This is a genomic window from Spiroplasma endosymbiont of Amphibalanus improvisus, from assembly GCF_964030645.1.
In the GTDB taxonomy this organism is placed as follows: domain Bacteria; phylum Bacillota_I; class Bacilli_A; order Mycoplasmatales; family Mycoplasmataceae; genus CAXIPX01.
In genome coordinates this window covers 1-57,671 of the sequence record NZ_CAXIPX010000001.1, presented here as the reverse complement: position 1 = coordinate 57,671, position 57,671 = coordinate 1, and the positions used below count along the sequence as shown (strand labels likewise).

Below are 57,671 nucleotides of genomic sequence, written 5' to 3'. Positions count from 1 at the left end.
TTAGCATTTTTCGATCAATAATCATGTTAATTTTCTTTTCTTTTAATAAGCAATATTTAAATTCTAAATATAATAATTTCCAAATATGAACAACAGCCTTATTATTTACAAATTTACTGTACCCCATACAATTTTTATCATCAGGATTTTTATACAGTTTTTTAACAACATTGGGATTAATTTTTCTAAATAAACAAATTAAACATTTAAATTTTTGATGAAAAATGTTAATTTTTAATATTAGTATTTGATTTATTACATTAGGTTTAAATATTTATTTTAATTATCACATCAATTTTTTATCAATATTTTATAATATGCTCTTAGAACCAATAATATCTTTTATATTCACAATTTTAGTAATTGTGATGTGATTTCCCTTTAATTTTATTATTGCAAAAGGTTTAAATTATTGTTTATTGCATCTAGTGTCATTGATGGGAAATTTTAATTGGCAACTCAATGTAGGGAAATTAAGTTTAGGTTTTGTAATAATGTATTATCTGTTGATAATTATAGTCTTTAATTATTTTTACAAGTTAAAAGTTAAAATTTTATTTATATCATTTTACTCATTATTATTATGTTCTTGGAATTGAATGATTTTACCAAATTACCAAATTGTAATGTTAGATGTTGGCAATGGTAATAGCATCATTATTCAGGATAAATATCATTTCAAAAATTTTATGTTTGATGCAGGGGTAGGGATTAATCATTTTGAAAGTCAAGATCAGGATTATTTAGAATATGCAGGTATTTCTTGGTTGAACAATGTTATCATTTCACATTATCATAGTGATCATTACAACAATTACCAATACATCAAACAACACAATATTGTGTTAAATTGTATTGATAACAGCCATCCGATTAATACTGTTGATAAAATAGGGGGATGTGAATTATATTATTTAAATAATAATTCACATCACAGCAATGATGAGAACGATAATTCCTTAGTTATTTTATTAAAAATTTATAATTATAAATTTTTATTAACTGGAGATGCTACAGCACAAGTCGAAAAAAATATTGGTAATAATCAGTTAATCCATAATGTCGATTTTTTACAAGTGCCACATCATGGATCAAACACATCATTAACTACACCATTTTTAAATTGAGTAAATCCAACAAATGCCTTAATTTCTGCTACTTATGATCAACAACAAAATTTCCCCACAGAAGAAACAATTGAGAAATTAGAAACAGCAGGATGTGATAACATTTTTATTACTTCACAAGCACATAATATAAAAATTAAAATTTGAAAAAATCATTACCAAATTAGTTTTTTCTAATATTAATAAAAAAAAGGAAATTTATTTCCTTTTTTTTATTAATATTATTACTTGTTTTGTAGATTTGTATTTTCTTCATTATTTATTTTAGTATCAACACCACTATCTATTTTTGTAGTTTTATTTTTATTTTCTAAGAGATTTAAGTTTTTTAAACATCTAACAGAAAATAGCATTCATAATGTTGCTAAAACAATATAGATGATGGTCATAATTACCATCAAAGCTTCAGCACCACCAGAATCAATCGCACTAAACATCTCTGCTGTAAAAATAATGTAGACTATTGCTCCTATGATTGAAAACGAACCAGATACACAGCCCAAAATTCCAGCTGTCATACCAAATGATTTATTCTTTTTAGCCAGAGTTAAAGCTGAAAAAACAATGATGCACACAGGCATTGCCAAGAATATTATCAATATCGGAAATGCTATAATATCAACCAGTTGTACAGCTACAGAAATGGAAGCCAAAACAATTAAACCGATTAGATTTTTTTTAATTTTTTTCATAAAATCCTTTCTAAATTTTTATAACTTAAAATCATATTAACAAATAATATTAATTTATAAAAATTTAATATTTAATTTTAAACAAATATTATAACTCAAACATTTGTTTAAAAATTTCTTCTAAAACATTAACTACGATAGAGTTACCAGCTAGACTATTTATAATTGAATCCCTTAAGATGCTATCGTTCTTCTTTAATCTATTGTAATCTGTTTCTGTAAAACCCATTAGTAAAAAATTTTCTTTTGAACCTAATTGTCGAACACTATATTGATTGTTTATTATACCTAATATTCTTTGACGTGAATTTTCTCCAGAAAAAGTAATTGTGGGTATAGTGTCACAATTAATGCCAGTTACAATATTAGCTTGTTGGAAGGTAGGGTATACATTTAATTTAGTGAATTTTGTATTTAAAATTTTGTTTTTAGCAATATCATTTTGTCTAATATTTTCCTCAATATTTTTTACATATTGTTCTTCACGATTGGCATTTTTTAAATCATTAAAATTAATAAAATCTTTTAGTTTATAGTTTAACTTTCTTTCTTTTATGATTATTTCTTGTTTCTGTGAATTTAATATTGAAACCATATAAAATCTTTGTCTTTTTTGGGGTATGCCAAAATTAGAAGAATCTAAAATTAAATCATATGATGTATAACCTAGTTGACTTAATTTATCTTTAAATAAATTTAAATCTTTTTTATTTTTTTTATTATTGATTGCAACAACATTTTCTAATAGTAAATATTTTGGCAATTTTTCCTCATCTTTTAATTCATTTAAAAGACGATAAACATTTCATAACAAACTACTTCTTGTGTTTGCATTTTCAGCCATTCCTAAACCTTTGCCGCATATTGATAAATCCTGACAAGGGAAAGAGTATGTTAAAAGGTCTATCTTTTCCTTGATGTCACTAGCTGCAATTTTAGTAATATCGCCAAGATTATTATTCATTATGTTAGCGGCATATAATTCTCGAAGCAATTTCTCATTTAGTTTATTCAGGTCCTTAATAGGTTTTTTGCTGTCATTAGAAAAATTAAAATTACTTAAATACTGTTTTATTTTATCAATATTATCATTATATAATTTATTAAACTTATTTTTATCTTCAGGCGAAGTGTTGTGAATTTTATTATAAGCTATAATTGCACTTATAGATTGACTGATAGAAATAGTGAAAGAAACAATTGGTCTATTGGCACTCATGCATCAAAATTCTGTAAAAATTAAGAAAAAGAAATTTGTGAACAAAAGAAACAGAACAAAGATAAAGAACATAGGTTATTTATCAAAAGCTGAAACAGACCCTTTATTAAATGAAGAAATAATCAAAAATTCTCAAGACAGTTTTAACAACTGAAGGGATTTTGTCTGGTAGCAATACTTCAGGATCGAAAACCAAATTAGGTAATACACCATTTCTAGTTTTTGATCCTAATGATAAAAATAAAATGAAATCATTAAATTATTGTCGTTTCACTAATTTTTTAAATAATTTTAGTTTGAATCAAAAGGTGCAAAAACTTTTATCTTTAAACATAATATTGATATTAATATTAATCATGAATATAACCAAAAACTTTTTATTGACTTAAAAACTTATTTATTGTCATATGACAATAAATATAAAGAAAAATTTTTCTTTAATTATAATTTCAGTATAAACCCTGAAATAATTCAATTAGAACAAAAAATGATTATTAAACAAAAATTAGAAAATAAAATTGAAATCTTAAAAAATGAAAACAATATAAAAAAAATTAATAATTTTAATAATGAAACATTAGATATTTTATTAAAAAAATATAATTTAACTAATTCAGATGATAAAAGAATGATGAAGCAAGAATTAAGAAGAATATATTCTGCCTCAGTTGAGAAATATTGCAATCTTAAATTAATTTCTAAACCATCAATTGATAAAAATATTACAATAACAGAAAAATGCCATATTATTAGTTTTGAGCATCTATTTAAAAATAGAAAATATAAAGAAGCGATTTCACCATTTAATGTATTATTCTTGAATCCTGACCTACACAAATTTTATGATAATAATTATTTAACATTTAACCCATTAGAACAAAAAATAGAATTAACTGAATTGGGTAGAAACAAAGATGATATTTCATATTACAATGATAAAAAAATTAATGTTAATAATTTACAATTAGAATTTATAGAAAAAAATTATAATATTATAAAGAAAAGGGTCGTAATACATAATGAAAAAAATTAATGTTTTTGAAACTTTTTCTGGAATTGGTGCACAAAGTAAAGCTTTGTTTAATTTAAAACAAAATTTTATGCATGATTTTGATTATGAAATTGTTTACACTAGTGATTGATTTATAAGTGCAATTATAATTCAATAATGCATATTGATGAAAAACCATGCCTGTATTATCTATAAAATAGTAAGCTGTCCCAGAAATATTATATTTACTTTTTTTTGAAATATTTAGATTTAATTTATTTCCAAAAGGAATTTTAATTATTTTGTACATAATATATATCCTCTTTTCTTTTTATTGTATCGTATAAAAAGAAATTCTAATATTTACTTTTTATTAGTTATTATTGCTCTGAACAAACTGAAATCTGTTTGTACATTGATATTAACCTTAAAAAAAGGTATAATTATAATATATTTATATTGGTCTTTTAATAATCTTTATATTGCTTTTAAAATTCTTAGACATTCAGGGGTTATTATGTCAAAGTTTGGAAAGTTCTGTCTTATCGTTATTTTACCAAGTTTACTGATTAGTGGAGCGATAGTAGCAATAGTATTTTTTGAATTGTGAAATTATGATAATGGTGGAAGCGATATTCCTGATAATGGAAATGTTGTTAATATCGAAGAATTTGACTTTAGATTTGAAACTCATTATACAGTAGGAGACCAGCAGCATACACAACCAATTCAAGATCATATTGAGCAATTAATTGAATATGAACTATGTATAGCAGATGTTTCTTCGAGTGATGTTAATATAGAATTTTTAGATGATGGACAACCTGTTAATTCGATGAATTTTTTGTCTGGTACAAGTCATGGTGTCACAATCACCGGGTCCAATGAGGAAGTAGCGATAGGTAGTCAGACAATTGAAATTGATGCAGAACCAGTAGATTTAACAAGTTGGTTCAGTGGTAAAAATGGACAATACACACCTACAGGTCTACCTTTTGGTAGTGATAATCTTGATTATACTGATTATTTATATAATATCGATCAATCAACTTATGGTGTATACCACGAACAAATAAATGCCGATTTAGAAAATGATATTTGTGAACAAATTAAATGAATTTGTGATCAAGATTCTTCTATTTACATCACTAGTCAGGACCTAGATGACATCGGCTATACTTTAGACCATGATTTTATTGTTAACACCCCTCAAACAGATCCAATATCTGACTGAGGGGCGCAATTTGATTATGTAATCCCTGAGGGTTATGTTTGATTTAAAAATTTTACAATTACAACACTTGATAGGGGAAATTATAACTTGTTCACTTTGAATAACCCAGATAAAAATTATAAGGTGCAGTTAAAAGGTGTTTAATAAAAGAACTGTATTTTAAATGTTTTTTATCGTTAAAATAATATACTATAATTATTTTTTTGTGTTAATCTTTTTAATATGAATACTTTGTATATTTGAATAGCACAAGCGACATATTGAAACTGAATGCATGCTTACTCAATGATAATGTTGTTAGCATTTATAGTCGTTATAGGTGTGGCATGATTAAGATTTCATAAAAGAAAAATACCGACTAGGCCTTTATATTTAGCAGTCTTTATTTTAGTCCCTGTTGGTTTGTTAGGGGCTTCAATTTTTGGAAAATTCGATCCCGAACACCCCATTCCTTGATATGAACTACTAGAGTTTTGATTACCTGGTATGTCAATACATGGTGGTATTTTATTCGGTGGTTTAGCAGGGTGAGGTTGATTTTATTATCAGTCTAAGAAATACCGTGTTTCTACTTGAGTTTATTTTGATTTGATGTTTCCGACTGTTTTTTTAGGTCAAGGAATAGGTAGATGAGGGAATTTTTTTAATCATGAAGTATTTGGAAAACCAGTGTCTTATGATTCATTGAGTTGGTTACCCCCGGCAATCAGGAATAACTGCTTTAAGTGATATGTTCCTGATGTACTATATCCAGGATTTTATCCTACACAAGCATTAGGGATTGACGGTTCACCTATTGATGATTTATCAAATTTTTCTCAAATTCAATATTATAATCCTATTTTTTTATGAGAATCAATTACTGATATTGCCTTATTTTTTATAATAATTTTTTTAATACCTTTTTTAGTTAAATTGATAAAATCTAAACCTTGAAAAAGAATAACTAATCTACATGACTTTAAAGTAGTATGAATTCAATATTATTATGAAGTTGAAGTTGATAAAAATAAATTAAATAATTATGTTGATAATTTAGAAAAACCAAATCAATCATATTTAGAATATGAAAAACAAGTGAAAAAAATTAAGAAATCCAGACGAATTAAATATTGAACTCAATATAAATGAACCACCACCAAAAAGTGATTTCAAAAAGATTGTCGTGAATTAGAACAAATTCAAAATCCACATAATTTATTTGTGTTTCGAGCTGGTGTACAAGGTGGATTCTGAATTTTTAGTTATAATTTCATTCGGTTCTTTTTTGAATTACAAAGGTTACCAGATGATTATTTCATCACTAACATGAAGGGTTTAGATTATTTTATTTTATGATTCTTTATTGTATTAGGACTTGCATTGATGTTTATCGCTCAGTTTATTGCACCTATGAAATGAAGAGAACCTGAGTGATACTACGAAAAACAATACTAATATAAAACATCAAAAATAATATTTATTAAAATTTTTAGGATGATTTTATTTTAATTATTATAATATCTCAATAAGCTGATTTTTAATTTTATGACCAAATTTTTTAAATACAAAATTATAGTTAAATTGTTTAAACATTTAACTATTTTTTATTTGTATAATTTTTTAATTGTTGTATAAAATAATTGACACTAATTTTATTTGCATAATATTATTTGATGTCAATTTATATATTTTTTGGAAGGAGGATATATATGTCTAAAAAAAGCTTGCCGCAAATGAGCAAGCAGTAGGTGAAAAAGAGGCAAGTAAAGCTTTTCTTAAGTTAAAAGAAATTGGAAATGTTACTTTTGGTAAATTACAAAATCTTGGACGAGTGATAGTTTTACCAGTCGCAGTTTTACCAGTCGCAGGACTATTACTGGGTCTTGGTGGTGGAATTTCTGCTGCCATTGAAAGTAGTCATCCTGGAAGCTGGGTTGCTGATATTTTCACCATTATGAAAGAAATGGGTAATGTAGTATTTGCTAATTTAGGATTATTATTTTGTATTGGAATTTCTTTTGGATTTGCCAAAAAAAGTAAGGGGGTCGCTGCATTAAGTGGTTTTCTAGCCTTCATTGTGATGACTGCTAGTATTCATGGTTTGTTCTTGCCTAGTACACAACCTGACGGAACTATTGCATTAGGATTCGATCCTTGAAAATTATCTAATTTCTCTGGTAAACCAGGGGTGATTGATGCTGATGATATGAATTCAGGTTATTTCTCTAATTTACTAGGATTGTCACCAACAATTGATACTTCAGTTTTTGGTGGGATTATTATCGGATGATTAGTAGGAGTGGTGCACAATCGCTCATATAATATTCGTTTACCAAGAGTATTTGCATTCTTTGGTGGAGAAAGATTTGTACCAATTTTAGCTATTTTCTTAGGAATAGGTACAGGTATCACATTCTTCTTTGTATGACCTATCTTATTAATTGGGTTTATGGCAATGGGTACAGGATTAGGAAACATGATGAACACTGGTGATTCAACCATTGTTAATGGTCAATTGGTTGATAATTTTTCACCAACTGCCGCTGGAGCATTTGCTTGTTTCATGCTTGGTTTTGTTGAAAGATTATTGATTCCAACTGGTCTACACCACGTGTTATATACACCTTTCTGGTTCACAGATGTTGGTGGAACTTGAACTGATCCAAATGGTGAAATTTTCCATGGAGCATATAATATTTTCTTTGGTCAATATGGATCAGGTTTAACAGGTCACTTAACTCAAGAACCAGGAACAGTATTTATGAGTGGACGTTTTTCATTTATGGAATATGGTCTACCATTTGCCGCATTAGCGATGTGACAATTAGCAAAACCAGAACGTAAAAAAGCGGTGGGTGGAATTATGCTATCTGCAGCATTAACATCATTCTTAACTGGAATCACAGAACCGATGTTGTTCTCATTTGTGTTTGTTGCTCCGTGGTTGTTCATCTTCCACGCCACTATGGCAGGGTTAAGTTTTATGTCAGCATACTTACTTAACATCGTTGTTGGTCAAGGTTTCTCTGCTGGATTTATTGATTTTACAGCATTTGGTATTGTTCCAGCTGCATTACATATGCAAAACGGATTCTACTGAATATTTGTACAAGGTCTATTTATGGCCCCAGCATATTACTTTGGTTTTTATTGAATTATTAAATTATGTGATTACAAAACACCAGGTCGTGAAGATGGTGAAATGGGAACAAACATTGCTTTAGGAGCTATGGAAGCATCGTTGGATAAAAAATCCAAAAATGCAAAAACCAAAGAACAATTATTGTTTGATGGCCTTGGTGGCAAAGCGAATATTTTGGATATAACTTATGAAACTACTTTTATAAATGTAAAAGTTAAAAAACCTAAATCTATTTCTGATGCGATGATTCGCTTAAGCGGAACTAAATCCATAAAAGTAGATGGTAGTGATGTTAAAATTAATTACTTAGAAGTAGACATTGCTAAAAAACTTTACGATGACACAGTAGAATATATGAAAAAAAATCCCGATGATAAAAATGCAAAATTATCTGAGCGAGCCGAAAAGATCTTTAAGGCATTAGGTGGTAGAGATAATATTGTGGTTCTTGATAACTGTGCAACAAGATTAAGGGTAACCTTAAAATCTATTGATTTAGTAGATAAAGATTTACTAAAAGAAACAGGAGCATTAGGAAACTTTATTAAAGGAAATAATATTCAAGTAATTTATGGTCCAGAAGTAGTGAACATTCGAACTGATATGGATAACATAAAATAATTATCTTTAATTTTAATAAAATTCAAAAACCACTTAACAAAGTGGTTTTTTGATATAATTATAAGAAATAATAATTTAAAAAAATATGGAAGGACTATTTTATTTAAAGTGATAAAGTTAGATTTTAAAAAAAGTTTTATTGAAAAATCAGAAGTATTAAAATTTCAAGAAAAAGTGAATGATATCCACGATGGGATTATTAACAAGAAATTAGTCGGTAATGAATGATTAGGATGACTTAATCAACCAGCAGATCTTGTCGATCAAATTCAAGCAATTGAACAAAGAGCGAAAGAATTAAGTGATAAAATTGATGTTTTGGTTGTCATCGGAATCGGAGGTTCATATTTAGGATTAAAAGCTGCAGAAGAAATGATTCAAGGTTTTTATCCACAAGATAGAAAAGTAGAAATAGTTTATGTTGGAAACACATTATCTTCTACTTATTTAGACCAAACACTTAAATATTTACAAGATAAAAAATTTGGAATTTGTGTCATCTCTAAATCTGGAGGGACATTAGAACCAGCAATTAGTTTTCGTTTATTTAAAAATTTATTAGAACAAAAAGTAGGAGTTAAAGAGTCGCAAAATTTAATTGTTGCTGTTTGTGGTAAAGGAGAAAGTAAACTTTATAAATTTGCTACTAAAAATAACTATAGTTCCTTTATAATACCAGATGATATCGGTGGTCGTTTCTCTGTAATGACAGCTGTTGGTTTATTTGGGCTTGCCATTGTAGGGATTAATGTGCAAAAAATTGCCGCAGGTTATAAAGCTGCATATGATGATTTTTCTAAATGAGGTTCTGATTTAACAAAAAATAACGCTTATTATTATGCAATATTAAGATATATTAATTATCAACAAAAAAATTATCAGTGTGAATTATTTACCACTTATGAAGCACAATTTAAAAGTTTTATCGAATGACTAAAACAATTATTTGGTGAATCAGAAGGGAAAGATGATAAGGGGTTGTTACCGATCTCAACTATCTTTACAGCTGATTTACACTCGTTGGGTCAATTCATTCAAGAAGGAACTAAAAATATTTTTTATGAAACAATAATCAAAGTTAAAACACCAAACAATGATGTGAAAGTTCCTGGATTTAAAGAAGATTACGATGGTCTTCAATATTTAGAAAATATTTCATTGCATGAAATTAATAACTTAACATCACAAGGTGTTGTGTCAGCTCATAGTGATGAACGTAAAATTCCGAATATAATTATTGAATTTGATAAAATGGATGAAACAATGTTTGGTTATGCTATTTACTGATTTATGAGAACTTGTACCATGAGTGCATATCTTTTAGAAGTAAATCCTTTTAATCAACCAGGTGTAGAAATTTATAAAAAACAAGTTTTTCAAAACTTAAAAAATATTAAAAAATAATTATTAAATTAATTTTATAATAACAACAAAAAAAGAATCTGTTTAGATTCTTTTTTTGCTTCAAGATATAAAATATAGATTTATTTAATAAAAATTAATAAATATTTAAAGTTTAACCATTTTTTATAGTTAATATTGTTTATAGTTTTATCATTTAATCTTATATATTATTTTATTTAATAGTATTAGTTTTTTATATTTATTATTTTAATAAAGAAAATTTTACACATTAAAATAAATTTTATATAATAAATATTTTATTTAAAGTGTATCTTAAATTTCATATATAGTGTATGATGTTTATCACTAATAAGTATAATATATTTTAATATATATTGAAAGAGAAACATATGTTTGATGATAAAGTAGATAACTTTAATAAAGATAAAAAAAATAATAGTGATTATGATAAAAAACCAAAATATGAAAAAAGAGACAGAGGATTTAAATCTGATAAAAAACCATGAGAAAATGATCGAAGAAAATCATCAAATGGTGGCGGAGACAGAAGAAGAGATTTTGGTAGCAGACCAGATCCTAAAAAACAAAATTTAATGCTTGAAAAAATAGTTGCAGCAGTTGAAACACAAAATAAATTATTAGAAGAAATATTAACACACATTAAAAAATAATTAATTATTTGTTTGATTTATTTATTATTAATTGAATTTTTATGTTGTATAAATTAAAAAAATCGACAAATTTATTTAAAAGGATTTATGTGTTCTATGATGTTGAATAATGAAGAAAATATTTTATTAAAAAAAGAAATTGAAGAATGCAAACAAAAAATTAAAGATAATAAAACATTATTAAAAATATCTAAAAATAAAAATAATTCAAAAGAATTAAAGAAACAAATTAAAAAAGATCAAAAATTTATTACTTTCATTAAAGAAAAATATAAAAATCCTTTTGACAAGCAAAAGGGAATTATAGACACATATAATTCAATAACTACAGCTAACAAATTATATAAAAGTTTAGAATACATTGTTAAAGAAACTTCAGACAATAATGACAGAACAATTATCAGCATTGTTGGTGATTGAGGTTCTGGTAAATCAACTATTGTTAATTATTTAATTTGAAATTTTTATGCAAATGAAATTAAAAAGTTAAATACTTCAGCAGAACCAAAATCAATAAACCCCTTTAAAAATTCTGATAAAGAAGAATTTGATTTATTAAAAATCAATACCCCTAAACATGAATTAACAAGTAAAAATTTTATTGATGCAATCATTAAAGATATTGAAAAACAAATGAACCCTTATCAAGCTAAAATAAAAACTTTTTCTAAAACTTCATATGAAGCAATAAAAAGTGTCTTTAGTAATTCAATCTTAAGTTTACCAGGTTCAGTTCTACCACCTGAATCAAGTCGAAATTTAAAAAAAATTATTCATACCAAAAAACCTTACTTAATTATTTTTGATGAATTTGATAAATGTTCTAAAGATAATATTGATTTATTCTTAAGATACTTCAAGACCATAATCTTAGATGCTACTGATAAAATCCATGTAGTCATAGTAATGGATCAAAACACAGTTAATGAAAAATTAACTAAATTACATCCTAACACATTGGATAAATTTTTAAATAAACATATTACTCACACTATAAATTTAAATAAATGGTTAAAATTAAATGAAAATAATAAATCTTTAGAATTAAATAATTTTCAACAACAATATATGAATAACATATTAAATTTAACTCCTAAAGAAAGAAAAATATTAATTGATCAATTTAATTTTTTCTTTAATGATTTTAAAAATAATATTAATCAAATTTACAATCAAAAAACTAAAAAAAATAATTTCGATAATTCTAAAAATTTAATAACAAATCAAAATCAAAAATTTTGAAAACATTTAGCATTAATTTTTTCTTTAATAAAATTTCCAACAACTCAGCAGAAAATTTTTAAAAGAACTTTAAAATCTGAAGACTTAAGAAGTTTAATTATTATTTTAAAATTAAAATATAAAAATTTTTCTGTGTTTTCTTTAGAAAAATATAAAAAAGAAAATCCAGATAAATCAAAAAAAATTTCTGACTCATTAATTCAAGATTTCAAAAATTTTCAAGAACTTTTCAAAATCTTTTCCAAAAATTTTGAAAAAGAAATTATTATTTCAGAAATATGAAAGGAAATTATTAATTGATTAATTAATGAATATAAATATTTTTAATTTTATTTTTTAAATAAAATTAAATTATTGTTTCAAGGATAAATTTACTGATTCACTATCGATAAATAAAAATTAATTATAAATTCATTTTCTGAACAAAATAAAAAAAGACTATTTTTTAGTCTTTTTTTATTTTGAGTTAGTTTACTTTTTTATATTAAATTAATAATTAAAACCGCGATTGTAAAAAATGAAGTTAATATATGATTTAGATTTTTATAATTAAATATAATTAAACAAAATTTTGTATTTATATATTTTAAATATATAATTAAAATATATAAATAAAAGGAAATTATTATAAAATGTTGGTAGTTAATAATGTATCAAAAATTTTAAAAAAAAATCCTATTTTAAAAAATGTGTCTTTTACAATTAATGAAGGAGATTTAGTTGGTTTTGTTGGTGACAATGGAGCTGGTAAAACTACAACAATCAAATGTATTTTTAATGAATTTAAAATTGATAGTGGAAAAATTACCTACCAAGGCAAACCATTACAAGGAACAGAAATACTAAGAGATATTTTCTTTTTTGCTGATTCTAATAATATACCATTAAACTTGAGCGTGCGAAAATATATTATGTATACTGCTTATCATTTGGGTTTGGATAAACAACAGATTGAACAAAGAATAGAATCAATTTGTAAATCATTAAATTTATCAGAACATTTAAAAAAACACATTTCAGAATTGTCGGCCGGAATGAAAAAGAGGGCAATTTTAGCTAGTGCTTTAGTATGTGGCCCAAAAATTATTTTTTTAGATGAACCAACAGCTAATTTAGATGTTGAATCAAAATTAGAATTAATTAATTTATTGAAAGATTTGCATAAAAAGGGTGTCACAATCTTTATTACCAGTCATATTATTGAAGAGTTACAAGGGATGATTAATAAATTAATTATTATTAAAAAAGGTGAAATTGTTTATAATAATGTCTTCGATAACAAAAAAGAACAAATTATAAATATATATAAAAAATATACTAACAATAAAACGATCGACTCTTCTGTACTAAATGATATTTATGCCGATAAGGGAGAAAATAATGAAAAATAAAACAGCAGAGATAGTCTCTCCAATTTTACACGATAAAAAAGATAATCAATATGTCAAAAGAAGTTTATCAGTATTTAAAATTAATTTTTTACAAGTTTTTGGTATTATTTCTTATTGAATCTTTAGTGGTTTGTTTATTGTTTTAAATTTAGCTATTCAAATAATTGTAATGCAAAAAAATGCTATTACTAATATGTTCGCAATTGTTTCATGAGTGAATGTGATATTAATTTCTATCATTGCTGTTGTTTCTATTTTCTATTTTTTTAAAAAGCAAATTGATGAAGGTTATCATTCAATAGAAGTAAGAACTGGTATTAATAATTTATCTTCTTTTTGACAACGAATATTAATTTGTGTTGTAATGCAATTTTCACCCATTATTCTAGTTATGTTGTTATCTTTAATTATTGTACTACCTTCAGACATACCTTCTGTAATATATGTAAATAAAGTATTAGTTTTATATTTAACTTATATAATAATCAGTATTCTTATGAGTGCTATTACATTATTTGGTGTTTTTATTTTTAAAAATAGTTCTATTGTTATCATTGTTCCTATTTTATTATCTTTTGTTATTTTTATGTCACCATTTCTAGTTATGACTAGTTCTTATTCACAAGATAAAAAAGTTAATTATGATAATGGAGGTATGCCTGCCCCAGAAAGCTATATACAATTAGAAACAAATGAAATTTTTGAATACTATATTGCAAATTCTACTTACCAATTTATCAGTGATAATAAATTATTAGGATGATATGTTGATTTTCAAAAATTAAAAGATACAAATGACAACTTTACAGAAAACAATAAAAATATGAAAATTTATGAATGTGGTTTATTCGCTTCAGAATTTTTAGTAAATTCATCGGGTGCTCCATCTGATTTTGTCGGTACTAATTTAAGTAAATTCATTGATAAAATAAACGAATATTTAACAATATTGTATCCTAATGTAAATTATTCTGATTGTTTTTTATTCAATAATAATCCTAGTTCAGAATATCAACTTACTAACGTTTTTGATAATTTATCAAAACAAGATTATTCATCACTTGGTCATGATAATATTGAACAATCATTTTTAGAATTAATGTCCAAATTATCAAAAAACATAGAATATATTTCTCAAAATTTCTATTTAGATAATACATGAAAAGTTTTATATGCGCCTGGAACTAGATATATAGATGAATTTAGCAGTCATAACAATGTATCGCCATTAGATTATGGGGTTAATTGATTTATATTAAATGCAATTCGAACTTCATGAACTTTTGATCCAGATGTTTTTTATTTCATTAATCACACTTGAGATAGACAATGGGATAAGTATGATGTTTACTTCAATCCGTTGTATCATTTTTCCATTATGCTATCACCACCAATGAATGATTCATCTATTGATAAAGCTTTTTATGATACAACGGGTACATCTTTTAATAGATCTACAAAAATATTTATACCTTCTTTAAAAGATGATGGTACAGATTTAAATTCATATAAACCAGTAGCCTCTGATTTGAATTATTATGACAACCAAGATCCAGTGATGTCACATATCAATTTAACAGAAAAAACAGTGTATCAACCAGCTGGTATTTTTATTTTTTGAACAGTATTATCAACTTCAGCAATTATTGGTAATTCATTTTTATACAGAAGTAGAATTAAAAAATAATCCCTGTTTAAAAATATAATTTTAAACAGGGATTATAATATATTAATAATTTTCAGAATTGAAAGTAAATATAAAGGAGCATTTATAAAAATGTCGAGATTATTTAAGAATATAATATTTGAATTTCAGAAAATTAAAATTACTTATATTGTTTTTGCAGTTATATTTTTATGCATTGGTGTTTCATTTTTTGCATTAAATTATTATCAACCTACACGAAAAGTAGTGATTATAGGTACGAGTTTTTATTCAGGAAGGGACGTATCAGCAGCGTACGAAATGGAACAATGGGTTTCAGTTGGGGTAGTCAGCTTTTTCTTGTTGTCATTGATGTCAATGATTATGATTAATAGATTTTTTATTAGTGAGAAAAAAGATAAAACTATGATGCAATCTATGATGTTACCTTTATCTAGAAATGAAATAATTTTATCTAAAATATTAGTAGTTTTATTTTGTGTGATTTCTTTACCAATTGCTGTAGTGATTTTAGAGTCATTTGCTTTTCTGAAATATAATTTTGGACAAGATAACGGTTGATATTACTATGGTGTCACGGTATTAAATTATTTTAATTTTATTGCAATGATGGTTTTGACGGTTAGCATTTATTTTTTATTAGCTTTATTAATTAGTAAATTATCATTAGTGAACTGAATATTAACATTAGTATTTATTATTTTTACTATTGTAGGGATATTAAATATTATATATTTCAGTTGAGGTAGCACTCCACATAATACTTTTTATAATTTTTTAAGTGTAACTAGATTTTTTGGTCCACAAGTTTTAATGAATTCTTATAATTTATCTTTTGTATCTCCAGGCGACCCAACAGAACCAGGAACATATTTTATTATTTCACAGTTAGTAGATAATAATTTAGTGTCTAGCTCCTGAGATATTCCGATTGCTTTAGCAGGGACAGCAGGAATTATAATATTAAATTTTTGATATTTTAATACTCATGATTTAGATGTGTAAGCGAATAATTAATTTGAAAAGGTAAATAAAATATGGCAATAATTATTGAAACTAAAAATATGACAAAAGAATATACCCCAACTACTGGATGCTTTGATATTAATCTACAAATTAAAGAAGGTTCAGTATTTGGTTTTATTGGTCCCAATGGTGCTGGAAAAACAACAGTGATTAGACAATTAGTAGGATTTATTAAATCTCAAAAAGGTTCTGGAACTATCCTTGGTCATGATGTTTGAAAAAATACTAAACAAATTATGGAACATGTTGGTTATGTTCCTGGTGAACCTGCTTTACCTTTATATATGAAAGGAAGAGTTTTTTTAAAATCAATGGCAAATATTAGAGGGGGAGTTGATCTAAAATATTTAGAGAAACTAATTAAATATTTTGATATTGAAAAAGAAGTAGATAAAAAAATTAAAAAAATGTCCAAAGGGATGAAGCAAAAAATTGCTATTATTAATGCTTTTGTTCATAAACCAAAAATTTTAATTTTAGACGAACCCTCATCTGGTTTAGATCCTTTGATGCAAGAAAAAATAAATAAATTAATTGAACAAGCACAAGCAGATAAAACTACTATCTTTTTAAGTTCTCATATTTTTGGTGAAATTAGTAGTACTTGTGATGAAGTGGCTTTTATTAAAAATGGACATATTGTTTCACAAATTTCGATGGTAGATTTAAAAAATTACAAAGAAAAAGTATTTGAATTTTTATTTGATAATAAAGATGACTATAATGCATTTAAAAAAATACCTTTTACAATTGTAAAAAGTAATGTGGCAAAAAATCTAGTAGAAGTATCTATTAAATTAAATGAAATTGATAAATTTAAAGATGAGATTAAAAATTATAAATATAAAACTTATAAAGAAATGCCATTTAATTTAGAAAGACATTTTGTAAGTTTATATGGTTCAGAATCAGATATATCGGATCTTTAGTAATTTAATGGTTTAATTATGAAGAAAAAATACTTAGTATGAATAATACCTTTAATTTTGTTATTACCTTTTAGTTATATCTTTTTTATCACCGACACATCACTGATTGAAGATATTACTGATGTGTCAGAATTTAGTTCAGGAACTGATTGAACAATTCCTAATTTTGAGATGTCAGTTAATGCAGCTGAATTTTTTGACTCTTCTGATGAAGATACAGAATTTGCATATGCTAATATATCTTTTAGTCAAAATGATTGAGATAATTTATCTAGTTTACAAAGTATTGCTGTAATAGGTTCATTTGATTATTTAACTCATAAAAAACCAATGCATCATAATGTTGAATATGTTGTCGGCCAAAATGATGCAAGCACTTCAGAACTACATTGATATGGAAGTACTATTTATACTGTCAAAAAAGGATGATCAAAACAAACTGCAGAAATTCAATTAGAATTACAAGCAAATCATCAAAGCAATCAAATTAAATTTACTTTAATCACTAAAACTATTATTAATTCAGCATATGCTGTTAACAAAGCATCAACGCATTGTCAAATTGATACAATTCATTTTGGTGCATAATAAAATAAATTATTATAAGGGAAATCAATGAATCAAAAAACATTTTGAAAAAATTTAATAAATGAATTTTCTAGTGTCTTTATTATTTATGTTATTTTTTTTATTATTTTTTTAGGTTTAAGTTTAATTTTCTTCTTTTTTAATTATTATCAACCAACAGATCAAATCACTATCACTACTTCAAGTAATGGTACTACTTGTTATAATGTTCAAACATTAATCACTGCTTATAGTTGGGAGAACTGAATAATATGTGGTCCTTTAGGCATTACATTATTAACAGCTATGTCTGCTGTTATGTTGCATTATTTATGAGGACTAGAAATTAGAGATAAATCATTATTGAATAAACAAATATTACCATTATCAAGAATAGAGATAATGATAGCAAAAATGTTAGTGATTTTTTTATCAATATTTAGTTTATTGTTTATGTCATTTTTATTTGAATCCTTTACATTATTAAAATATAACTTTAGTACCCAACACACAGGTGGTTATTATTTTGGTAATATGATTCTAAATTATTTTAATATATTGTTAGTGATGTTATTAACTGTAGGAATATTTTGGATTGTACATATGTATATTCCTAATCTAACTATCATCAATATTATTTTAAGTGTATTTTTTACTTTAGAAATAATTGTCGCCCTATCAAGTTATCTAGTGACAGTTGTTGATCCAAATGCTAGTCATATTAATAATAAAATTTATCAAGTACTGACAGTATTACAATATTTTTGAATTAGTAAATTTAAAATAAATAAATTAATATTTGCTGATTTAAATGTTATACCTCAATCATCTGGTATATATAACAATATTTATGATGTAATTAAAAATCAAAATATTTCTTTAGCATGAATTGTTCCAGTTAATTTATTATTAAGTTTTTCATTTAATGGTTTAGTAATTTATCAGTTTAATAAAATGGATTTAAATATTTAAAATAAAAATAATATATAATATATTAAGATATTTTGTTTTGAGGAAAAAAGATGATTGATAACAAAGTTTATGACATCTTAATAATTGGTTCTGGACCAGGTGGATTGACAGCAGCAATTTATGCTAAACGTGCTGAAGCAGATATTGCGATTTTAGAAAAAAGTGCTCCTGGTGGAAAAGTTGTTAAAACTAGTACAGTAGAAAATTATCCTGGTGTTGAAAATATAGAAGGACCAGATTTAGCAATGAATATGTTTATGCAAACACAAAATCTTGGAGTTCCTTTTATTGGCGCAGAAGTAATAAGTGTTGTTAAAAAAAAGAATATATTTGAAGTTAAAACAAAAGATAAAGTTTATAAGGCAAAAACAGTAATTATTGGAACTGGAACTATTGAAAGAAAAGTAGGGGCAATTGGTGAAGATAAATATTATGGTAAAGGTGTTTCTTATTGTGCAGTTTGTGATGGAGCATTATACAAAGAAAAAAGACTAGCTGTAATTGGTGGGGGATATGCTGCTTTAGAAGAGGCGATGTATTTAACAAAATTTGCAAGTAAAGTATTTGTAATTCATCGTAGACAAGGATTTAGAGCAGAAAGTAATGTTATTAAAAAAGCACAAGCTAATAAAAAAATCACTTTCATTCTTGATGCAACACTAAATGAAGTTTATGGTGATGATGTAGTTCGTGGATTAAAATACGAACAAATAATTGATAAAAAAATAATTGATTTACCTGATATTGCTGCTGTCTTTCCATACATTGGTGCTGATCCGATTGTTAATTTTATTGAAGACAAATCTATTTTAGATGATAATAATTATATTAAGGTCAATAATAAATGTGAAACTACTATTAAAGGGTTATACGCAATTGGTGATGTAACCAATACACCTTTAAGACAAATTGCTACTGCAGTTTCTGATGGTGCTAAAGCTGCACAGTTTGCAATTGAATATTTAGATAAAATGTAAAGAATTTAAAGATAAGAAAAAATATATTAAACACATTTTTTAAAAACTGGTTATTTTTTATGAAAATTTAATGTTGTTATAATTAAAAATAAATACAACATTAATGAATTTTAAAATTTATTCATATCAGAAAAGAGTTTATTTATGTCAAATCCAATTAATATTAAAAATTCTTGTGAAAAATTATTAATATTAGGTAATGGAATCAATATTCATTTCAACAAAAAATTTGATTTTAATGTTTGACTTGATAATTTTCAGGATGATGCAAAATTTGCTGAAATGATAAAGAAATCATTTTTATTAAAATCATTAAATGGTTTAAAAAATTTTTTATTTGACGAGTGAAGAAGAAAATTTAATTATGAATTTTACAACATTCTTCTTGATCAAAAATTTATTCATGAAATTTCTGTAAAAAATAGTTTTGAATATATGAATGTTTTTAATGCAAGCAAATATATTATAAATGAATTAGAAGAAAATTATAAAAAGAATGGCTCAGATTTTAAAGATATTTATTTGCCAATGATATATTATTTTGATTTAAATAATTTTACAATAAATAAAGGACCATCAATTATTGAAAATGGATATTATATTTTAGACAAAAAAATTTTATATTATTTATATGAAAATAGTGAAAAATTAGTTCATAATGAAATAATAAATAAATATAACTCTTTACTAACAAAAAGTAAAAAAATTTATCAATTTTCTGAAGGTCAAATTAATGAGTTTAGATCTATTCTTTTATCTCAATTAAAAAATAATAAGTCATTTGATCTTGGTATAGAAAAATTCATTCAAAATTTATTAAAAGATGTTAAGGAAAATTTTCAATCATTTGGAACTCGATTTATAGATTATGAAAATTTTAAATACATTTTTAATAAATTATTTCATGTTTGTATTATCAATTTATCTTTTGAAATAATTAATAATGATAATTATATTCAAAATTATAAAAAAATATTGGATAAATTTGATTATATTTATACTTTAAATTATGATGTGATAATTGATTTTATAAAAGAAAAATTTTCATTGACTAAAATCAGCCATCTTCATGGTGTTTATAATTTTTGAGATGATGAAACAAATTTATTAGTCATAGATAATGATAAAATTATTTTGGATTATATTTATGCTGATGTCTTACTTAAGGAAGAAGATACAGATAACACTAAAAAATATCTTGATTTATTCAAAAAGAAATATTTTATTAAAAAATTATATTCAGATAATTTTGAAAATATAAATTATGAAGTTTCATTTTTTGGTGTTCATCCATCAAGTGATGAATATATATTTGATTATTTATTAAAAAGTAAAAATTTAAAAAAAATAAATTATTATTATTTTAATGAATATAAAAATTTTGATGAAGATGATGTTTGAAAAATAAATTCTTCTGAAATAAAAACTATAATTCAAATATTAAAGAGTTCTAAATTCAAATTAAATTTTTCAAAAAATGAAGTAGAAATAACAAATGATAAAAATAATAAAATTATTTTAAAAATTTATAACTCTAATGAGTTATTATCAAAAAATTACTAAAATTCTAAATAACATTTTGTATTACTTTAAAACCAAAATGCAAATCTGTAAAATTAATTTTTAACCTTTATTTAATTTTAAAATATCTTGTTGCATATAATTGATATTTTAAAACTTAATTAATAGATGAATGTTATAAAATTATAATTATCATAATAAAATAGGAGATCAAAATGGAAATGTTTATAACAATTATTGCATTTATAGTGAGCATAATTCTTTTCTTTTTAATTATTTGATTAATATTATAATTAATAAACTTAATTCGTTCTAAAACCAAATATAATAAAAGTAGAAAAATTGCTGAATTATCTAAAGTAATTGATAATAAAGAAATGTTAAAATATGAAATCATGCAAATAGTAGACCAATCATGATCAGAGCGTGATAATATAGATAAAAAATAATAATTTTATATTTATATTATTTTCAATAACTATGAAATTTTAATGAATTATAATAAACACTAAAAATAGTATTTATTATAGAGGTGGAAAAAATGAATTTGGATGAAAAAATTAATCATGAAACTTCAAAAAATATAAAAGAATATTTAAATAATAAATGTTATAAAAAATATAAATGCAATTTGGTCAGCGAAGTTATTATTGAAGGAAATAAAATTTATGTATATCATTTTCGAATGATAGATTTAAAAATAATAAAAATTGAAGAAAACTGTGACATTTCTCTAAAAAAATTATTAATGATATTGTATTATAACTTAAAATATCTGGAAAATGATTGTAATATTGATTTGAAATTAAATTACTAAAATATAAAATGTTTTTATGGTTATACTATTTTAAATAATAAATATAAACTTAATAAATAAAATGAATTAAAGAAATAATTAAGAATGATAAAAATGAAAATAAATTTAGAGATAGAAAAATTTTTAGGAATTAAAAATAAAATTAATTTTTCCTTGAGTGAAAAGAACATTATTTTTGCTCCGAACGGAACAGGTAAAACCTGTATATCAAAAGGTTTTGAAAAGTATGAAAGTGAAAACAAAACTAAAAGTAAAATTATATTAGACAGAGAAAATATCGATGTGACTAATAATTTTAATATTCAAAATTATTACGGAAAAGATTTCATTGTTATAAATGAATCTTTTTTAAATTTAATGATTAAAAAAGATCTTTCCAACATTATTTATGAACATATTCAAAAAAAATATGAAAATCAATTATTATTGGATTTTGAAGAATGATGAAAAAATAATATTAAAGAAATGAAAAATGCGACTGGTTATAATCCAGCTTTTTTAAGCAACATTAATTCCATCTCTTTTATAAATGATAAAGATAATGAAAAAATTATATCAAATTTTAAAAAAGACATTTCAAATTATCAAGATATACATAAAAATAATTTCAAATATATTCAATATTTAAAAGATACAATATGAAATTTTGTTAAACCTATTAAAAATGCATATTATAAAAACCCTTTCGGCAATATTACTTTCGAAGATTATGATATAGAAGAAAAGAAAAATTTTTTAAAAAAAATATCAAAATTTATTTATTTTTTTGAAGAAAAAAATTCTAATTTAATATCTTTTATTGAACAAGATTCTTTTGAGGAACCCAAAAATACAAAAAAAATAAATTATGCAAAATATTTAAATAATGTTAAAAATATAGAATCACGCACAGTTTTTGAAAATTTAGCTAAAGAATTAAGATTTGATTATTTGGATAAATTTTCAAAAGAATTAGATTTGGATGCCTTTACTCTTTATGTGCAAAAAGAAAGAAAAGAAGAAAATATTGAATTGACAATAAAATCTATTAAAAATAATCAAATAAAACATTTAAAAAAATATGAAGAAATTTTAGACAAAATAATTGAAGAAACATCAAAAAATAAAATTTTAAAAGTAAAATGAACTTTGCAAAAAATAAAAAATGAAAATGATTTAAAACCTCAATTAATATTCAAAGATTATGATAATGAAATTACGCAAAAACAAATGCAAGATTTTTCTTCTTCTGGACAAAAAAGAATAGTTCTATTACTATTTGTACTTTTATATTACGGTAAAGAAAAAAATATTATTCTGGATGATGTATTCTCTTCAATGGATATTGACAACATCTATATATTTATTGATTATATTTATAATAATTCTGATAATTGAACAATATTGACACATAATTTTAATTTATTTCTAAACGTTGTAAAATTTTACGATAATATTAGTTGTTTTATCATGGATTCTTTTTCTGACACATCAACATTTATTTTTGAATTAGAAAATTTAGAAAAAAAAAATATAGAAAATGTGTTCTATTTAGCCGAAAATAATAATCTTGATTATAAAGACTTTTTCTTTTCTACTATTTTGTACGAGATTTTAACAAATTATAATTTATTTTTAAATGAAAAAAGTAAAACAAAAATATTAAATGAATTGAAATATTATAGGCATTATAAAAAAAAGAAACGAACATTCCAAAGCATAGAGAAAAAAATATTAAATATCTGTAATGATTTACAAGAAAATAATCCCAATTCTTGTTTTATAAATATTATAGAAAAATTTTATAAAACAAATTATGAATATAAAATTTCAGAATGAGTAATTAATTCTGAAATTTTAGAATCTATTAAATTTAAAAATTTTTCAGATTATATTATTACAAAGTATTTTTTTTGTTTAAAAATGAGATTTATTTTAGAGGAAAAAGAAAGAAGAATTCAATTAAATAATTCAGAAAAAGAAATTAAAAAATATATTGATATGATATTACATTTAAATAATTTGAGATGAGATGCTGTAATTGAATCTCCGCTTTATAAATTAAAAATGTATTACAATATAATATCAAAATAATTATAAGTATGTTTATAAAATTTCAATATAAAATAATAATATTTTAAATCTTAAATTATAATGCATTACCAATTATTTTATATATTATAAATTTTATGATAAAAATAAATAATATATTTTCATTCTATTAATATAATATATTATGTTATTCACAAAATTGATCAAAATAAAAGTATTACCAGGAAAAGAATAATTAATGTATTAAAAAAGAGTATTGCACTGATTTTAGAAGCGATTATAATATTCCATAATTATTAAAAGTAAAAAATTTTAAATTTGAAATAAAAAATTTTACTGAATATTATTGTTTATATAAAGTAGTTTGTGACATTAATAACAAAGATATGAAAGATTCTTTTATTAATCTTATTTTCTTTTATTATAAATTTTATACAATTACACTTTAGATGAAAATTTTAATTTGAATGATAGAAATTCTGAAATTAATATTTATTAAAAGATACAGAATTAGTTAGTTGTGTTTATGATCAAATTGATAAATAAGGTTATGATTTTTGTGTTAAAGAAATATATTGGAAATCAATAAAACAGAACAATTGAAAAACTTAGGAATAATTATTAATAACAATTTGAAATAGGGGGTAATTATGAGAAACGAAACTTATAACCCATATAGTTTTAATGATTATGAAGACTTTAAACATTTTTTTATAATTGAATGTAAAAATAATATATTAAATCCAGGATTAAAATTAATTAATGCATTTGAGTTTATAGGGATGTATGCCACCCTAACATCACAAATGGATTTAAAAATATTTAATAATTTTATTAATGATAACGACTTAATAACAAATAGTGAACGCACATCAATAAGTGCTGTATCTAGTGAAGATAATTGAAAATTCGAAAAAATAGGAAATGAGAGTTATTTAACAAGGCTAAATAAAAGTGTTAATCAAAAAAAGAGTGAGTTAAATTTAAATAAATTTTTTAAAATTTTACAATATAGTGAATACGATAATAAATCAATAGAAGAATCTGATATTAATGTAAAAAAATTAAAAAAAGGAGAATGGAATAAATTTATACCAAGAATTTTGGATAAATATAACACAATTGAATATGAATGATTTAAAAAAATAAGAAGTTATAGAAACGAACTGATCCACAGCATTGATGATTATTACCAACCTATGGATTCAATTTATAGAAAAAATTTATTTAAAAAATCTGAAACCATTTTTGATGCCGAAAAGTTCATTAAATTAATTTGAGAATTGAACGAAAGAACTAAGGAAGATTTTAATAAAATAAATGAAAACAAAGGAAAAAATGTTTTATTTTTACATAAAGATTTTTTATTAAATTATTCCACACTTCTAGGTTTTGCTATTATTTATAATAATAGTGCTCTTAAATTCAAGGAAAAACAAATTGATAAATGCAATCATAACTTTTGCTCTTGTGATTCATTATCTATGGGATTAAAATTTAATTCTTTAATGAAATTTTCTATTCCGGGTCCAGCCGATTTAGGATTATATTCCAATTCTGGTGGTAGTTTGGAAATAAACGATAGACAATTTACGTATATTAAAATGTTTAAAGAAATATTAGTTCCCAATCTGGAATTAAGCACATTAAATAGTATGCACTTGGAAGCTTTAATTCTTGAACAAACAGAATTGTTTCATCCTGTTATTTTTTACAAAGGAGAAGAAATAGATTTAAATGAAGATAAACTCAAACATTTAAAAAAATATCCAACATATAAAATAACACAAGAGATTGAATTAATTTTAAAAAAAAATCCATGTATTTATAATTTTTATAATATGGTTTTTGGATAATTAATTTGCATATTAAGTAATTTTTTATTTATTGTTTTAAATTAATTAACTAGTATTAGTTTTTAATCTTCAATAGTTTGAATAATGGTATTAGCTATATCTTTTTTATGTTTTTAGAATTTTAAACATAATTTCTATTTCTCTCAGTTCTATAAAAAAACCAATGTATAAAATTCAAAAGTAATTATTTCTTCCTCTGTTAAATTGATAAAATCATTATCCTTAAAAAAAGAAATAATTTTGGAAATTCTTGAAGCAGTTTTGGCTTCAATTTTATTTAATTTATCAAATTTCATTTCAATTGAATAATAATTTCTTCTATTAGTTGCTTTTTTACTTAGTTTACTTTTCGGGTTATAGCAACTTATTATTTTTTTATTAGTTCTCAGTAATTTATCTTTTTATTAAAAACAAATTTTTTACATAAATCATTTTGTATAAAATGACTGTAATATTTTTTTGTAGTAGTTCCCATATTTTAATTCCCTTTAAAATATAAAAATTATTTTAATATTTTTTTCCCAGTTATTTTTTTCTAAATTAGTTATTTGTTATATTAGAATTTTCTTTATTAAATCATTCAAATAATTCACAAAATTGAAATATTCTAAATAAAAAATTTATGCAAAAAGATAATTGATTTTTTTTGAATATCAACAATTTTATATTAAAATTGAAAAAAAAAAAAAAATAATCATAAAATTCAATTAAAATTAATAAATTCTAATGAATTACCATTAAAGAAATAAAATAATAATTTAAATATAAAACAAAATTATTACATATTTAAGTTTTAATATATAGAGGTATATAATGTCTAATTTGTTTTTTAAAAATTTATGGAATATAATAATTTCTATTTTTATGCTAATTATAATAGCTTTATTAATTTGAATTGGTTTGTCTAATGTTAATTCAAAATCTGATAGACCATATGTTTTAAAAGATTTTAGTTTATAAATATCAACCCCACCTGGAGTTGATATGTATACGAAACCAACTGAACAACAAGATTTCGAAATACACAATGAAATTGTCAATAATATAAATGAAATTTTTGATTTAAATTTAAATATTAGTGATTTTTTTTGAGAAGAATATTATGACATTGTTATGACGAATGGAGCTAGCCAATTTCATGCATGAAAATGTACATTTTTTTCTACAAATAATATTCTTATTTCATCTAATACTTACTATTATATTAGAGAGTAAAACAGTAGTTATAATGAGAAATTTTAAATTTAAAAAATTATTTATACATAATGAATTATTCATTAAATAGAAATATCCAAAGAGTAGATTAACATTTAGATAATTTATCTCTATAATATTTTTTATTAAATGCAAATTTTTTAAAGCATGTTTATGCTTACTTTTTTACTTTTCAGATTGTACATTCCATATTCTTTTGTTTTGGGATTGTAATATTTCACTATATTATTATCTGAAAAATTTTTAATTAGTGATTTTTGAATATAATAACTATATCATTTTTCTTTTTTAGACATATTTTTTTGATTATTTAAATAAGGTAATCAAAGATGTTATAAATGTTATATTAAAGTTATTATGGAGTACTAGAATAAATTAGTTTTAAAATTTAAGATAAAATAAAAATATATACACAATTTTTTTAAAATAGCATATTTTTTTTATATAATTGACTTAATAAATATAAAAAGTAATTATTTATTTAAAAATTCAAAAACTGAATAATATAAAAATAAAAGGTGAATATATATGTTTGATGATGAAAAAAATGAAGTTGAAATTAAGAAGGTAATTATATTAGGTAATGGCGTAAATATTAATTTTGATAAAAATTTTAATTTTCTAAATTGAATAAATTCTTTCAATGATAATGAAAAATGAAATAAAATTTTAATAAATAATTTATTTTTAAAAAAACACCAAGAAAATTATTCATACAAAAAGAACAATAAAAAAATTTTATTAACAATCGGACAATTAAAAAATTTTAGAAGTATAATTTTGAGAGAAAAAAAATATATTGAAGATAATTGAGAATCTTCAGGTATAGAATTCTTCATTCAAAATTTATTTGAAAGGGTGGAAAGTGAATGAAATTTTTATCAATTAAAAAATTTAAATTTTAATAAGTTTAAATTAATTTTTAATATATTTTTTCATAGCAATATTATTTCAATGTCGTATAAATTAATATCAGATTCAGTGGTTATGAGACATTACTTCAACATATTAAAAAAATTTGATTATTATTACACTTTGAATTATGACACTATAATTGACGTTGTTGCATATCATAATAATTTGGTAGGAGTTTATCATATTCATGGTCAGTATAATTTATTCGATAATAAAAAAGAAATAGTTTATTTAAAATTACCAAATGAATTAGATATTAATGTTTTTGATGAAATTTTATTAAAAGATGATGTAGAAGAGAGTATGGAAATATCTCTAGAAAAATTTCAAAATTCTGAATTAATAAAAAGATTAGATGATGAAGAAGATGTGGAATATGAAGTATCCATTTTGGGTGTCAATCCAGATAGTGATGAGCATATCTTTGAAGAATTATTTTCAAAACAAAAAATTAAAAAAATAAATTATTACTATTTTAATAATTATAAAAAATTTAAGGGTTCTAATATTTGAGAAGAATTAGAACCAGCGTCTATTTTAAAAGAAATTGTAGAATATATAGATAGTGAAGCATTTCCAACAAATAATTATCTTCAATACCCATATTATACAAATCAATTAGATATTAATGAGCATATAGTTGAATTTAATCCTTCGAAAAACACAGATAATATTTATTATGATATGATAAATATTTCAAATTTTAACAATAATAATTTAAATTATAAAATAAAATTAGAATTATTAAATTCTGCAATAATTCTTCCAAAATTTAAAAATTATACTTAAATTATTTAATGATGATAAATCAAATCATTCAAAATTACCAAGAACCATTAATAGAGAAATAATTGATATACTTTAATTGATGATTAATTAATTTATTTATCTCAAATGAAAGTAGATAGTAATAAATGACAAGACGATCAAGAATTCAATGAATATTTTAATATATAAAGGTTATGAAAAAAGGATAATTAAATATTCATTGATTTTATATTTTTCTTTATTTTTTTTTCGAGATCTTGCATACTTGAATACTTTATGATTTTTCTATGTTTAAAATCAAATTTAACATTATCAAAATCTTCTTCTTTGCATATTAAAATAATTTCTTTACCTTCACCCAACATATAACCTGCTTCAAAACACACATTATTGTTTCCTGATGATATATCAAAAATACCAAAATCTGAATTATCCATTGATTCATACAATTTATTATCAATAATCCCATTATATTCTATTTCATCTATTTTAATTGGATTTAATTTGAAAGATTTAACAGTATTTGTTATGAAGTTTGAAGTTTCTGTAAAATTATCAGAAAATTCTATTCCTATAAAAACATCATTAGCTTTACTTTCAATAATTTTATTTATTTTTGTTTTATATTCTTTTATATTTGAAAATTTATCTATAAGGTGTCTCCCTATCATGCCAAATATTTGAAGCGATTCTGATTCTTTATTCATTAGATTGATATAAAACTTGATATTTTTATTACTTTTTATAATTGTTATATATTTTTCATATAGATTATGTAAATTATCAGGTCGCATAATAGATGGAAAAAGTTCGGTCATAATATTTCATGTATCATGTTTATTAATAAATTGATTAAATAATTTGTATCAAGAATTTAACTTATCGCTTATAACATTATTTATCTCCATTTTTTCCACATCATCACCATATATCTTTTTGTGCAATTTAAAAAAATCAGCACTTAATGGATCTAAACTATTCAATTGTTTTTGTCAAAATTCTGTCATAAAACATTCCCTTCATTTTTTAAAATTTAAATTAATATATTTGTAATAAAATAAAAAAATATTTGATTTTAATTATATAATTTGTGCAGTTATTTTCAATAACTTAATTTAAATAATAATTATTCAAATCATATTATATTGTTAACATTTAACTATTATCAAAAGCGCTTATTAGAAAAAACCATAATTGATAACCACCCCTTGCTAGCAAAAGCAATTGAACAAGAACAGATCATGTTAAAAAATATTGAAAATATTCAAGGCGATAAAGCTGACCTTGTTATTATGTCAGTTGTTTATGATAAAACTACCAGTTTGGGATTTTCTTATGTGGCACGTCCTGGTGGTAAAAATGCTTTAAATATTGCTATTTCAAAAGCGAAAGAAAAAATGATAGTCATTAAATCAGTGACGGCATCTGAAATTAAAAGTGCTAATACTGAAGACTTTATAATCTTTAAAAAATGATTAGCATTTTTAGATTTAGAAGCAGAGAAAAAAAGACTTATTATTCTGAAAAATTTCAGTTAGAAGAATCAATGGGGGAAGCTGATTCTTATTTTGAACAAAATGTTATTAACGCTTTAAAAGAAAAAATAACAATAGTTAAGCCAACTAAAATAATTAAACAATATCCAGTTGGAAGTAAAAGAATTGATATCGCCTTAACTGATAATGATTCTAATTATTTATTAGGAATTGAAGTTGATGGTTATAAATATCATGAAGGTCAAGGTTTTGATAAATATTTAGATTATTTATCGCGACAATATTTTTTACAAAACAAAGGTTATGATATTGTTCGGATTAAAGAAATAGATTGAAAAATAAATAAAACAGAACAATTAAAAATTTAGAAATAATTATAAATGATAAGTTAAAGATTTAATGCATAATATAAATTTAAAATAAGTTTAACATTAAAAAAGAATAAAAATATAAAAAAAGTTAAGAGGGAGATTTAAAATGAAATTATTAATTTTAGGTAATGGATTTGAAATTAATTTTAATGAAAAATTTAATGATTTTAATAATAAGTTTAAAAAATGAATTACGGAAATTGCTAGTTCTGAAGAAAAAATATATGATTTAATAGATAATATAACTCGCACAAACATTAATAATGATGAAATTATTCTTTTTAAAAAATGTATAGTCACGTTGTCAAAAAATCTAAATACCAAAAAATTTTTTTATTTAGAGGATACTTTAAAAGAAATTGGTTCTAATTTAACTAAAGAAGCCGAAGAAATAGACGATATTGAAAATAAGGAACTTATTTTCAATATTTTTAAAATCATCGTGGGTTATTATATTGAAAAAACATCTTGAGATTCTGTATTATTTTTAACTAAATTTAACAAAATGAATTATTTAAATAATGTTCAATTTCCTAATTATATTTTTACAACAAATTATACAAATACTTGTAATATTTTTTTAAAAAATTGATCAGAACTTTATGAAGGGATTACATTAATTAAACCTCAAGTGTTGAATATTCATGGAAAAATAGATTTGAAAGCAACTTGAGATAAAAAATATTCAAGTATAAAAATTAATTTAGATTCAAAAGAGAATTGAAAATATTTTCAACAAATTTTGAATAAAAATAATTTTAGAGAATTAGATATTGAAATTTTTGGTTTAAATATGAAAAATGATGAAAACATTTTAAAATCTATTTTTAAGTTATTACTCAATAATAAAATTGTGATTTTAAAATATTATTTTGTAAGTTTGGGCGATATTTTAGATTTTATGGAAACTATTCACACTTTAATCAATGAGATAATATCATATGATTATAAAGTTGCTGAGGCCTTTTCTTTGATCAAAGTTAAATTGCAAAAAATAGACAAAACAACAAACGAAGAAGATTTAATTTTTAAAGATGAACCATTATCAATAAATATCAACAACATAGATATTAATCATTTTAAAAACAATGCCTTTAATTTAGAACTTATTTTTCTTAAGTCAATAAAGCAAAATGGTAATTATATGCGGGAGCGAAAACTATCAATGAATTTAAAAATTAGTTTTATTAATTATGATGAACACCATATTTATAAAGCTATCAATCAAGTTATAAATAGTAAAATAGCATTAAAATAAAATAATTTACTTTGAAGAATAAAATATAATTTTTTAATGTTATAAGTTATTAATTGCATATAATTTTATTTATTTAATAAAAATTTTCAATCAGAATTTAATTGATTAAAATTAATACATTCAAGTTAAAAATTTAACTTGAATGTCAGTTTTTGTTTTACTTATATTTTTGGATTAATTTTATAAATTTCTTTCATTGTTTTGTTATCTGCATTCTTTCATGAAGTCCAACCAGTGGTTGAAATTTTTATGAATAATGTGCAAGCCTGACTTCCAGAATTACAAGTATAATCTTCTGTCATAATATATTTGTCACCTCTTAAGACAAGTACTCCTTTATTTAACAATTCATTAAAAAAATTTACATCACTAGGATATCTTTTTGGCATATAATCTGGAAATGTTAATCTCTTGGTTCAACTATTTTTTAAAACAATAAATTTACCATCTACATAATAACCTTCAGCATAATATTCATTATTTGTATGTTTTAAATATAATTTATTATTATCATTATATTTTACCTTTAAGGATATATCTTCATTTTGAGTATTTTTTAAAGCTGTTTGAATATCCAATATTTTAGTTTCAAATATTTTAATATTAATATTATTTAATAATTTTCTAAAATCATTGATAAATGTATTTAAAACTCCAGCTTCATGGTTGGTGATATTAGAATTTTGCCCATTATTTCCATTTTCTATTGTCAAATTTTTATTTGTTGAGGCTAATTTAATTAATTGTTGTTCAATGTAAAGTCTGTCGGTTGCACCTAGTGAATTACCATTTGTAGTTATAAATATTAAATATTCAAAATCTTGTTTTATATTATATGTGCCATCACTATCTGTTTTGGTATGCTCTATTATTCTTTTTTTAATTGAATTAGTTTGACCGATATAAATGTATTGGTCATTGTTACCTACAAGAATATATACTCCAGACTTATTAGCATAATCTTTACCATCTTCTTCATTGGTTAAATAAGATATATTATTTTGAGGTAAGATAAGTAAATTAATAAGACTATTTGTAGTATCAATTCATTTAATACCTTCATATTCACCGACACCATAATAAATTGTGAGTTTTTGTTTCTCCATGTTAACTCCTGAAAATTTAATTTATTTACCGATTCATTTTATACGAATAGAAATTAATTTGCGAATATTACACAATAATGAGTTTGAGGAAAAAATAAATATATCTAAAAAGATCAAATACAATTGACCTTTTTAGATATAATAAAATTTATATGTTAAGAAAAAAACAAGATAAGAATAAAATATTAAATAAATATATACCTGCTAATCCCTTTATAGAAATAGAAGATGCTTATAATGCAAAAGGAGTTGCTAATAAATTAGCAGAATTAATTGATGATTTTATTGAAGTACAAAAGAAATCAAAAGATAAAACAGCGTATGGAATAATAGGGAGTTGAGGGATTGGAAAAAGTACTATTATAGATTATTTCATTCACAATCACTACAGTAAAAATGATTTAGAATATGAGATAATCAAGATTAATTTATCATTACATGAATTAAGTGACGATATATTAGATTCCATTTTAAAAGAGATCAATTCTATAATTAGACCTAAAAAACAGCATGCCCAAAATTTTTTGAAATCATTAGATAAAATAGCTAATGTGTCATTAACTATAGGACATCTAAATTATAACTTAGATTTAGAGTCAGTATTTTCTAAAACTAAAATCAAACAAATTCAAAAAATATTAAATACTAAAAAACCCTTCTTAATAATATTTGATGACATTGATCGATGTTCAAAAAAGAATATAGAAATTATTTTAAATTATACAAAACATATTATTTTAGGGTGTGGTGAAAACATATATACAGCTATCTCAATGAATGAAACAGTTGTCAATAATACTTTGTCTAAAAATAATAATGAAGAAGATTTTTTAGAGAAATATATCAAACACAGAATAGATTTAGAATCATTATTAACTGTTAATGAAACAGATGATGTTATCATTTTGAATGAAGAACAAAAAGAATATTTAGGAAGTATATTAAAAATGCCAGCAAGGGCAAGAGAGACCAGAAAAGAAATTTTTCAAAATTTCTTTTTAAAGTTGAAAAATAATATAAATAATTACTACTTGGATAATTTCCAAAGTGAATCAGAAAAAATGATAATCACTATTGATAATGAAAATTATTGAAAAAAAATTATTTTACCATTCTTCTTATTGAGATATGACAAAACCAGTAAAAAAATTTTAGGTATTAAAGTGGAAAGGAATAAAATAAATATTTTTTTAAATACAATAAAAAACCGCTTTGAAATGCATTTAAAAAATGATGAAAAATATAAAATTTTAAACTTAATTTATGATGATGAAGATTATAAATTAGATTTATTTCATAAAAAATATGAAGACATAATTAAAAATCTTTTGGAGTTAATTTGATTCTATAAATACAGTTCAAAAAGTGAAGATGGATGACATGTGCCTAAGTGATACTATACTTCTGTTGAGAGTGAATATAAATTAAATGAATTTTGAAATAGTTATCATAAAAATTTAAATCATAAAAAAGAAAATTATTGATTTTTAATTTTAATAGACAATAAATTAAAAATTAAAAATATTTTAGAACATTTAAATTCAATATCATTAAGTTTGAAAACAAAATATGTAACTGCATTCACAATATGTTTTCTTAAAGATAATATAAAAAAACAATTCGAACAAATCAGAGAATACATAGATATAGACTATATATTAGACACATTAAGTGATTTGCAAGATGGTAAACCAATAAAAGAAGCTATTGATGAAATTAATAATTTGGATATTAAAAAAATATTTAAAAATGATTTTAATATTTCTGTAGATATTTCTTGAAATGAATATTTTGTAAAAAATAATTTAAATAATATTTTCTCACCACAAGAAGCAACACAAATTAAAAAACTTTTTAAAACTTTTTATTCAGAAATACCAAATAACATCAGTAATATATTAGATTCAGAAAATCCAGATTTTGATGTTGAATTATGAGTACATATAATGAAATCAATATTAGATGATTATAATAAAGTTTGGTAATTAATTTAGATAATGATATTTTAATAAAATCAATTCTTTTTAAATTAAGTTAAAAGTAAAACTAAAAAAATAATATAAATAAAAGAGGAGAAGTTATTATGACAAGTTGGACAATTATAATTGTAGTTATAGCAGTTTTATTAATTGTAGTAACGCCAATTCTTACTTATTTGAACAAAGGAAATGAAAGGTGTGATAAATGCCATAAAGTGGTAAAAGAAGTTGATAGTTATTATTATGTCAGAAAATTTAAAAGCGCTATATATATGATTAGGAGATAAATATATTCATGGATGATAATAATGGAAAATCGTTAATAGAAAAAACAAAAGATTTTAAAAATTTTAAAAAATCATTAATGGATTATTTAAAAAGATGAGAAGAAAAAATTCAAAGAATAGATAAATTAGGTAAAAGTTGTCCATTAAATCTTTTATCTGAAAGATTAATTCCAAATTATAATTTTTTTAATATATATGGTGAAATAGGCAATGGTAAAACAACTTATTTAAATTTAATTGCTCCATTTTTTGAAAAAGAAAATAGAAAAATAATAAAATTTGATCATCATAATAAAAAAGAATATATTTTAAATGAAATAGAAAAATATAATGATGAAAAAATAATTTTCATCATTGATTCTACAAATGAAATAGAAAATTTTTTTATTGAGGATTTATTTCATAAAAATAATAATAAACTTAAACATTTTTTTATAGTGTCAAGTTGAGATCAAAATGATAATATTTATAGCTTTCTAGTAAGTCCTGATGATTCTTTTTTAAAAAAGGAAACTAAAAAAATTTTAAAATATTTTGATATTTTAGATTTCTCTATTAGAGAAAAAATGCTAATGAATGAAAATAAAAACTTGCCTGAATTACAAAAAAACTCTTCTCAAATCGATTTATGTTGAAAACTTTTTGAAAATATTTTTGAAAATATAAAAATTAAAAATTTTTATAAACAAATTGCTGAATCTAATCCTATTGAAATTGAAATGAATAAATATAATAATATTAAGGAAATTGAATATTTAAAAAAGCATCATTTAATTCAATTTAATAATTTTCAAAAAAAATGATTATTCTCTCATAGTAATATTACTATGATTTTATTTTTTAGAAAAAATTCTGAAAAATTAAAAAATTTAAATAAATTTACTGCCAAGGAAATTGATTATTGTAAAAAATTTCCTAAACATTTATTGTTTTGATTTCAAGAAATTAATAAAAGAAATAATATAATTAATAATCAAAAAATAATTATTAATTATATATATAAAAATAAAATAAATATAGATTTATTTTTACTGAATATTTTAAATTTAAAAGAAAAAGAATTAATAAATTTTATTACTGATGTTAATTATGAAAATAATCCATTAACTTTAAGAGATATAGAATTTTTAATAAAATACAATCAAGAACAGTTTATATATGAAAACTTAATTACTGGAAATATTGATACTTTAAAATATAAAATAAATATTAAAAATAAATATAATATTTATACTTTAATAATTTATTGAATTTTTTATGATTGAAATAATGAAAATAATATATTAAATGAAAATTTATTTGATGAGAATTTTAATTATGATAGTCAAAGACAATTTGATTATCACGAATTATCTTTTAATGATCACATTAAAAAAACATTATTAAAAAGAAATAAAAAAGATGATAAAAATTTTTTAGAATTTATTGATAATCAATTAAAAATTAATAATTCTAATAATAGATATAAAATAATTAATTTTATCTTTTTTAGATATATAAATGATTTTTTAGAATTAAAAATATATTCCGCTTTAGAAAAATCAAATTTACAGAACGAAATTTACGCTTATAAAGATAAAGGCAATAAAATTGATTTTTATTCTTTTGTTAGTAATTGTTGAAATATAAAAAATAATATTGAAATGAAAAATTTAGATACAATAATATACTCAATGCATAGATCTACAGGAATTTTACCACCCAGTAATTTTAATAATATAGACCACAGAATAAAACAATGTGGTGAGAATAATGGTCCAAATGATAGTGGCCCAAAAGATATAGACCACATTGGCCATAGAGCTGTAAATTATTTTTTATACAATAAATTTGAAAAAGAAATTAACAATATCGAACTAACAATTGATAGATCCCAAATATATCGGTACAAAGGAAAATTAAATGAAGAATTAACTTTTTTATTTATTAAATTTATTAAATTGATATTTCAAGAAAGTTTTTATATAACTAATTAAAATATTAATTATTATTTTAACTAAAAAATACATCAATTTATAAATTATTAATATCCTTATATTTTAATATATTTTATTATTTAATAATGTTTCTTGTTTTTTCATGCATTTTCTAAATTATATGGATCTATATTGTTTTTTTGAAAATAGTCAATAACTTTTTCAACATTATCCTTATTTTGAATTATAATTGTATTATTTAAATTACCTCTTACAATAGCTACATTACAGAGTAGAGAGGAATTACTGGATTCTTCTAATATTTTAAACTTATATTTATCTTTTTCCGAAAAAAAGTAAGGCAAAATAAAATTATTAAAATATATTATTTTCCTAAAATCACTTTGATTTAATAGCTTTGATTTTATACAGTTTATTTTATCCTTGTTTTCATAAATAACTTCAAAATTATCTACAGTTACATTATTATTTAAATAATTATTATTATATGAGTTTCCTTGCTGAATAATTTTATTATTAAAAGAAAGGTTATAATATTTTAAGAAAATTAATTCTTTTGAAATTAAGTTAAAAGTAAAACTAAAAAAATAATATATAAGAAAAGAGGAGAAATTGCTATTAGTACAGGCGGAATAGTCGCAATTGTTATTGCATGTGTTTTAATAATTATAGGATTACCACTTTTTAATTATTTAAATAGAGGCAATCAGAGATGTGATAAATGTCATAAAGTTGTAAAAGAAGTTGATATTTATTATTACATCAAAACATTCAATAAAGCACCTAGCAGATATAGATGTTCAATACATCCTTTAAGTAGTTATCGAAGAGAAGATGGTTTCCACGATAAATTATTAAGAAATCCTGATAATTTTAATTATGAAGTTTTAATAAATTGTCCTAAACAATATTTAGATTTTTTTTAAAGCTTATTATATTCAAAAGTATAATTCATATTATAATGGTTTTAATTTAAAAAAGTAATTATTCCCATTTATCTACTGAAGAAATAAAAATATTAAATTCATTTTTCAATTGTTTTTAAATTGTAAAATATTTAACCATTTTCTAATATGTATAATTTTGATATATTAAAAATATTAGGAGATATTTATGAAAGGGAAAATAAATAATTTATGTGGAATTAAAAATAAATTAGAGATTGAACTCTTAGATAAAAATATTATTTTTACTCCTAACGGTGATGGTAAAATATCTATTTCTAAAGGATTTGAAAACCTTTCACGTAATTGAAAAGTTAATAATTTAGAGGGTGAAGATATGTCAAAATCTATAATTTTTTAACCAAATATTTTACCTGATGATATTGAAATAATAACTGAAAAATAAATGGATTTAGTAATGAAGAAATCTGAAATTAATATAATTGAAGAGATGATTTATAATCATAGAAATTTTTAATATAAAACAGAAGAAATTTATCACGATTTAAAAATTTTTCTGAAAAAACAAACAAAAAATTGAAAGAAAACATACAGTTTGATTCTATACATGATTAAAGAATAAAGAAATAAAATATGATTTTACAGAAAATTATGTTTCTATTTTTTCCAAAAAATAATTCTAATTTTAAAATTTATTTGAAAAATTTAAAAGAAATTCTTCCAATTTAATAATATAATGATGATAATAATTTAAGAAATTTATTTCAATTATTTAAAATGAATGAATATGAAGATAATAAAATTAATTGTATTTTTTGGAAAGAAATTTTAACTTGGTTACAAAAAAAGATACAAAAATTGATAATTTTAAATACTAATATTTAACCATTTATTTTTTTATTTCATAATATGTTATTATTAAAATAAAATTGATTGGAAAAGAAAGATTTCAATATGACTGAGATTAATCCAAAAAATAAAAAATATTCTAAAATGTTAAATAACTTATTAGATATTAAAGATACAGATACAACTATTTTAGTAAAAATTAATAATCTAGATTCATTTGATGTCATTTCTAAATTTAGTTCAACAGCTGCAGAAACTATATTGCAAAATAAAGAATTTAATTTTGAGTTAGAAGAAAAAGATTTACACCAATTAGTCAAGGAGTTAAAACAGGTAACTGGTTATTTTGAAGTAGTTGGTTTGTTTGATAAGTATAAGGAATATTTAAGTGAATATGATCGATTATTATTACAAAAAAATAAAAATTATTTAAAAACTTTAATTGAAAAATTGGAAACCAAAGTCCAACAAACTGGTAAAAGATGAAATTCTTATATTAAAAAAATTATGGATATTCGAGAACGAGAAAATATCGAACCTCTCTATATTGCCACAGGTTTTATCACTGTTAAAACTGTATACAATGCTGTTTATGCACCATTATTATTAAAGACAGTAAATATTAATTTAGTTGGTTCAAAAATTCGAATCAATAATACAAGTGATTCCTTCATTATTAATGAAAAAGCTTTATTTTTATTGAATAAATCTGGATTTCATTTAAATGAAAATATTAATTTAAATGGGTTAAATCTTGAACAATGTTTAAATCTGTTATCTAAAGAATTAAATCTTGAAATTAAGAAACAGATGTTATTGAATGAATTCCAAAATTTACTACCATCAACAATTAATAATAAAAATATTATAGTTCAACCTGGAATAGTGTTGGGTGTCTTTAGACCATCTGGTAATTTTTTAAGAAAAAAAATGATGGAAATCATTGAAAATTATGAAATAGAAAATATTATTAATATTGATCCTAACAAACAAAATTTACATAATAAAATGATAGGTTTTATTAAAAATCATTCTCACTCAATTGTTAAAATTCAATCTTCTAACTATTCTCAAGATAAAGCGTTGTCTTCTGCTTTAATGCAAGATACAGTTATTTGAGGTCCGCCAGGCACTGGTAAATCACAAGTGATCGCTAATGTTATTGCTAACATTTTATACAATGACAAAACTGCCATAGTGATGTCACAAAAAAGAGCGGCCTTAGATGTTTTGAGAGATCGTTTACTTGGTTTAGAATCATTTGTCTTTTTTATTTTAAATGATATTAAAATGCCAAAAACAGATTTTTATAAACCCTTAAAAAAATTTATTAATTACATTGAGAAGGGTGGAGTTAATCGGCAAATTGCAAATAATAAATTAATTTCTAATGCAGAATTAGAAGCACTAAATATTATTGCAGAATTTAAAAAAAGTTCTAAATATCAAAACACTTTAGCAGCAGTAGAATTTTTAAAAGATTTTGATGATTTTTTTATTCATAAATGTTTTAGTTTAAACTTAAACTTAAAATATCCAACAGAAATAATTGATGATCAAAATGCATTTTTAAAAAAATTAGCAATTTTAAATAATATTACTAAAAGTAGTTTACTATTTGTTAAGTATTGACCAAAGGAATTTCATGAAGCCGGATTGCTAGCTTGAGAATTAGCACTTACTCATAAAATAGATTTAAACCACCTGCGAGAATTAGTTGCTAAAACAACCTGACAAGATTACCAAGAATTACAATCAATTCCATCCAAATTAGTTTCTAAAAATAAATATATTTCTAATGAAAAATATTTAATAGAAATTTTATCCTGCAAAATTCTTCAAAAAATTGAACAGTGAAAACGCAACGATCCAGATAAAATGAAAAAGTATAATGCTTTTTATGCTGCCATAAAAGCAGGTAGAGAAATCCCATATTATTTTTGAAAACATCATTACACAATAATTAAAGAATTTTTTCCAGTTATTATTACCACTCCAGAATCACATTTTATTAAATGAAACAGAGATACCTTTGATTATGCAATAGTTGATGAAGCTTCACAAATTCATTTGGAAGTTGGATTATCGATTCTCTATTTAGGTAAAATTAAAATTTTTGCTGGCGATTCTCAACAAATGCGTCCTACTTCTTGATTTACCATTCGTGATGTTGGAGATAATGTAGAAGAAGATGTGGTAGAAAATTCCGATTCCTTGTTAGATTATGCTCTTGAAAAGGGTGTGCACCAAATAATGTTAAATCAAAATTATCGTTCTTCATCAGCAGCATTAATGGCTTTTTCATCTAAAGAATTTTATAATTCTCAATTAGAAGTAATTGATAATAAAAAAACTGTTAAAAAACTGCCTATAGTAACCTTTAATGTGGAAGGCAAGTGAAATAATGGGGTTAATGTAGTAGAAATTAATAAAATGATTGAAACTGCTGAGAAAGTAATTGATAAATTTAAAACTATTATTTTGCTAACGTTTAACTATAATCAAAAATGATTATTAGAAAAAACTATTATGAGCAAACATCCAATATTAGCAAAAGCGATTGAAGAAGAACAAATTATGCTTAAAAACATTGAAAATATTCAGGGGGATGAAGCTGATTTAGTCATTATTTCAGTAGTTTATGATAAAACTACCGGCATGGGATATTCTTATGTGGCACGACCAGGTGGTAAAAATGCATTAAACGTTGCTATTTCTCGAGCCAGAGAAAAAATGATAGTTATTAAATCAGTGAAGGCATCAGAACTTCGTAGTGCTAATACTGAAGATTTTATTGTCTTTCAAAAATGATTAGCTTTTTTAGACTTACCACAAGAAGACCAAAAAACTTACTCAACTACTAATTTTCAATTAGAAGAATCACCAGGGGCAGTGGATTCTTATTTTGAACAAGATGTAATAAATTATTTAAAAACACATATTACAACAACAAAACCAGTTAAAATTATCAAACAATATCCAGTTGGCAGCAAAAGAATTGACATCGCTTTAACTGATGAAGAATCCAATTATTTATTAGGAATCGAAGTCGATGGTTATAAATATCATGAAGGCCAAGGATTTGATAAATATCTAGATGATCTATCAAGACAAAATTTCCTTCAAAATAAAGGTTATGATATTTTTCGTATCAAAGAAATCGATTGAAAAATTAATAAAATGGAACAATTAAAAAACTTAGAAATAATTATTAATGATAAATTAAATGTTTAATATTATGTAAAAAGAAAGAAAATAATATGAAAAAATTAGAGTTAAAAATTAAAAAATTATATGGTATTCAAAATGAGGAATATTTAACTTTTAATTTATGTAAAATAAATATTATTTTTGCACCAAATGGAGTAGGGAAAACATCTATAGTTAAAGGTTTTGAAAATTTTAAATTTAAAGATCAAAATTTGAAAAGAGATTTATACCCTATGTTATTGATAATAAAGATATGAAAGATTTTATCATCAATCTAACATTTTTATATTATAAATTTGCATATAATGATACTTTGGAAAAAAATTTAATTTTGAAAACGAAAATTCTGAAGTTAATATATATAAAGAAACAATTGAAAATTTAATTAATGAATATTGTAATAAAGCGACAAAAAAATCAGGTCTTGCAAATTATGAATGTCAACAAATTATGAACAGAGAAATTCCTGAAATACATTTGAGAAAGACAGCATTATGTTTTAGGGTTTATGAACAAATTGATAAAGATTGACCAATTAGTGAAGAGAATTTATTTGAACAAGATTATTTCCATAGATTGCATTATTATATATGCTCTCAAATAAATTGAAAAAATTTAAATTCAAAATTAATAAATAATTATAAAAATTTTTTATAATTATTTATTCAATAAAACCAAGATTAATTTTATTAAATTATTTTCTATAAATATCACTCATAGTTTTTAAATCTTGATTTTTTCATTCTGTTCAACCATTCGAAGCATTTCTTCTAAAAATGGCCGCACCTTGACTTGGTGAATTGAAAACATAATCCTTTGTTAAAATATATTTATTTTCTTTTAAAATTAAAATATTTTCTTCTAAAAGTTTTTTAAATACAAAAATCTCGGTTCTTTTCTTTTTGTAAATATGTTCAGGAAAGTCTTTAATTTGAGTTCAAGAACCTTTAAGAACTGTAAATTTCCCATTAACATAAAATGCTTCTGCATAATAATCTTTATGTTTTAAAAATAATTTATTTTTATCATTATATTCATCATTTATTGCTAAATTATCTTGTTGAGTATCTTTATTTTTTAACTTTTTAATGTTAGAAGTTTTTATTTTAAATATGTCAATATTAATTATTTCTAATAACTTTTCAATATCATTAATAAATTTGTTTCAAACTCCAGCTTCTTTTTTACTGATGTTAGCACCTTGGCCCTTATTACCATTTTGAACATTTATTTTTTCATTTCTACTAGATAGGTGAATTAAACTTTTTTCTATATAAAATAATTCTGTTGAACTTAATGAATTATCATTGGTTGTGATAAAAATTAAAAATTCAAAGTTTTGTTTAATATTATAATCTTCATTCGTTTCATTTTTACTATGTTGTTTTAATCTTTCTTCAAAATGTGTTGTTTGTCCAATGTATACATGTTCTTCATTATTTAAATTATTTGTACCAACTAATATGTAAATTCCTGCTTTATTTGCATAATCTCTACCAAGTTCTTCTTTGCTTAAAAAGTTAAGATGTTCTTGGGGTAATAGTAGTAAATCAATGTTACTACTAGTCATACTCATTGATTTCATTCCTTTATATTGATCACTAGAATAAATTGTTGTTTTGTTGCTTTGCATTATAAATAAATCCTTATTTAATTGAATATATATTAAAAATTAATTTATATTTAATTAATTTTTAATAATCTTATTTTTGTGTCATATATTATTATATTAGTTATTGCGATAAATTTTGTCAATTTCAACACCTTGAAAATTTTTTCATTCTGTCCAACCATTACAGATATTTCTTTTTAATATACAAGCACCTTGACTAGGTGAATTGAATATATAATCTGTAGCTAATGTATATTTATTATCTTCCTTATATTAATTTATTTTCTTTTAACATTTTTTCAAAAAGAACAGGGTAACCCTTACTTTTACATTTATATATATTATCAGGAAATTCTTGAACTTTAGTTCAAGAACCTTTTAGAACTGTAAATTTCCCATTAACATAAAATGCTTATGCATAGTAGTTATTATTTTCTGAGTCTTTTAAGTATAATTTATTTTTTTCATTATATGTAGTGGTAATGGAATCATCAATAATTTTTGTATTTACGATTATTTCTTGAATATTATTTGTTTTAGTTTGGAAAATATCTTCACCAATAATTATTAATAATTTTTTTATATTATTAATAAATTGATTATAAACTCCAGCTTCTTTACTATTAACATTGGAATGAGTTCCATAATTTTCATTTATAACTTTAAAATCACTATTTAAATTAGCACTTTCAATTAACTGTTTTTCTATATAAAATCTTTCAGTTGATCCTAATAAATTATTTATTGTACTAATAAATATTAAATAATTAAAATCTTGTTTTAAATTAAAATCATCTTTTATCTTTACATCTTTTCTATGTTGTTCAATTCTTTTTAATAATTCTTTTGTTTGTCCAATATAAGCATATTTTTTCCCATCATCATTATTTTTACCAATCAGAATATATATTCCAGCTTTTTTAGAATACTCATTTCCAGCTTTTTCATTTTTTAGATAAGAAGTATGTTCTTGGGGTAATAGTAATAAATCTATATTACTATTTGTCATTTCCATAAGTTTAATGCCTGGATATTGATCACTGAAATATATTTTTATTTTATGATTATTCATTTTTAAACCTCTAAAATATTAAAATTATTATAACTGATAATTAATTTTAATAGTTCCTTTTTAATATATACAATTTTATTTCATACATATATGAAATAAAGAAAATTCTTGATTATTTATTTTAATATATAATAAATTAGATAGTACCAATTATTATTCCACAAGTATTAATTATTTAAGAAAAGATAATCAGAGATTTGATAAATACAATAAAGTGACAAAAGAAACTGCTGGCTATTATTAAAAATATAAATAAAATCAATAAATAAAATATCGATAATATATTGTAAGCAAAAGATAATTTTAAAATAAAAAACCATTTATGATAAAATACAATCATAATATTTATAAAATTATACTGGAGATTAAAATTATGTTAGATTATGTAATTGATATGATTATAGATGCAATAATAAGATCTATAACTTATGCAATTGTAACTTCTGTAACTATAACAATTAGAAATAGTATTCGAAAAAGTATTTCTAAATCTATGCAAGATAAATTAGAAAAATTTGTTGGTGCTGATGGTGAAATTGATGAAGATAAAATTAGTTCATTGATCAAGGTGAATGTAAGACCATTAGGTTCTGGTTTGTATAATGTATCTGTAAAAGAAGATGTTTTTGGTGTTTTAGATGTAGAAATTGTGTCAACTAAACATACAGAAGATGTATTTAAACATATTAAAAAGGAATTAGTTATTTGCAAAATTAAAGCTAAATTAAGAAAAGATAATGATAAATTATTATTGATAGAAAATTTATTAGAAGGATTTGAATAATAAAAATATTAATTAAATTAGGGATTTAAAATTTATGAAAAGAATTAAAAGAATGTACCAAGAACTTTCTGAAAACCAAGATTTTTTAATTGAAAATCTAGGTATCATTGCTGATCATAATTCATTTGAGGTTGTAAAACAAAAAGATTCAGAAGTGCAAATAGTTTACTTTGATTGAGAATTATTTGATGTATCGGGATCGCCTTCAGATAATGAATGATTTGAAAAAATTGTCCACCATTTATTTTTAAAAAATTTACAAATACCTTTCATTAAATTTAATAAACAATATTATTTTATAGATTTTATTTTTGATGAAAATTTGTCATGAAAAAAATTAACAGAAGAAGAATTTGAAATTCTAAAAGAAGATTTTAGAAAAAATCATGAAAACAAAGTACTTTACCATATGAAAACACTCAATCCATTATTTTGGATTCATTAAAAAATAATGAAGTTATAAAAATAAAAGTTCAAGAATCTGAAATCGAAAATTTTAAAAATAAATATCAATTATTTGATAATTTAAATAATAATGAAGATAAAAAAAGTCAAATTTTATTATCAGCAACTATAGCAAGAGAATTACTTGTTCAATATTTTAATGATGAAAATCATTCGGTAAAAACATTAATAGAATATTTGGAAGAATATAGACATTATTTGACATGTGAGCAAAGTTTTAAAAATTTAAATTGAAAAATATTTAATTCTGAAAATAAAATTAATTTGGCATTATCAAAATTTATAAAATCTTTAGCCTTTATTTCTGAAAATGAAAAAAAAACTGATGAGTCTATATCTGAGTTTGTTCTTTCTTATGATATTGAAAAATTTGAGAGTTTTAATAAAACATTTCAATATATTTTACATAAGTATATGGTGGCTCTTAAAATTAGATTTTTAATCGAAAAAAAATATGGCAGAGATAGAAACAAATATCAAAAATTAATTTTAAATATTTATGAATTTTCTGAAATGATATTACATTTAAATAATCTACGTTGAGACGCAATTTTCGAAACACCTTTATATAAATTAAAAAAATATTATGATTTAATATAAAAAATAAAATAATATAAATAATTAATTCTTATAGATAATTTTTAAATTTATAGATTTGAAAATCAAATAAATTAAATAATGAATATATAAAAAATAAATATTAAATAAATAATTTTTTATAATTTAATACAAATAATTTAGGAGTAAGTGATGAATAAGAGTGATATAGAAAAACTACTTTGTGAATTTAATAAAATAGAATTATTTGAAGAATATAATGGGTCTAAGGTATTATCTAAAAATGCAGTTATACTTTTGAACGAAATATATAATTCTTATTATCCTTATCCATCTGTCAAAGATAATGAAAAAAAAGAAATAATTTTAAAAAATTTAAATATTCTTTCTGAAAAAAATTATGAACAATATTTAAAAGAATGAAAAAATAAAAAAGATAAAAATTCAGATAGAACTAATATCTTTTTTATACCGAAAGGTTTTGAAACTAATGAGTTAGACACCACTTTTATAAATAAAAAAAAGATTCCCATTCCCATTCCTGTACATGAAGAAATAGTTTATTTATTAAGACCTAATTATTGCATACCTACAAAAACGTGATTAAAACTTCTTCAAGCTGCTAAAATAAAATGGCATGTAAATGGTGAAAGTCATAAAAGTCCAGACTTAATTTTTGAATATAAAGATAAAAAAATTGGTGTAGAAGTCACAAGGGCTAAAATACCAAATGTTATATCTAATGTGACAGAAAAACAATTTTCTCAAATAATTAAAAAAGAAAAAGTAATGGAAACCTCTCAGTATGATGCTGCAATAAAAGCGATTGAAAATAAAAATAGAAAAATAGAAAACTACATTAAATGTGATGAATATATTTTAATTATTTTAATAAATCCTTTAATAAATCCTATTAGAGAAGAAGATGATGATAGCGGAGAATGCTCTACTAAAATGTTTCTTCAAATAAAAATATGAGATTACTTAAAAGAAAATCCAACAAAATTTAAAGATGTTTTAATTGCGTAAAAATTAAAATAATATTTTATTATTAATAGAAAAAATAATGAGAAGAATTATTTTTAAAATTCTAAAAAACATATAATAAATACTAATATAAAATTAATAAAAATAATATTTCTAACTTTAAATTTATATGAATAAAGGATTAAATTTATTTATGAAATTAGTTATAAAAAATTATTTTGGAATTAAAAATAAAATTGAAATCCCTATTAAAAATAAAAATGTAATTTTTGCTCCTAATGGTGTCGGTAAAACTTCTATCGCTAAAGCTTTGCAACACGGAATTGGCAATAAAAATAAATCATCATTAACATTTGATGAATTGAAGTTATCTAAAAATGTTCCAGAATCTTCATATATATCATTTTTAGATGATAATGATAATGAAATTCATTATATTAAAAATAATAATTCGAATTTCATGGATTATAAATCTAATGTATTGTGGGTTAATGATGATAAAATAAATAAATTAAATATTAATGATCATACATTAGAAAAAATTGAAGTAGAAAAAATCATTTACAATACAATTTCAGATAAATATTATAAACAGTTTTCTGTATTGATTTATGAAGATTTAATAGAAAAATATAAAAATGCAATTAAATATATTGAAGGCAAAATACCATTAAGCAGTAATATAAAAAGATTAGGCTTTATATATGGTTATCTTTATGAAGATATAGTTGACCCCATTAACGATCATTCAGATTATATTGAAGAATTAATTACAGATTTAAAGTCTTTTAATAGTAAAAAAATTAAAAAAACAATTGAAGATAATTTAAATTTAATTCAAAAAAGTGATGATTATAAAAATTCGCTTAATAATAAAGATAATTTCGATACTACACTAATAAAAGAAATAGTTTTATTTCTAGCTGATTTTGTAAATGGTAAAAAAACTTGCTATGGTAAAAAAATTTACAATGAAAATATATTTAAATTTAACGAACAACAGGATTTAGATAATTCTACTATATCTTATAAGGAAATAAAAAATTCGCTAGAAAAATATAAAGAATATTTATTTTTAGAGTGTGTATTGATTTATTTTCAAAATAATAATATTCAATTAAATAAAATTTTTGATGACATTGAAAATAATAAAATAAATTTTCCTTATAACTTCAATAGTATTGCCGATGAATTGAATAATAATTTATTAAAGGCATCTTTTTTGAAATGAAATATAAAAATAAAGCATATAACACAATATAAAGAAAATTTAAAATTAATAAATTATAATGATGATGAAGAATTAGATATAACTACTAATATTAATTTTTCTACTGGGCAAATTAAAGTTTTAAAAACTATTTTATATTTAATTCAATCAGATCAATATGAACTAATTATTATGGATGATATTTTTACATCTTTAGATTTAGATAATACACAGTTATTAGTTAATTATTTTATGGGGTTAAAAAAGAAATGAATATTGCTAACACACAACTATAATTTATTTACTAATTTAATTTTTTCAATAAATAATTCAGAATTAGAAAAAGAAAATATTCAAGCTTCATTTTTAGACACTTATGGTAATGAACAAATAATCGTAACAAGCATCAAACCAGAAGAAATTAATGATCTTCAAAAGAATTCTTGTTTATTAAAATTAGAAACATCTTGTGAAAAGAGTAAAGCATTATTTTGCGCTACTATATTCCATGAAATTATTGATCAATATTTTAATGATTTTGATGATAATGAAATTAAAAAAATAAAAGATTTTTTAAATAAAAATTATAGACATTTTAAAAAATCTAATACTAATTTTTCAGATTTTGCATCAAAATTTTCAAATACAATTTCCGCTGCAAATTTCGCTTTTCAAAACATGATTTACTTAAAAATAATTGCAGTGGCACAGTCTGATGAGAAGATTACTAATTTTGTGTTAAATTATAATCCATTATTGAAATTTAAAAATATTTTAGATTACATTATCAATAAGTATATGCTTGCTTTACAAATCAGATTCAAAATAGAAAAAATAGAAAAAGAAATAAAAAATAGTTCTTCTGATAATAATAAAATTGTGGAATGAAATGAACAATTAATTTTAAGTGTAGAACATATTTTACATTTAAATAATCTTCGATGAGACGCAATTTTTGAAACACCTTTGTATAAATTGAAAAAATATTATGATTTAATTCAAGAAAAAAATAAATATTAAAGGATTGCTACAATGGACAAGAACAAGATTGAAACAACATTAAAAATATTTCAAACAGAAGATTATAATCTTTTCGCTTCAATGCTAAATCAAAGAATTAGTAAGTGATTTTTTAACAAAGATAATCCTGATAATGATAATGTAATTCAAAATTTTCTATTTTCACAATCTTATAAAAATAGTTTTTATTTATGAGGACCATCAGGTTCAGGGAAAACTGAGTACATAAATAATTGAATTACTAATGATAAACCAAATTATATCCAAGAAATTAAGAAAATAACAAAATTATCAGAAATTGATGACGAAAAAATATTTTATATTTTTGATGCAATAAATGAATCTAATGATTTTGATGAAAGTAAATTGCAAGAAATTTTAAAAGATAAAAACATTTTTATAATTTTTTCTGGTTGAAATAGTTTAAAAATGTTTGAAGGTTATAACATAAATCCTAGTGAAGAAATTGTAATATCAAAAGGGTGAAATAAGATTAAAAAATATGAATGAAATAATTCTTTTTCTATAAGAGAAAAATATCTTATGTGCAATTTATTAGATGACAAGGAATATGTAAAAAAAATAAAAGACAAAGAATGACATTCTATAATTTGAAAAGCTTTTGAAAGAGTTTTCAAAGAAGCTTTTCCAGATTATAAGAAGGAAATGGAATATTTTAAAAATAAAATTAAAATCAACCCCTTTAAAATTGATGAGGATAATAGTTTAGAATTTCAAAATTTAAAGAAAAAAAATATAATTCAATTTAATCAAGAGAAAAAAAGTTACATATATTCTCACTTAAATTTAACTTGTCATTTATTTTTAAGAGATTACATAGATGAAATCAAAAATTTAAATTTCAATAGTTTAAAACCAGATACAAAAAAAGTATTTATTGAACTTTGAAAGACACAACCGCATCATTTTATATGTTGATGTAAAATACTAAAATTAGAATCAAACACAATTTTAAATTTTGTAAAAAAAGAACTTATAAAAATTCCTGTGTTTTCCCATAAATTATTAGATGATAAACTGATTGATTGCACGATTAAATATTCCAAATTAAATTTTGAAGATTTAAAAATATTATCGGAGAAAAATAAATATAATAGAATTTATTGTGAATATCTTTTAGAAAATATAAATGCAGACATTGAATTGAATAAAAATAATTTACATGCAGATGATATTGTCTATTTTGTATATTCTATTATGAGTCCGATAAGAGGTGATGATTTTTTTCCAAAAGTTATGAATTCTATGAAAATTTCTAATTTTCAAAATAAAATTAAATGAATCAATAAAAAAAATAGACAAAAAATGTTAAATTATATTTTAGGTAGATATATACAGGGTTATATTGATTCGAATTTTTCAGCATTAAAAATATCTCAATTAGAAAATATATTATTTTCTAATTGAGATATTAACAATAAAATTACTTTTTATGATTTTGTAGATAAATGTGTTTTAAATTTAATATTATTATTTAAAGATAATTATTCTTTTGGCTTTGCAGAATGTTTCGATGCTGTTTTGAATTGTGGCAAAGGTCGCAATTCAATATTGAATGCTTCCTCTAATTATTCTAAATTTAATGCTATTTTTAAATGTTTAAGAAATAACTCTAATCCTCTAGAATATGACATAAAAAATATATTTGAAATTGCTCATCGTTATGTTAATGCATGAATGTATATATTATTTGAAAAATCACATAATCCTATAAGTATAAAAGAGATGTGTTTGTATTATAGAAAACAATATTTTGATGGGACATTTCATAAAGGGACAGAAATAACAGATCCATTTGAAAAATTTATGATGCTTTTATTTAAAAGATATATCTATTCTACTAAAAATGAACCTCATTATAATAAAAAATTCGATTACAATTTACCTGTTTTGTCAAATAAAGTTCAGTATTTGCTTGCTCTTGATGATTGAAAAAATTTATTATTGGAAATTAAAAATTATTTACTTAAAAATCCTAATTTAATAGAGTTGGAATGAGAGATAGATAAATTTATAGGAAAGGGAGGACTTAATATTTTATGGATTAGGACTTATAATATATATGAAATTGAAGATGATGAAGCTCCGAAAAATGCTATTTTAAGAGGGATGGAAATATATGATCCAACAGGTATAAAATATAAAATTCAAAATAATCAGAAAGTTTTTCTGTCTAATCAGAATAAATTTTATAAATTTATAATTTCATATAGATTAGATGGTAATACATACGGAAATAAAATACTTGATAAAACATTTGAAATTGAATTATTAAATAATAACTTTAAATTTAAAGAATTACCTTACATAGACATAACATCATGAAATATTTCTAATCATTCAAAAATGCAAAGCAAATATGATAAATATGAGAATGAAATTCTACCTTGTATTAAAAATAATTATAAAATAAATAATTTAAAATAATTATAAAATTTATTGATTCAATATTTAAGTTTTTAAATTTCATAAAATTAAATTTTCCATTAAAATATTTATAGACATAAAGTATATTTATTTTAATTTTAGAATTAAAATATTTTTTTTTCAAAAAATTTAAATAGAAAAACTAAGTTTTTTTCTTTTTATAAATATGTTTTAAATATAATATATGTTAAAGGAAATTAAAATTATGAAAAACAAAATTATCTTAATTGGTAATGGAATAAACATTATTCATATTTTATGAACTTTGAATGAAATTTCGTAATAAATAATTATAAATAAGTTTTTGTATTTATTTATTTTATTAAGAAGTTAATTAAATAATTTTTTAATATTTTTAATTTATTTATAATTTTTAATTTATTAACATATGAAAGATTATAATTTTTCATATGTTTTTCATATTTGTCAATATAAATATTTAAATCCATAATATCATTATGAGTTATATTTTTTTGGGCAGCTCCAGTTGCATTGGTCAGTAATATATTTTTGTAATATTCTATAGCACTTTTAACTTGCAAACTATAATCCGTTCTTAACAAAAGTGTTCTTTGATTATTGACTCAATTATTATCAGTTATAATATCTGCACTGCCAATAGTGCCAGATAAACCTGTTATAACATCACCAGGTTGTGCTAAATTATTTTTTTCAAGATTTGTTAGTTCAAATTGTTGCTTGTCTAAAATATTTCTAATTTTAAATATTTTATATTTCCCTGCATCAATTATATCTGTTTTTTTATAGGCATAACCATTTGAATATTTTGTGATTATGTTTTTAATTTTATTATTTGTAGAGTCTGAATTAAAATTCTGAATTAAAATTTCTTTTTTATTAATTTTAGATATTATTTTTTCTAAAATAGATATTATTTTTTCAATTGGTTCTATAATGTCAATTATAGATTGTTGAGTATTTAAATCAGGTATTTGAATAATTACCTTTTGCAAATCTTGCTGAGAGATATTAAATCTAGTATATCCAGTAGCATATTTTTGAACTTCATGTCTAAAACTATTACTTCTGAATAAATATGAAGCATATTTTGGTAATAATATATTATGATCAAATCTAAATCTTTTAGAAAAACCATTAAAGATAGCTGGAGAAGAAGATAAATATAATGTAGAGAAAGCAATTTCATCTGGTGTTTCCGATGAAGCAGTAAAGAAGGCGTCACCTCATAAACAATTATATTTTTCTATTTCCGATTCTTTTGCATTATATTTTTTTAAATTTATATTATCGTCAATATAAAAATTTCTAAAAATATCCATATAATTTAAAAATTTAACACCTTGACCATATCTTTCTTTATTTAAAGTTGATATTCCACCTTTAAATGTTCCGATATCACCTAGTTTATATTTTTTTATAATAGCCATTATAAAAGCGACTAATAATATTAGTCGCTTTTATTTTAGAAATATTTATTAATTTCTTTTTTAATATCATTTTCGTTAAAGTGCATGTAACTAGCGGTAGTTTCTAATTTAGAGTGACCCATTAGTTTTTGGATAATTTTAATATTAGCACCTTCCTTGGATAAGTGAGTACAAAATGATCTGCGAAAAGTATGTGGTGTTACTCAACTATCAAAATAGAGATGAATATATTTATAGACATTATGCCTACTAATAGCTTTTAATACGTGATGTTCTTCTTTTGTGAGATTAAAGATTAATGGTACAGTTCTAATTTTATTTCCTTTACCATTAACTAATAAATTATTATTTTGAATTGATGATTTTTTAATTTCTGAGATTCGAATGCCAGTAAAATATAATAATTGAAATAATTGATAATGAGTTTTATGTTTAACTGTTTTTAATATCTTATTAAAATCATAATAATTAATTATTTTAAATAATTTACGATTAATTTTTGGTGTTCTAATTTCATTAATAATATTAATTCATTTAATTTTTAAATATTTTAAGTATTTAATTAATACTTGTTTATGAAATTCCACACTAGCTGGTTCATAATTGTGAATAAGATAAATAATATATTCTTTAGTAGAGTTCTTATTAATTTTATGATTAATATACTTTAAATATTTATTTAATGAACTTTTATAAGCATAAATAGTATTTTTAGAATAATTATTTTTATATAGATAAAATAAAAATTTTTCCATAATAATAAATCCTCTCTTTTAATATATTAATACCTTTATAAATATAGTATGATTTATATATAAAGAGGTTGATTATAATGGCTATTATAAAATTTAAAGATATATGAAGCAGTAAACCTGTTTATGGTTCTGGTTTAGCAGCAGAAGATGAAGGTAAATATAAATATTTAACTCAATCTGAAATCAATAGTTTCATAATCACAAAATATACTAATGATAATTCTAAAATGTTGCAAAAAAATGATTTTTTAATTTCTAGAGCAGGAACTATAGATGTTTATTACCACAATAAAGATGAAGAAATTGCTTTTGCTGGGTATCTAGTAAAATACAATATAAATAAAAATATTTGTTTAAACAAATATTTTTATTTATATTGTAAATCTCATATGCAAGAATTGATAAGTCTTTCATCATCTGGTTCAACTATGCCAAAATTAAATCCACCTGATTTAATGGACTGAAAAATTAAAATACCTGACATCGAAACTCAAAAATCTATAATTGACATTATAGAAAGCAATAAAGAATTATTTTTGAAATATATAAAATATATACCTTTGGATAATTTGGAAAATTGTAAAAAGAAATGTCAAATTATAATTGACATTATAGAGCCTATAGAAAATATTTCTTTTGTTTTAAATAGTTTGAAATTAAAAATAATAAATATTATTTCTAAATATGGAGATATGATTTTAAATTATGGAAAAGAATCTTTCAATTTATCAAAACAAAAAGAAGAAAAATTTAATAATTGTTATTATTCTAGAACTGGTGAAATCGGTGATTTTAATAATGAAATAAGTGGTTATAATTATTTTAAAGAACCACCTTCAAGAGCCAAAATATTATTAACTCCTAATAATCTTTATATTTCAAGATTAGAAGGCGAAAGAAAAATTTTATTTACAAAATATAAAAATCTTAAAAATTTAATAATTTCAAGTGGAATGAGGGGATTGTATTCAGATAAATATAAATATTCACAGTTCTCAGTTTTAATGTCAGATTCTTTTTTTAAATTTAAAGAAATTTATTCAACAGGAACAACTATGCAAGGATTGAATGATAAATCATTAAATATTTTTTTTGATAAAAATAAATTCAATCCAAATTATGAAATTATAATTAAAGAATTATTTAAATTGATGTCAGCTTCAACAGAACTTTTAAGAAAAATAAATTTAGTCCAAAAAAAATTAATTTCATTACTAGTAAACTAAAATTCAAAATCATTTTATTTTCTATATAATTATTTTATATGAAATATTTTGTATTGATTGGTAAATAACATGAAGGTAAAAGTAAAAGATCTATATGGTATTAAAAATGAAATCATTTTAGATTTTAGTAAAAAATATAATGTTGTATTTGCACCAAATGGTAGTGGTAAGACATCAATAGTTAACGGTTTCAAATGCAAAAATAATAACAGTGAATGTAAAATCAGCATAGACGGTAGAGGGATTAATGAATCCATCTCTTTAGAAAAAATTGATTTTAAACCAAATAATAATTTTTATATATTAGAGTCACAAACATTAAATAATTGTTTTGATATTAATGACGAAAATATATCAAAAAAAATTTTACGAATGATAGAGCAGGAATACAGCAAAAAGAATAAAAAATTTGATGAATTTAAAGAATGACTGACCTTACAAAGTAAAATTTTTAAAGATACTGAATCTAGTGTTGGACAGCATTTGAAACATACTTTTCTTGGCTATAATGATTCATTCATTTTTAATTACAAAAATAATATTTTAATTGGAAAAATTAGTTCCTTAAGAATTGATTATGAAAATTTACATAATAATAATATAGAAGATATATTGTTTTGAAAAAGAAAAATATTTAATGATGTTGTAATACCAATAAAATATGGTGATTTAGATACATATTCAGAAAAAAACAAAATAAAATATTTAGATGATGTTGTAAAATTTTGATTTTTTATAAATTTAAATTTTAATATTGATAGTGAGGAATTATTTTTTAATTTTATAAGAAATGATAAAATTTCTGTATATGATATTTTCTTTACTAAAAATAGTTTATTTCCTAATTTTATAAAAGAATACAATGATGATGTTTCAGAATTAAAATTAAATCCAGATGTTAAAAATTTTAATTTTATAAATAAAGATAGTTTTAATATTTTAAAAAAATATTTGCAAATCAAAGAAAAATTTTTAGATGAAAAAAATATAAACATTAGTGAATATAAGGTATTGGTTAATCAAATAAGATGGATGTTTGAAGATAAGTCGTTTGAATTAGATGCAGATGCCTTTATAATTTTTTTAAAAAATAATAAAAGTAACAATGATTATAAAAAAATGACTAGTGATTTAATAACTACTAAAAAGTTTTATCTTAAAAAATATAATAATGTTTTTGAAGAAATAAAAAATAAAATAACTAATATAAAAACATTGAAATGAAAAATTGACATTGAAATAAATAAAAAAAACAATTTGCCATCATTGCATTTTTTGAATTGAAATAAAACTGTTACTAAAGAAAAATTTTTAAATTATGCATCTGAGGGACAAAAAAATATTATTGCGATAATTTTATCTTTTATTTTTGCAAATGATAAGAAATGATTGATTATAGATGATGTTTTTTCTTCCTTTGATTTGGATAATATTCAAATTATTGTAAACCAATTAAATTCTTTTGAAAAAAATGTAATAATTTTTACACATAATTATTACATTTTTACTAATATTATTTTTAATATCACAAAAAACATTAATTCATTTATTATGGATTCATTTGATGAAAACACTGTTTTTATATTTAGATTAAGCAAAAAAGATGTCAATAAATTAAAATATACTAAAGATATAATTAAAAAATTTAGTGAACATATTAATCTAGAAGAAAGATCTTTAATTGGGGCGACAATAATATATGAATTATTTAATCATGTAACTTATTTTGATTTATTCGATGATACAAAAATAGATGAATTAAATGAAGCTTTAAATATTTATAGACATTA

Annotated in this window: 52 protein-coding genes (1 of these 52 running past the window's edge); 42 read left to right on the top strand and 10 right to left on the bottom strand. The window is 21.9% G+C overall.

Annotation, left to right across the window (positions count from 1 at the left end; all coding sequences use genetic code 4):
- Positions 1-1,304 carry the 3' portion of a ComEC/Rec2 family competence protein gene (locus AAHM77_RS00260; RefSeq protein WP_342252132.1) on the top strand. It extends 691 nt beyond the left edge of the window, so 1,304 of the gene's 1,995 nt are visible here — the last part of the coding sequence; the start codon falls outside the window, past its left edge; the stop codon is at positions 1,302-1,304.
- Between the two features lie 47 nt (positions 1,305-1,351).
- Here AAHM77_RS00260 and AAHM77_RS00255 read toward each other — a convergent pair whose 3' ends face one another.
- Positions 1,352-1,819, bottom strand: coding sequence for a hypothetical protein (locus AAHM77_RS00255; protein WP_342252131.1), 468 nt, complete (start codon positions 1,817-1,819; stop codon positions 1,352-1,354).
- Between the two features lie 88 nt (positions 1,820-1,907).
- Positions 1,908-3,038 (bottom strand): DNA (cytosine-5-)-methyltransferase, encoded by a 1,131-nt coding sequence (gene dcm, locus AAHM77_RS00250; protein WP_342252130.1) that lies wholly within the window; start codon positions 3,036-3,038, stop codon positions 1,908-1,910.
- On the opposite strand from dcm, the gene AAHM77_RS00245 reads away from it, so the two are divergent.
- The 21 genes from AAHM77_RS00245 to AAHM77_RS00145 all read left to right on the top strand — a co-directional run bounded on the left by AAHM77_RS00245 (position 3,037) and on the right by AAHM77_RS00145 (position 26,039).
- Entirely contained in the window at positions 3,037-3,210 is a 174-nt protein-coding gene (locus tag AAHM77_RS00245) for a hypothetical protein (RefSeq protein ID WP_342252129.1), read from the top strand. The two genes, dcm and AAHM77_RS00245, sit on opposite strands and share 2 nt — an antisense overlap.
- Positions 3,200-3,427, top strand: a complete 228-nt coding sequence (locus AAHM77_RS00240) for a hypothetical protein (protein ID WP_342252128.1) — start codon at positions 3,200-3,202, stop codon at positions 3,425-3,427. Before AAHM77_RS00245 ends, AAHM77_RS00240 begins: the two co-directional genes overlap by 11 nt.
- A gap of 98 nt (positions 3,428-3,525) precedes the next feature.
- Positions 3,526-4,071: an HNH endonuclease signature motif containing protein gene (locus AAHM77_RS00235; RefSeq protein WP_342252127.1), complete on the top strand. Its 546-nt coding sequence runs from the start codon at positions 3,526-3,528 to the stop codon at positions 4,069-4,071.
- Positions 4,058-4,207: a hypothetical protein gene (locus AAHM77_RS00230; protein ID WP_342252126.1), complete on the top strand. Its 150-nt coding sequence runs from the start codon at positions 4,058-4,060 to the stop codon at positions 4,205-4,207. Before AAHM77_RS00235 ends, AAHM77_RS00230 begins: the two co-directional genes overlap by 14 nt.
- A 339-nt stretch (positions 4,208-4,546) precedes the next feature.
- Positions 4,547-5,407 (top strand): hypothetical protein, encoded by an 861-nt coding sequence (locus tag AAHM77_RS00225; protein WP_342252125.1) that lies wholly within the window; start codon positions 4,547-4,549, stop codon positions 5,405-5,407.
- Between the two features lie 141 nt (positions 5,408-5,548).
- Entirely contained in the window at positions 5,549-6,700 is a 1,152-nt protein-coding gene (locus tag AAHM77_RS00220) for a prolipoprotein diacylglyceryl transferase (protein WP_342252124.1), read from the top strand.
- A gap of 376 nt (positions 6,701-7,076) precedes the next feature.
- Positions 7,077-9,008 (top strand): PTS transporter subunit EIIC, encoded by a 1,932-nt coding sequence (locus AAHM77_RS00215; RefSeq protein WP_342252123.1) that lies wholly within the window; start codon positions 7,077-7,079, stop codon positions 9,006-9,008.
- A 108-nt stretch (positions 9,009-9,116) separates the two neighbouring features.
- A complete protein-coding gene (locus AAHM77_RS00210; RefSeq protein WP_342252122.1) occupies positions 9,117-10,412 on the top strand; it encodes a glucose-6-phosphate isomerase in 1,296 nt (431 codons plus the stop codon).
- Between the two features lie 350 nt (positions 10,413-10,762).
- Positions 10,763-11,044, top strand: a complete 282-nt coding sequence (locus AAHM77_RS00205) for a hypothetical protein (protein ID WP_342252121.1) — start codon at positions 10,763-10,765, stop codon at positions 11,042-11,044.
- A 96-nt stretch (positions 11,045-11,140) separates the two neighbouring features.
- A complete protein-coding gene (locus tag AAHM77_RS00200) occupies positions 11,141-12,613 on the top strand; it encodes a P-loop NTPase fold protein (RefSeq protein ID WP_342252120.1) in 1,473 nt (490 codons plus the stop codon).
- Positions 12,614-12,918: 305 nt separating this feature from the next.
- On the top strand, positions 12,919-13,677 hold the full coding sequence (locus AAHM77_RS00195; protein WP_342252119.1) for an ABC transporter ATP-binding protein: 759 nt from the start codon (positions 12,919-12,921) through the stop codon (positions 13,675-13,677).
- Positions 13,667-15,364 carry a hypothetical protein gene (locus AAHM77_RS00190; protein WP_342252118.1) on the top strand — a complete coding sequence of 566 codons (1,698 nt, stop codon included), beginning with the start codon at positions 13,667-13,669 and terminating at the stop codon, positions 15,362-15,364. Before AAHM77_RS00195 ends, AAHM77_RS00190 begins: the two co-directional genes overlap by 11 nt.
- A 90-nt stretch (positions 15,365-15,454) precedes the next feature.
- Positions 15,455-16,348, top strand: coding sequence for an ABC transporter permease (locus tag AAHM77_RS00185; protein WP_342252117.1), 894 nt, complete (start codon positions 15,455-15,457; stop codon positions 16,346-16,348).
- Between the two features lie 32 nt (positions 16,349-16,380).
- Entirely contained in the window at positions 16,381-17,298 is a 918-nt protein-coding gene (locus tag AAHM77_RS00180) for an ABC transporter ATP-binding protein (protein WP_342252116.1), read from the top strand.
- Between the two features lie 18 nt (positions 17,299-17,316).
- A complete protein-coding gene (locus tag AAHM77_RS00175; RefSeq protein WP_342252115.1) occupies positions 17,317-17,886 on the top strand; it encodes a hypothetical protein in 570 nt (189 codons plus the stop codon).
- Between the two features lie 27 nt (positions 17,887-17,913).
- Positions 17,914-18,837, top strand: a complete 924-nt coding sequence (locus AAHM77_RS00170; RefSeq protein WP_342252114.1) for a hypothetical protein — start codon at positions 17,914-17,916, stop codon at positions 18,835-18,837.
- A 50-nt stretch (positions 18,838-18,887) separates the two neighbouring features.
- Entirely contained in the window at positions 18,888-19,814 is a 927-nt protein-coding gene (locus AAHM77_RS00165) for an NAD(P)/FAD-dependent oxidoreductase (RefSeq protein WP_342252113.1), read from the top strand.
- Between the two features lie 144 nt (positions 19,815-19,958).
- Complete coding sequence (locus tag AAHM77_RS00160; RefSeq protein ID WP_342252112.1) at positions 19,959-21,377, top strand: hypothetical protein; 1,419 nt, start codon at positions 19,959-19,961, stop codon at positions 21,375-21,377.
- Positions 21,378-21,876: 499 nt separating this feature from the next.
- Entirely contained in the window at positions 21,877-22,152 is a 276-nt protein-coding gene (locus AAHM77_RS00155) for a hypothetical protein (RefSeq protein WP_342252111.1), read from the top strand.
- 93 nt (positions 22,153-22,245) lie between these two features.
- Positions 22,246-24,225, top strand: a complete 1,980-nt coding sequence (locus AAHM77_RS00150) for a hypothetical protein (RefSeq protein WP_342252110.1) — start codon at positions 22,246-22,248, stop codon at positions 24,223-24,225.
- Positions 24,226-24,833: 608 nt separating this feature from the next.
- Entirely contained in the window at positions 24,834-26,039 is a 1,206-nt protein-coding gene (locus AAHM77_RS00145; RefSeq protein WP_342252109.1) for a hypothetical protein, read from the top strand.
- 149 nt (positions 26,040-26,188) lie between these two features.
- Here the strand turns inward: AAHM77_RS00145 and AAHM77_RS00140 are convergent, their stop codons facing one another.
- Positions 26,189-26,335 (bottom strand): hypothetical protein, encoded by a 147-nt coding sequence (locus AAHM77_RS00140; RefSeq protein ID WP_342252108.1) that lies wholly within the window; start codon positions 26,333-26,335, stop codon positions 26,189-26,191.
- 517 nt (positions 26,336-26,852) lie between these two features.
- On the opposite strand from AAHM77_RS00140, the gene AAHM77_RS00135 reads away from it, so the two are divergent.
- The 3 genes from AAHM77_RS00135 to AAHM77_RS00125 all read left to right on the top strand — a co-directional run bounded on the left by AAHM77_RS00135 (position 26,853) and on the right by AAHM77_RS00125 (position 28,958).
- Positions 26,853-26,999, top strand: coding sequence for a hypothetical protein (locus tag AAHM77_RS00135; RefSeq protein ID WP_342252107.1), 147 nt, complete (start codon positions 26,853-26,855; stop codon positions 26,997-26,999).
- Positions 27,000-27,023: 24 nt separating this feature from the next.
- The gene (locus AAHM77_RS00130; RefSeq protein ID WP_342252106.1) at positions 27,024-27,254 is read left to right on the top strand and encodes a hypothetical protein; all 231 of its coding nucleotides are present in this window, start codon (positions 27,024-27,026) and stop codon (positions 27,252-27,254) included.
- Positions 27,255-27,782: 528 nt separating this feature from the next.
- A complete protein-coding gene (locus tag AAHM77_RS00125) occupies positions 27,783-28,958 on the top strand; it encodes a hypothetical protein (RefSeq protein ID WP_342252105.1) in 1,176 nt (391 codons plus the stop codon).
- A 188-nt stretch (positions 28,959-29,146) separates the two neighbouring features.
- On the opposite strand, the gene AAHM77_RS00120 is transcribed toward AAHM77_RS00125, so the two are convergent.
- Positions 29,147-29,944 carry a hypothetical protein gene (locus tag AAHM77_RS00120; RefSeq protein ID WP_342252104.1) on the bottom strand — a complete coding sequence of 266 codons (798 nt, stop codon included), beginning with the start codon at positions 29,942-29,944 and terminating at the stop codon, positions 29,147-29,149.
- 138 nt (positions 29,945-30,082) lie between these two features.
- Here AAHM77_RS00120 and AAHM77_RS00115 point away from each other — a divergent pair, with 138 nt between their 5' ends.
- From AAHM77_RS00115 to AAHM77_RS00105, 3 genes are all read left to right on the top strand, one after another.
- Entirely contained in the window at positions 30,083-30,475 is a 393-nt protein-coding gene (locus tag AAHM77_RS00115) for an AAA domain-containing protein (protein WP_342252103.1), read from the top strand.
- Positions 30,476-30,483: 8 nt separating this feature from the next.
- Positions 30,484-30,801, top strand: a complete 318-nt coding sequence (locus AAHM77_RS00110; RefSeq protein WP_342252102.1) for a hypothetical protein — start codon at positions 30,484-30,486, stop codon at positions 30,799-30,801.
- Between the two features lie 109 nt (positions 30,802-30,910).
- Positions 30,911-32,062 (top strand): hypothetical protein, encoded by a 1,152-nt coding sequence (locus AAHM77_RS00105; RefSeq protein ID WP_342252101.1) that lies wholly within the window; start codon positions 30,911-30,913, stop codon positions 32,060-32,062.
- A gap of 161 nt (positions 32,063-32,223) precedes the next feature.
- Here the strand turns inward: AAHM77_RS00105 and AAHM77_RS00100 are convergent, their stop codons facing one another.
- Positions 32,224-33,168 carry a DUF4357 domain-containing protein gene (locus AAHM77_RS00100; protein ID WP_342252100.1) on the bottom strand — a complete coding sequence of 315 codons (945 nt, stop codon included), beginning with the start codon at positions 33,166-33,168 and terminating at the stop codon, positions 32,224-32,226.
- Positions 33,169-33,320: 152 nt separating this feature from the next.
- Between AAHM77_RS00100 and AAHM77_RS00095 the strand changes: the two genes are divergently transcribed.
- Together AAHM77_RS00095 and AAHM77_RS00090 are read left to right on the top strand one after the other, a co-directional pair.
- Positions 33,321-35,153 carry a P-loop NTPase fold protein gene (locus AAHM77_RS00095; protein ID WP_342252099.1) on the top strand — a complete coding sequence of 611 codons (1,833 nt, stop codon included), beginning with the start codon at positions 33,321-33,323 and terminating at the stop codon, positions 35,151-35,153.
- Positions 35,154-35,442: 289 nt separating this feature from the next.
- Positions 35,443-37,410, top strand: coding sequence for a hypothetical protein (locus AAHM77_RS00090; RefSeq protein ID WP_342252098.1), 1,968 nt, complete (start codon positions 35,443-35,445; stop codon positions 37,408-37,410).
- An 80-nt stretch (positions 37,411-37,490) separates the two neighbouring features.
- Here AAHM77_RS00090 and AAHM77_RS00085 read toward each other — a convergent pair whose 3' ends face one another.
- A complete protein-coding gene (locus AAHM77_RS00085; protein WP_342252097.1) occupies positions 37,491-37,715 on the bottom strand; it encodes a hypothetical protein in 225 nt (74 codons plus the stop codon).
- A gap of 769 nt (positions 37,716-38,484) precedes the next feature.
- Between AAHM77_RS00085 and AAHM77_RS00080 the strand changes: the two genes are divergently transcribed.
- The 4 genes from AAHM77_RS00080 (at position 38,485) to AAHM77_RS00065 (ending at position 42,992) form a co-directional block, all read left to right on the top strand.
- Positions 38,485-38,676 carry a hypothetical protein gene (locus AAHM77_RS00080; RefSeq protein ID WP_342252096.1) on the top strand — a complete coding sequence of 64 codons (192 nt, stop codon included), beginning with the start codon at positions 38,485-38,487 and terminating at the stop codon, positions 38,674-38,676.
- 554 nt (positions 38,677-39,230) lie between these two features.
- A complete protein-coding gene (locus AAHM77_RS00075) occupies positions 39,231-42,359 on the top strand; it encodes an AAA domain-containing protein (protein ID WP_342252095.1) in 3,129 nt (1,042 codons plus the stop codon).
- 26 nt (positions 42,360-42,385) lie between these two features.
- The gene (locus AAHM77_RS00070; protein WP_342252094.1) at positions 42,386-42,613 is read left to right on the top strand and encodes a hypothetical protein; all 228 of its coding nucleotides are present in this window, start codon (positions 42,386-42,388) and stop codon (positions 42,611-42,613) included.
- Positions 42,614-42,785: 172 nt separating this feature from the next.
- Entirely contained in the window at positions 42,786-42,992 is a 207-nt protein-coding gene (locus AAHM77_RS00065; RefSeq protein ID WP_342252093.1) for a hypothetical protein, read from the top strand.
- Positions 42,993-43,029: 37 nt separating this feature from the next.
- Here the strand turns inward: AAHM77_RS00065 and AAHM77_RS00060 are convergent, their stop codons facing one another.
- Entirely contained in the window at positions 43,030-43,968 is a 939-nt protein-coding gene (locus AAHM77_RS00060) for a DUF4357 domain-containing protein (protein WP_342252092.1), read from the bottom strand.
- Between the two features lie 391 nt (positions 43,969-44,359).
- Complete coding sequence (locus tag AAHM77_RS00055; protein ID WP_342252091.1) at positions 44,360-45,019, bottom strand: GIY-YIG nuclease family protein; 660 nt, start codon at positions 45,017-45,019, stop codon at positions 44,360-44,362.
- A 373-nt stretch (positions 45,020-45,392) separates the two neighbouring features.
- On the opposite strand from AAHM77_RS00055, the gene AAHM77_RS00050 reads away from it, so the two are divergent.
- From AAHM77_RS00050 to AAHM77_RS00025, 6 genes are all read left to right on the top strand, one after another.
- Positions 45,393-45,803, top strand: coding sequence for a hypothetical protein (locus AAHM77_RS00050; protein WP_342252090.1), 411 nt, complete (start codon positions 45,393-45,395; stop codon positions 45,801-45,803).
- A 34-nt stretch (positions 45,804-45,837) separates the two neighbouring features.
- Complete coding sequence (locus AAHM77_RS00045; RefSeq protein WP_342252089.1) at positions 45,838-46,248, top strand: hypothetical protein; 411 nt, start codon at positions 45,838-45,840, stop codon at positions 46,246-46,248.
- The gene (locus AAHM77_RS00040) at positions 46,236-46,868 is read left to right on the top strand and encodes a hypothetical protein (protein WP_342252088.1); all 633 of its coding nucleotides are present in this window, start codon (positions 46,236-46,238) and stop codon (positions 46,866-46,868) included. Before AAHM77_RS00045 ends, AAHM77_RS00040 begins: the two co-directional genes overlap by 13 nt.
- A gap of 150 nt (positions 46,869-47,018) precedes the next feature.
- A complete protein-coding gene (locus AAHM77_RS00035; RefSeq protein WP_342252087.1) occupies positions 47,019-47,855 on the top strand; it encodes a hypothetical protein in 837 nt (278 codons plus the stop codon).
- 151 nt (positions 47,856-48,006) lie between these two features.
- Positions 48,007-50,043 (top strand): hypothetical protein, encoded by a 2,037-nt coding sequence (locus tag AAHM77_RS00030; RefSeq protein ID WP_342252086.1) that lies wholly within the window; start codon positions 48,007-48,009, stop codon positions 50,041-50,043.
- Between the two features lie 12 nt (positions 50,044-50,055).
- Positions 50,056-52,491 carry a hypothetical protein gene (locus AAHM77_RS00025; protein ID WP_342252085.1) on the top strand — a complete coding sequence of 812 codons (2,436 nt, stop codon included), beginning with the start codon at positions 50,056-50,058 and terminating at the stop codon, positions 52,489-52,491.
- Between the two features lie 314 nt (positions 52,492-52,805).
- Here the strand turns inward: AAHM77_RS00025 and AAHM77_RS00020 are convergent, their stop codons facing one another.
- The gene (locus AAHM77_RS00020) at positions 52,806-53,900 is read right to left on the bottom strand and encodes a restriction endonuclease subunit S (protein ID WP_342252084.1); all 1,095 of its coding nucleotides are present in this window, start codon (positions 53,898-53,900) and stop codon (positions 52,806-52,808) included.
- A 35-nt stretch (positions 53,901-53,935) separates the two neighbouring features.
- Positions 53,936-54,655, bottom strand: coding sequence for a tyrosine-type recombinase/integrase (locus AAHM77_RS00015; RefSeq protein WP_342252083.1), 720 nt, complete (start codon positions 54,653-54,655; stop codon positions 53,936-53,938).
- A gap of 77 nt (positions 54,656-54,732) precedes the next feature.
- Here AAHM77_RS00015 and AAHM77_RS00010 point away from each other — a divergent pair, with 77 nt between their 5' ends.
- Entirely contained in the window at positions 54,733-55,881 is a 1,149-nt protein-coding gene (locus AAHM77_RS00010; protein WP_342252082.1) for a restriction endonuclease subunit S, read from the top strand.
- A gap of 69 nt (positions 55,882-55,950) precedes the next feature.
- Positions 55,951-57,671, top strand: a 1,721-nt coding sequence (locus AAHM77_RS00005; RefSeq protein WP_342252081.1) for a hypothetical protein, incomplete at its 3' end; no start/stop codon positions are given.